This window comes from Methanohalophilus sp. WG1-DM, assembly GCF_004104135.1.
Lineage (GTDB): Archaea > Halobacteriota > Methanosarcinia > Methanosarcinales > Methanosarcinaceae > Methanohalophilus > Methanohalophilus euhalobius.
In genome coordinates this window covers 1-56,272 of record NZ_RRBA01000005.1, presented here as the reverse complement: position 1 = coordinate 56,272, position 56,272 = coordinate 1, and the positions used below count along the sequence as shown (strand labels likewise).

At 44.5% G+C, this 56,272-nt stretch carries 61 protein-coding genes, 1 tRNA gene and 2 pseudogenes; 39 read left to right on the top strand and 25 right to left on the bottom strand.

Going from position 1 to position 56,272, the window contains the following annotated elements; translation table 11 throughout:
• Positions 1 to 291: 291 nt before the first annotated feature.
• Positions 292 to 387, bottom strand: a pseudogene (locus CI957_RS10870) (IS5/IS1182 family transposase); the annotation flags it as partial.
• Positions 388 to 652: 265 nt separating this feature from the next.
• Here CI957_RS10870 and glmU (CI957_RS05200) point away from each other — a divergent pair.
• The 5 genes from glmU (CI957_RS05200) (at position 653) to CI957_RS05180 (ending at position 6,706) form a co-directional block, all read left to right on the top strand.
• The gene (gene glmU / locus CI957_RS05200; RefSeq protein ID WP_096712387.1) at positions 653 to 1,873 is read left to right on the top strand and encodes a bifunctional sugar-1-phosphate nucleotidylyltransferase/acetyltransferase; all 1,221 of its coding nucleotides are present in this window, start codon (positions 653 to 655) and stop codon (positions 1,871 to 1,873) included.
• Between the two features lie 9 nt (positions 1,874 to 1,882).
• Positions 1,883 to 3,703, top strand: coding sequence for a glutamine--fructose-6-phosphate transaminase (isomerizing) (gene glmS / locus CI957_RS05195; protein WP_096712388.1), 1,821 nt, complete (start codon positions 1,883 to 1,885; stop codon positions 3,701 to 3,703).
• Between the two features lie 13 nt (positions 3,704 to 3,716).
• On the top strand, positions 3,717 to 5,012 hold the full coding sequence (glmM, locus tag CI957_RS05190; RefSeq protein ID WP_128754372.1) for a phosphoglucosamine mutase: 1,296 nt from the start codon (positions 3,717 to 3,719) through the stop codon (positions 5,010 to 5,012).
• Complete coding sequence (gene glmU, locus CI957_RS05185; protein ID WP_096712390.1) at positions 5,009 to 6,199, top strand: bifunctional sugar-1-phosphate nucleotidylyltransferase/acetyltransferase; 1,191 nt, start codon at positions 5,009 to 5,011, stop codon at positions 6,197 to 6,199. The genes glmM (CI957_RS05190) and glmU (CI957_RS05185) overlap by 4 nt, the downstream gene beginning before the upstream one ends.
• A 156-nt stretch (positions 6,200 to 6,355) precedes the next feature.
• Entirely contained in the window at positions 6,356 to 6,706 is a 351-nt protein-coding gene (locus tag CI957_RS05180; RefSeq protein ID WP_096712391.1) for a nucleotidyltransferase family protein, read from the top strand.
• A 118-nt stretch (positions 6,707 to 6,824) separates the two neighbouring features.
• Here the strand turns inward: CI957_RS05180 and CI957_RS05175 are convergent, their stop codons facing one another.
• The 5 genes from CI957_RS05175 to CI957_RS05155 form a co-directional block, all read right to left on the bottom strand.
• Positions 6,825 to 7,052, bottom strand: a complete 228-nt coding sequence (locus CI957_RS05175) for a hypothetical protein (RefSeq protein ID WP_241645930.1) — start codon at positions 7,050 to 7,052, stop codon at positions 6,825 to 6,827.
• Positions 7,036 to 7,530: a DUF6166 domain-containing protein gene (locus CI957_RS05170; RefSeq protein ID WP_128754371.1), complete on the bottom strand. Its 495-nt coding sequence runs from the start codon at positions 7,528 to 7,530 to the stop codon at positions 7,036 to 7,038. The genes CI957_RS05175 and CI957_RS05170 overlap by 17 nt, the downstream gene beginning before the upstream one ends.
• Before the next feature lie 8 nt (positions 7,531 to 7,538).
• Complete coding sequence (locus CI957_RS05165) at positions 7,539 to 7,718, bottom strand: hypothetical protein (protein WP_123151420.1); 180 nt, start codon at positions 7,716 to 7,718, stop codon at positions 7,539 to 7,541.
• A 408-nt stretch (positions 7,719 to 8,126) separates the two neighbouring features.
• Complete coding sequence (locus CI957_RS05160) at positions 8,127 to 8,588, bottom strand: hypothetical protein (RefSeq protein ID WP_128754370.1); 462 nt, start codon at positions 8,586 to 8,588, stop codon at positions 8,127 to 8,129.
• Complete coding sequence (locus tag CI957_RS05155) at positions 8,581 to 8,781, bottom strand: hypothetical protein (protein ID WP_096712395.1); 201 nt, start codon at positions 8,779 to 8,781, stop codon at positions 8,581 to 8,583. The genes CI957_RS05160 and CI957_RS05155 overlap by 8 nt, the downstream gene beginning before the upstream one ends.
• Before the next feature lie 462 nt (positions 8,782 to 9,243).
• On the opposite strand from CI957_RS05155, the gene CI957_RS05150 reads away from it, so the two are divergent.
• From CI957_RS05150 to CI957_RS05130, 5 genes are all read left to right on the top strand, one after another.
• On the top strand, positions 9,244 to 10,230 hold the full coding sequence (locus CI957_RS05150; RefSeq protein ID WP_128754369.1) for a hypothetical protein: 987 nt from the start codon (positions 9,244 to 9,246) through the stop codon (positions 10,228 to 10,230).
• On the top strand, positions 10,223 to 10,465 hold the full coding sequence (locus CI957_RS05145) for a hypothetical protein (protein WP_096712786.1): 243 nt from the start codon (positions 10,223 to 10,225) through the stop codon (positions 10,463 to 10,465). The genes CI957_RS05150 and CI957_RS05145 overlap by 8 nt, the downstream gene beginning before the upstream one ends.
• A 69-nt stretch (positions 10,466 to 10,534) precedes the next feature.
• Positions 10,535 to 12,931: a DUF3656 domain-containing protein gene (locus tag CI957_RS05140; RefSeq protein ID WP_128754368.1), complete on the top strand. Its 2,397-nt coding sequence runs from the start codon at positions 10,535 to 10,537 to the stop codon at positions 12,929 to 12,931.
• The gene (locus tag CI957_RS05135) at positions 12,928 to 13,365 is read left to right on the top strand and encodes a nucleoside 2-deoxyribosyltransferase (RefSeq protein ID WP_096712784.1); all 438 of its coding nucleotides are present in this window, start codon (positions 12,928 to 12,930) and stop codon (positions 13,363 to 13,365) included. Before CI957_RS05140 ends, CI957_RS05135 begins: the two co-directional genes overlap by 4 nt.
• A gap of 77 nt (positions 13,366 to 13,442) precedes the next feature.
• Positions 13,443 to 13,691 carry a pro-sigmaK processing inhibitor BofA family protein gene (locus CI957_RS05130; RefSeq protein ID WP_096712783.1) on the top strand — a complete coding sequence of 83 codons (249 nt, stop codon included), beginning with the start codon at positions 13,443 to 13,445 and terminating at the stop codon, positions 13,689 to 13,691.
• Here the strand turns inward: CI957_RS05130 and CI957_RS05125 are convergent.
• Both CI957_RS05125 and lysS read right to left on the bottom strand, forming a co-directional pair.
• Positions 13,650 to 14,300: a class I SAM-dependent methyltransferase gene (locus CI957_RS05125; RefSeq protein WP_128754367.1), complete on the bottom strand. Its 651-nt coding sequence runs from the start codon at positions 14,298 to 14,300 to the stop codon at positions 13,650 to 13,652. The genes CI957_RS05130 and CI957_RS05125 overlap by 42 nt on opposite strands.
• Before the next feature lies 1 nt (position 14,301).
• Entirely contained in the window at positions 14,302 to 15,885 is a 1,584-nt protein-coding gene (lysS, locus tag CI957_RS05120; RefSeq protein ID WP_128754366.1) for a lysine--tRNA ligase, read from the bottom strand.
• Between the two features lie 126 nt (positions 15,886 to 16,011).
• Between lysS and CI957_RS05115 the strand changes: the two genes are divergently transcribed.
• Positions 16,012 to 16,554, top strand: coding sequence for a pyruvoyl-dependent arginine decarboxylase (locus CI957_RS05115; protein ID WP_128754365.1), 543 nt, complete (start codon positions 16,012 to 16,014; stop codon positions 16,552 to 16,554).
• Between the two features lies 1 nt (position 16,555).
• Here CI957_RS05115 and CI957_RS05110 read toward each other — a convergent pair whose 3' ends face one another.
• Together CI957_RS05110 and CI957_RS05105 are read right to left on the bottom strand one after the other, a co-directional pair.
• Positions 16,556 to 17,599: a decarboxylase gene (locus CI957_RS05110; protein ID WP_128754364.1), complete on the bottom strand. Its 1,044-nt coding sequence runs from the start codon at positions 17,597 to 17,599 to the stop codon at positions 16,556 to 16,558.
• A gap of 13 nt (positions 17,600 to 17,612) precedes the next feature.
• The gene (locus tag CI957_RS05105; RefSeq protein WP_128754363.1) at positions 17,613 to 18,563 is read right to left on the bottom strand and encodes a deoxyhypusine synthase family protein; all 951 of its coding nucleotides are present in this window, start codon (positions 18,561 to 18,563) and stop codon (positions 17,613 to 17,615) included.
• Between the two features lie 128 nt (positions 18,564 to 18,691).
• On the opposite strand from CI957_RS05105, the gene CI957_RS10605 reads away from it, so the two are divergent.
• A complete protein-coding gene (locus tag CI957_RS10605) occupies positions 18,692 to 18,850 on the top strand; it encodes a hypothetical protein (RefSeq protein ID WP_164909032.1) in 159 nt (52 codons plus the stop codon).
• Between the two features lie 487 nt (positions 18,851 to 19,337).
• Entirely contained in the window at positions 19,338 to 20,858 is a 1,521-nt protein-coding gene (gene cobD, locus CI957_RS05100) for a threonine-phosphate decarboxylase CobD (protein WP_128754362.1), read from the top strand.
• 19 nt (positions 20,859 to 20,877) lie between these two features.
• Here cobD and CI957_RS05095 read toward each other — a convergent pair whose 3' ends face one another.
• The 3 genes from CI957_RS05095 to CI957_RS05085 all read right to left on the bottom strand — a co-directional run bounded on the left by CI957_RS05095 (position 20,878) and on the right by CI957_RS05085 (position 23,415).
• Positions 20,878 to 21,729 carry a HAMP domain-containing sensor histidine kinase gene (locus CI957_RS05095; protein ID WP_164909031.1) on the bottom strand — a complete coding sequence of 284 codons (852 nt, stop codon included), beginning with the start codon at positions 21,727 to 21,729 and terminating at the stop codon, positions 20,878 to 20,880.
• Positions 21,699 to 22,592, bottom strand: coding sequence for a PAS domain S-box protein (locus CI957_RS05090; protein WP_128754360.1), 894 nt, complete (start codon positions 22,590 to 22,592; stop codon positions 21,699 to 21,701). The genes CI957_RS05095 and CI957_RS05090 overlap by 31 nt, the downstream gene beginning before the upstream one ends.
• 139 nt (positions 22,593 to 22,731) lie before the next feature.
• Positions 22,732 to 23,415 carry a DUF5591 domain-containing protein gene (locus tag CI957_RS05085; RefSeq protein WP_128754359.1) on the bottom strand — a complete coding sequence of 228 codons (684 nt, stop codon included), beginning with the start codon at positions 23,413 to 23,415 and terminating at the stop codon, positions 22,732 to 22,734.
• 106 nt (positions 23,416 to 23,521) lie between these two features.
• Between CI957_RS05085 and CI957_RS05080 the strand changes: the two genes are divergently transcribed.
• Positions 23,522 to 23,905, top strand: a complete 384-nt coding sequence (locus tag CI957_RS05080; RefSeq protein ID WP_096712775.1) for a helix-turn-helix domain-containing protein — start codon at positions 23,522 to 23,524, stop codon at positions 23,903 to 23,905.
• Between the two features lie 173 nt (positions 23,906 to 24,078).
• Complete coding sequence (locus tag CI957_RS05075; protein ID WP_096712774.1) at positions 24,079 to 24,855, top strand: NYN domain-containing protein; 777 nt, start codon at positions 24,079 to 24,081, stop codon at positions 24,853 to 24,855.
• Positions 24,856 to 24,887: 32 nt separating this feature from the next.
• Here CI957_RS05075 and CI957_RS05070 read toward each other — a convergent pair whose 3' ends face one another.
• The 3 genes from CI957_RS05070 to CI957_RS05060 form a co-directional block, all read right to left on the bottom strand.
• Positions 24,888 to 25,979 (bottom strand): aminotransferase class I/II-fold pyridoxal phosphate-dependent enzyme, encoded by a 1,092-nt coding sequence (locus CI957_RS05070; RefSeq protein WP_241645928.1) that lies wholly within the window; start codon positions 25,977 to 25,979, stop codon positions 24,888 to 24,890.
• Positions 25,980 to 26,068: 89 nt separating this feature from the next.
• Positions 26,069 to 26,560 (bottom strand): Lrp/AsnC family transcriptional regulator, encoded by a 492-nt coding sequence (locus CI957_RS05065; protein WP_096712772.1) that lies wholly within the window; start codon positions 26,558 to 26,560, stop codon positions 26,069 to 26,071.
• A 27-nt stretch (positions 26,561 to 26,587) separates the two neighbouring features.
• Entirely contained in the window at positions 26,588 to 26,965 is a 378-nt protein-coding gene (locus tag CI957_RS05060) for a 30S ribosomal protein S8e (RefSeq protein ID WP_096712771.1), read from the bottom strand.
• Positions 26,966 to 27,117: 152 nt separating this feature from the next.
• Between CI957_RS05060 and rnz the strand changes: the two genes are divergently transcribed.
• Positions 27,118 to 28,032: a ribonuclease Z gene (gene rnz / locus CI957_RS05055; protein WP_128754358.1), complete on the top strand. Its 915-nt coding sequence runs from the start codon at positions 27,118 to 27,120 to the stop codon at positions 28,030 to 28,032.
• Positions 28,033 to 28,050: 18 nt separating this feature from the next.
• On the opposite strand, the gene CI957_RS05050 is transcribed toward rnz, so the two are convergent.
• Both CI957_RS05050 and CI957_RS05045 read right to left on the bottom strand, forming a co-directional pair.
• Positions 28,051 to 28,314: a hypothetical protein gene (locus tag CI957_RS05050; RefSeq protein ID WP_128754357.1), complete on the bottom strand. Its 264-nt coding sequence runs from the start codon at positions 28,312 to 28,314 to the stop codon at positions 28,051 to 28,053.
• Positions 28,315 to 28,328: 14 nt separating this feature from the next.
• Entirely contained in the window at positions 28,329 to 29,432 is a 1,104-nt protein-coding gene (locus tag CI957_RS05045) for an AAA family ATPase (protein WP_128754356.1), read from the bottom strand.
• 291 nt (positions 29,433 to 29,723) lie between these two features.
• Between CI957_RS05045 and CI957_RS05040 the strand changes: the two genes are divergently transcribed.
• From CI957_RS05040 to CI957_RS05020, 5 genes are all read left to right on the top strand, one after another.
• Positions 29,724 to 31,967 (top strand): PhnD/SsuA/transferrin family substrate-binding protein, encoded by a 2,244-nt coding sequence (locus tag CI957_RS05040; protein WP_164909030.1) that lies wholly within the window; start codon positions 29,724 to 29,726, stop codon positions 31,965 to 31,967.
• Positions 31,968 to 31,993: 26 nt separating this feature from the next.
• Positions 31,994 to 32,485 carry a response regulator gene (locus CI957_RS05035; RefSeq protein WP_128754354.1) on the top strand — a complete coding sequence of 164 codons (492 nt, stop codon included), beginning with the start codon at positions 31,994 to 31,996 and terminating at the stop codon, positions 32,483 to 32,485.
• 319 nt (positions 32,486 to 32,804) lie between these two features.
• Entirely contained in the window at positions 32,805 to 33,170 is a 366-nt protein-coding gene (locus CI957_RS05030) for a response regulator (RefSeq protein WP_105460832.1), read from the top strand.
• A 237-nt stretch (positions 33,171 to 33,407) separates the two neighbouring features.
• On the top strand, positions 33,408 to 34,184 hold the full coding sequence (locus CI957_RS05025) for a sulfide-dependent adenosine diphosphate thiazole synthase (protein WP_128754353.1): 777 nt from the start codon (positions 33,408 to 33,410) through the stop codon (positions 34,182 to 34,184).
• A gap of 68 nt (positions 34,185 to 34,252) precedes the next feature.
• Positions 34,253 to 34,327: transfer RNA gene (locus tag CI957_RS05020), tRNA-His, on the top strand.
• 51 nt (positions 34,328 to 34,378) lie between these two features.
• Here CI957_RS05020 and CI957_RS05015 read toward each other — a convergent pair.
• From CI957_RS05015 to CI957_RS05005, 3 genes are all read right to left on the bottom strand, one after another.
• Positions 34,379 to 34,720: a DUF356 domain-containing protein gene (locus CI957_RS05015; protein WP_096712765.1), complete on the bottom strand. Its 342-nt coding sequence runs from the start codon at positions 34,718 to 34,720 to the stop codon at positions 34,379 to 34,381.
• Between the two features lie 83 nt (positions 34,721 to 34,803).
• Positions 34,804 to 35,619, bottom strand: coding sequence for a pyrroline-5-carboxylate reductase (gene proC, locus CI957_RS05010; RefSeq protein ID WP_105460834.1), 816 nt, complete (start codon positions 35,617 to 35,619; stop codon positions 34,804 to 34,806).
• Between the two features lie 9 nt (positions 35,620 to 35,628).
• Positions 35,629 to 36,111, bottom strand: a complete 483-nt coding sequence (locus CI957_RS05005; protein WP_096712763.1) for a multiprotein bridging factor aMBF1 — start codon at positions 36,109 to 36,111, stop codon at positions 35,629 to 35,631.
• A gap of 85 nt (positions 36,112 to 36,196) precedes the next feature.
• Between CI957_RS05005 and CI957_RS05000 the strand changes: the two genes are divergently transcribed.
• Together CI957_RS05000 and CI957_RS04995 are read left to right on the top strand one after the other, a co-directional pair.
• On the top strand, positions 36,197 to 37,486 hold the full coding sequence (locus tag CI957_RS05000; RefSeq protein WP_128754352.1) for a proteasome-activating nucleotidase: 1,290 nt from the start codon (positions 36,197 to 36,199) through the stop codon (positions 37,484 to 37,486).
• Positions 37,487 to 37,495: 9 nt separating this feature from the next.
• Positions 37,496 to 38,089, top strand: coding sequence for a DUF99 family protein (locus CI957_RS04995; protein ID WP_096712761.1), 594 nt, complete (start codon positions 37,496 to 37,498; stop codon positions 38,087 to 38,089).
• A 3-nt stretch (positions 38,090 to 38,092) separates the two neighbouring features.
• Here the strand turns inward: CI957_RS04995 and glmM (CI957_RS04990) are convergent, their stop codons facing one another.
• Positions 38,093 to 39,439, bottom strand: coding sequence for a phosphoglucosamine mutase (gene glmM, locus CI957_RS04990; RefSeq protein ID WP_096712760.1), 1,347 nt, complete (start codon positions 39,437 to 39,439; stop codon positions 38,093 to 38,095).
• A gap of 113 nt (positions 39,440 to 39,552) precedes the next feature.
• Between glmM (CI957_RS04990) and CI957_RS04985 the strand changes: the two genes are divergently transcribed.
• On the top strand, positions 39,553 to 39,840 hold the full coding sequence (locus CI957_RS04985) for a signal recognition particle protein Srp19 (protein ID WP_096712759.1): 288 nt from the start codon (positions 39,553 to 39,555) through the stop codon (positions 39,838 to 39,840).
• A 30-nt stretch (positions 39,841 to 39,870) separates the two neighbouring features.
• On the opposite strand, the gene CI957_RS04980 is transcribed toward CI957_RS04985, so the two are convergent.
• Positions 39,871 to 40,044, bottom strand: coding sequence for a preprotein translocase subunit Sec61beta (locus CI957_RS04980; protein ID WP_096712758.1), 174 nt, complete (start codon positions 40,042 to 40,044; stop codon positions 39,871 to 39,873).
• 69 nt (positions 40,045 to 40,113) lie between these two features.
• Entirely contained in the window at positions 40,114 to 41,133 is a 1,020-nt protein-coding gene (locus tag CI957_RS04975) for an S-methyl-5-thioribose-1-phosphate isomerase (RefSeq protein ID WP_096712757.1), read from the bottom strand.
• An 83-nt stretch (positions 41,134 to 41,216) separates the two neighbouring features.
• On the opposite strand from CI957_RS04975, the gene CI957_RS04970 reads away from it, so the two are divergent.
• From CI957_RS04970 to CI957_RS04930, 9 genes are all read left to right on the top strand, one after another.
• Complete coding sequence (locus CI957_RS04970; protein WP_128754351.1) at positions 41,217 to 43,040, top strand: HD domain-containing protein; 1,824 nt, start codon at positions 41,217 to 41,219, stop codon at positions 43,038 to 43,040.
• 9 nt (positions 43,041 to 43,049) lie between these two features.
• Entirely contained in the window at positions 43,050 to 43,802 is a 753-nt protein-coding gene (locus tag CI957_RS04965) for a tRNA (adenine-N1)-methyltransferase (RefSeq protein WP_096712755.1), read from the top strand.
• A 121-nt stretch (positions 43,803 to 43,923) separates the two neighbouring features.
• Positions 43,924 to 45,402 (top strand): aminotransferase class I/II-fold pyridoxal phosphate-dependent enzyme, encoded by a 1,479-nt coding sequence (locus CI957_RS04960; protein ID WP_128754350.1) that lies wholly within the window; start codon positions 43,924 to 43,926, stop codon positions 45,400 to 45,402.
• Positions 45,399 to 46,418 carry a cobalamin biosynthesis protein gene (locus CI957_RS04955; RefSeq protein WP_241645925.1) on the top strand — a complete coding sequence of 340 codons (1,020 nt, stop codon included), beginning with the start codon at positions 45,399 to 45,401 and terminating at the stop codon, positions 46,416 to 46,418. Before CI957_RS04960 ends, CI957_RS04955 begins: the two co-directional genes overlap by 4 nt.
• A complete protein-coding gene (gene cobZ, locus CI957_RS04950; RefSeq protein WP_096712753.1) occupies positions 46,415 to 47,002 on the top strand; it encodes an alpha-ribazole phosphatase CobZ in 588 nt (195 codons plus the stop codon). Before CI957_RS04955 ends, cobZ begins: the two co-directional genes overlap by 4 nt.
• Complete coding sequence (gene cobS / locus CI957_RS04945; protein ID WP_128754349.1) at positions 46,999 to 47,826, top strand: adenosylcobinamide-GDP ribazoletransferase; 828 nt, start codon at positions 46,999 to 47,001, stop codon at positions 47,824 to 47,826. Before cobZ ends, cobS begins: the two co-directional genes overlap by 4 nt.
• A complete protein-coding gene (locus CI957_RS04940; protein WP_096712751.1) occupies positions 47,811 to 48,428 on the top strand; it encodes an NTP transferase domain-containing protein in 618 nt (205 codons plus the stop codon). Before cobS ends, CI957_RS04940 begins: the two co-directional genes overlap by 16 nt.
• 13 nt (positions 48,429 to 48,441) lie before the next feature.
• A complete protein-coding gene (locus CI957_RS04935) occupies positions 48,442 to 48,816 on the top strand; it encodes a hypothetical protein (protein ID WP_096712750.1) in 375 nt (124 codons plus the stop codon).
• Positions 48,817 to 49,337: 521 nt separating this feature from the next.
• Positions 49,338 to 50,066 carry an ATPase domain-containing protein gene (locus tag CI957_RS04930; RefSeq protein WP_096712749.1) on the top strand — a complete coding sequence of 243 codons (729 nt, stop codon included), beginning with the start codon at positions 49,338 to 49,340 and terminating at the stop codon, positions 50,064 to 50,066.
• A gap of 11 nt (positions 50,067 to 50,077) precedes the next feature.
• Here CI957_RS04930 and radB read toward each other — a convergent pair whose 3' ends face one another.
• Positions 50,078 to 50,755 carry a DNA repair and recombination protein RadB gene (radB, locus tag CI957_RS04925; protein ID WP_096712748.1) on the bottom strand — a complete coding sequence of 226 codons (678 nt, stop codon included), beginning with the start codon at positions 50,753 to 50,755 and terminating at the stop codon, positions 50,078 to 50,080.
• 329 nt (positions 50,756 to 51,084) lie between these two features.
• Between radB and CI957_RS04920 the strand changes: the two genes are divergently transcribed.
• The 6 genes and pseudogenes from CI957_RS04920 to CI957_RS04900 all read left to right on the top strand — a co-directional run.
• Positions 51,085 to 51,339: a glutaredoxin gene (locus CI957_RS04920; protein WP_096712747.1), complete on the top strand. Its 255-nt coding sequence runs from the start codon at positions 51,085 to 51,087 to the stop codon at positions 51,337 to 51,339.
• A gap of 13 nt (positions 51,340 to 51,352) precedes the next feature.
• Complete coding sequence (gene nrdD, locus CI957_RS04915) at positions 51,353 to 53,734, top strand: anaerobic ribonucleoside-triphosphate reductase (protein ID WP_128754348.1); 2,382 nt, start codon at positions 51,353 to 51,355, stop codon at positions 53,732 to 53,734.
• Entirely contained in the window at positions 53,712 to 54,530 is an 819-nt protein-coding gene (locus CI957_RS04910) for an anaerobic ribonucleoside-triphosphate reductase activating protein (RefSeq protein ID WP_128754347.1), read from the top strand. The genes nrdD and CI957_RS04910 overlap by 23 nt, the downstream gene beginning before the upstream one ends.
• Positions 54,531 to 54,618: 88 nt before the next feature.
• Entirely contained in the window at positions 54,619 to 54,759 is a 141-nt protein-coding gene (locus CI957_RS10600) for a hypothetical protein (protein WP_164909029.1), read from the top strand.
• Entirely contained in the window at positions 54,734 to 55,723 is a 990-nt protein-coding gene (gene thiL / locus CI957_RS04905) for a thiamine-phosphate kinase (protein WP_128754346.1), read from the top strand. The genes CI957_RS10600 and thiL overlap by 26 nt, the downstream gene beginning before the upstream one ends.
• A 21-nt stretch (positions 55,724 to 55,744) precedes the next feature.
• Positions 55,745 to 56,272: pseudogene (locus CI957_RS04900) on the top strand (hypothetical protein); the annotation flags it as partial.

The window sequence follows — 56,272 nt, the reverse complement described above, 5'->3', positions numbered from 1 at the left end:
TAAAAATATTTTGGAAAGTCCTAAACGTTTAATAATTATTTCTAATATCATTTTTACAAAGTTTAACTATACAGAAGGCCATATAGCCTATATTACATGTGGTGAATGAGTTTAATACCGGTAAGCCTTCAGAAAAGCCACAATAAGCCTTTATGTTCCCTTATAGGGACTCTATGGATAGTATTCTTAAAGAGTTTAAGATCGTGTGTCTTTTATGGTTGTGTTGTTTTCCAAGGTACGGTACATTGAAGACTGCGACACCGTCATACACAAGGATTCCGATAAAACCATTTCAGGTCGACCACCTTTGTCTGTCCTGTTGATATACATTGATTCCAGTATGGGACGAAATGGTTTCCAGTCGATCAACTTATCTATTTCAGATAGTTTTCACCAGCAGCTATCAAACGGTCATATTCTGTGTTTCAGGGTGAAATTACTGAAAGTACTCGTATGATTAAATTTATCTTGTTTGGATATAAATATTGTTATTTAGTTTGAGTGAGGGGAGGAGTTAATCAGAAATCTCTATACTTTCAATTGGAAAGACTCACTTTCATGACAATATTAGAACGAAGTCCATGATTTCCTTCAGGGGCAATCCACTCCCCAAAGATAACCTATAAATTCTTTCACGTTTCATGTTAATTCCATGAAAGCCATTGTTCTTGCCGCAGGGGAAGGTGTCAGATGTACACCCCTCACAAACACCCGCTCAAAGGTCATGTTACCGGTAGCCAATCGTCCTATCCTGGAATACGTAATATCCGCGCTTGTGGATAACGGGATCGAGGATCTAGTGCTTGTTGTCGGTTATGAGAAGGAGAAGGTGATGAATTATTTTGGAGACGGGAATGATTTCGGGGCAAGGATTACTTATGTGGACCAGACTTCCCAGCTGGGTACCGCTCATGCGATCGGTCTGGCCATCCCTGCACTGGGAGATGGTAATGGATCATTCCTGGTACTCAATGGGGATAACATAATTGAAAAAGAGACTATCAGTAAACTAATCGCAAATCATGCAGGGGATGCCACCGTGCTTACCACTCCCCGGGAGAAGGTATGTGGATATGGAGTGGTCATGAGTGCTGCGGGAAAGGTAAAAGGCATCTTTGAAAAACCCAAACGGCAGATAAGTCATATGATAAATACCGGTATCTATATCTTTAACCGGGATATTGTTGCAGAGATAGAGAATACCGAGATATCCGGGAGAGGGGAATATGAGATAACCCATACCCTGCAGAATATGGTGAAAGGGAACAGGGATGTAAGGGTCACTGTAACTAAGAACCTGTGGATGGATTCGGTATATGCCTGGGGTCTGCTTGATACCAATGCCAGGTTACTGGCAAGTTGTGAGTCTGCTATCGAGGATACTGCCACAATTGATGATACCGCTACCCTGACAGGGAATGTGGAGATCGGGGGAAATACAGTCATCCGTGCCGGGTCCTATATCGTAGGACCGGTAAAGATCGGAGATAACTGTGATATCGGACCCCAGGTGACCATATTGCCTTCCACCAGTATAGGGAATAATGTATCGCTGGGCCCCTTTTCCTATATCCAGGACAGTATCCTGATGGATAATGTACGTGTGGAATCCCACAGTCATATCTCTGAAAGTATTATAGGATTTAACTGTAATTTAGGTCCCTACTCCATCTGTGAAGCGGACAACGATGTGAATATCGAGATCGATAATGAACTTGTACCTGTGGAAAAGAGCGGCGTGGTTATCGGGGATGACTGTAAATTTGGTTCAAGGACCCTTACGGAGGCAGGCAACCTTGTGGGCAATAACTGTACCGTGAGATCAGGTACAAAGGTGGATAGACATCTGCCTGCAAATTCCACAGTGCTTTGAGGAGATATAATGTGTGGGATTGTAGGATATGTGGGAAAGGCCGGTGCATCATCGGTGATCATGGATTGTCTGCGCCGGCTGGAGTACAGGGGTTATGATTCTGCAGGGTTAAGTGTCTTAAACGGTGATCTGCAAACGTACAAGACTGCCGGCAGTATCGATGAACTTAATAAAGTGCTGCCTGCAGAGATCGAAGGTAATGTCGGGATCGGGCATACACGTTGGGCCACACATGGGATACCCAATGATGTCAATGCTCATCCGCACTGTTCTTCGGATATCGTGGTCGTACACAATGGGATTATTGAGAATTACCTCAAATTGCAGGAATGGCTGGAAGATAAAGGTTATGAATTTGTATCCGATACCGATACCGAGGTAATTGCCCATCTGGTACATTTTTACAGTAATTCCCTGGACCTGTTCGAGGCAGTACGCAAAAGCATGGCAGTGCTGGAAGGCTCCTATGCGATCGCGGTCATGAGTAAGAATGATCCGGATACCCTAATCGCTGCCAGGAAGGACAGTCCCCTGATAGTGGGTCTGGGAGAGAATGAATTTTTCACGTCCTCTGATGCGACGGCTTTTATGTCTCATACCCGCAATGTGGTATTTGTGGATGACCGGGAACTCGTGAAACTGACTCCTGAGAAGGTGGAGTTTTATGATATGGAAGGCCAATTGCTGGAAAAGCAGGTTTCCACGATCGACTGGGATGTGGAGATGGCAGAAAAGAGTGGTTATGCACATTTCATGCTCAAGGAGATCCATGAGCAGACCCGTTCCCTTCAGAAGACCTTTGCAGGCAAGTTATCAGAACTTGAAGGCAATGTCCAATTACCTGAACTCAAACTTACAGATGAACAGATTAGAAATATTGGCAGGGTGGAGATGATTGCCTGTGGCACTTCCTGGAATGCGGGGTTGTTTGGCAAATATTTGCTTGAAGGACTGGCCGGTATACATACCGATGTCAGTGCCGCCTCGGAGTTTCGGTACCGGGACCCGGTGATGGATTGCAATACCCTTACAATTGCAATTACCCAGTCCGGAGAGACGGCCGATACGCTGGCTGCGATCCGCAATGTGGCACAGTATGAATCAAGTACCATCGCGATAACCAATGTGGTGGGCAGCACCATTACCCGGGAGGCGGATAATGTAGTGTATACCCATGCCGGCCCGGAAATCGGAGTGGCTGCGACCAAGACGTTTACGGCTCAATTAATAGCGCTGTACCTGCTGGCCGTACACCTGGGCAGACGCAGGAATTATCTTTTGCCGGACGAGGCAAAGGCTATCATCAAAAATCTCAAGGAACTACCCGGCAATGTGCAGCAGGTATTGAACCAGAGGGATATTATACGCAAGTATGCAGCCCGGTATGCGGCCAACCGGGATTATTATTTCATTGGCAGGGGACTTAATTACCCGGCAGCCCTGGAAGCGGCATTGAAACTCAAGGAAATATCCTACATCCATGCGGAAGGGTATGCTGCAGGCGAACTGAAACACGGACCCCTGGCACTGCTGGAGAACGGCACGCCCGTGGTGGCAATCGTTACAAAGGGGCGAACCTATGAAAAAATGTTGAGTAATATCAAGGAAGTCAAGGCACGGGGGGCTGAAGTGATTGCGGTGGCCGATGCCGGGGATCGGGAGATAGGCAAGTATGCTGATATTGTAATCCCGGTACCTGTCACCAATCCCCTGTTGTCACCCGTCCTGTCCTCGGTGGCTTTGCAGCTGTTTGCTTATTATACCGCCCTGGAAAAAGGTTGTGAGATCGATAAACCGCGTAATCTGGCCAAAAGTGTGACTGTGGAATGAAGGAGTGTGTATTTTGAAACTTTTCGGATCATCGGGAATCAGGGGACCGGCCAATAAGGTAATCGGTCCCGAACTGGCATTGAGTGTGGGAATGGCCGTGGGTACAGTTGCCGATTCGGTTGTGATCGGTAAGGATCCACGTATAGCTGTGGATATGATCGAGCAGGCCTTGATCGCAGGGCTGTCTGCCACCGGCTGTGAAGTTACCCTGGGGGGTTTGATGAGTACGCCCACTCTGGCTTTTGCCACTGCGGATTATGATTGCGGGATTATGATTACGGCTTCCCATAACCCTGCAGAGGACGTGGGGATCAAGTTATGGAATCCCGATGGCGTGGCTTTTGATTCGCAGCAGCAAGAACGGATTGAACATATCATTGAAAATGCTGATTATTCGGCTGTTGCCTGGAATGAAGTGGGGAATGTGAAGTACAGGGAAGGATTTGTTGAACGGCATTGCAGAGCGATCTTGAGCAAAACAGATACCAGTCACAAACGTGTGGTTGTGGATTGTGGTTGCGGGGCCGGAAGTACGATCACTCCCTATCTGCTCAGGGAACTGGGTTGCGAGGTTATTACATTGAACTGCCAGCCAGATGGATATTTCCCGGCACGCAATCCCGAACCCGTGGAAAAAAACCTGGGTCAACTTATCAAGGCAGTGGTTGCTTTTGAGGCGGATATCGGGATTGCGCATGACGGGGATGCGGATCGGATGATGGTTGTGGATGAGCAGGGTAATTTTGTGTCGGGGGATGAATTGCTTGCCCTGTTTGCCCTGCAGGACAAACAGGATAAAGTTGTGGTGCCTGTGGATACTTCCATGATAGTGGATGATGCGCTTGGGGATACCGAGGTGCTGCGCTGCAGGGTTGGGGATGTATATGTGGCAGAACAGATCAAGGCTTCAGGTGCTTATTTTGGAGGCGAGCCTTCAGGCAGCTGGATTTTCCCGGATGTATCGTATTGTCCCGACGGTATCTATGCAGCAACCCGGATTGTGAATTTGATTGCAGACAGATCGTTATCAAAGATGGTTGCAGATCTGCCTCATTATCCCACCCTCAGGAGTACGATTGAATGTCCTGAGGCCCGGAAGGAACATGCAATGCAGCAGATAAAACAATCCCTGGAGGCGATGGGGGAAGTTACTGCCATTGATGGAATTCAGGTGGATCTGGAGGACGGCTGGGTACTTGTGCGGCCCTCCGGTACCGAATCCAAGATCCGGATTACTGCTGAGGCCAGGAAGGATGTGGATGATTTATTTGATAGAGTTGTGAGTATTGCAAGGGGTGCAATACAGTGAAAGCGGTTATTCTGGCAGCGGGGCAGGGTACAAGAATGCGTCCTTTAACGGACAGGCGACCCAAGGTAATGCTGCCCGTCGGGAACAAACCCATACTGGAGCATATCATTGATGAGGCTGTGGATGCCGGTATCCGGGAATTTGTGATAGTTACCGGCTACATGGAGAATTGTATAAAGGACTATTTCGCCGACGGTTCGCAGAAAGGTGTGAGTATCGATTACGTTCTCCAGGAAGAACGGAATGGAACGGGACATGCCATCGGATGTGCTGAAAAATATGTGGATGACAGGTTTATCGTGCTTAACGGGGATATGCTGATAAGTTCTGTCCAGATTAAAAATTTGATCGACAGAGTGGAAGATGCGGTCCTGACGGTCAAGGAAGTGGATGACCCCTGTAATTTTGGAGTTATTTGTACTGCCGGAGATAAAGTGAGCCGGATTGTGGAAAAACCCGAAAAACCCCCGACCAATCTGGCCAATGCGGGAATCTATCTGTTTCCCCAATCAATCTTTGATTATATCCGTAAAACTCCTGAATCACCTCGCGGGGAGATCGAGATTACGGATTCCATACAGATGCTGATCGATGCAGGGGCCAGTGTGGGTTATGAAGTGTTCAGGGACGCATGGATCGATATCGGCAGACCCTGGGATCTGCTTGCTGCCAACAAGCATGTGTTGTCCGGGCTTGCCGGCAATATTGAGGCAGAAGTGGAACCCAATGCTACTCTACAGGGTGAAGTGGTCGTGGGGGAAGGTACGGTTATCCGTAATGGTGCCTACATCATCGGCCCTGTGGTTATTGGGAAGAACTGCGATATAGGACCGAACTGTTTTATCCGGCCGTCCACTGCCATAGAGGATAATGTGCGTATCGGCAATGCAGTGGAGATCAAGAACTGTGTGGTAATGGATAATACCAATATCGGGCACCTCAGTTATGTGGGCGATAGCGTGATCGGGCAGGATTGTAATTTCGGAGCCGGTACCAAGGTTGCCAATCTCCGACATGACGGGCGTACTATCCGGGTCATGGTCAAGGGGAAAAAAGTGGATTCAGGTAGGCGTAAACTCGGAGTTATAATGGGGGATGATGTGCATACCGGCGTCAATACCTGTATCAATGTGGGGTGTGTGCTTAAAACGGGTAGGTGTACGGGATTGGGGGAAGTGGTGAAGTGATGATGTGCCAAAACGAAGAGATGAATCTGACTACTCTTTTGAGATATGTAGGCTTTCTCAAGACTGTGAGAACTACAGATCATAATGCCCTTTCCGTGATGAAGGAAAGTAGTTGACAAAATATATCTATTATAGTAACTTAAATATTGAGTGAACATGGAAGTCAAAGAAAATTCTCATGGAATAAACGATCCATTTGAACTTGCACAGGCTCTGGACCCTGAAAGAAGTGTGGGCGAGCAACTCATAACATTTTGCCGACGTAACGATATTGCTTTTCTGGGAATGTTTGGCTCCTTTTCCAGAGGAGAACAAACTAAAGGTAGTGATATTGATCTGCTTGTTAGATTTTCTGAAAAGAAAATTTTGATTGATCACATAAGGATGGAAGAAGAGCTGGAAGATTTGCTCGGGACAAAAGTTGATATGGTTACTGAAAACTCATTGAGTCCCTGTATTATTCCTCATGTTCAGGAAAATTTGCAGAAATTGTATAGTGAAGGATAATTCCATTGTTTCTGTATTACTTCCACAATAGCCATTTTCATTTTGGAACCGGATGCCTTCTCCTGCAGCCATTGGTACCTATCAGCCTCTTGTCAACCCGGACTATACGGCACCGGTTTCATAATTCAAGGCCTCTGGATATTACTTTATTGAGCCTATGGTTGCCATTATGTATCCAGGTAATACCTTTGATGCTCACTGTAATCTTGTTACTTTCTTCCAGATATTCCATAATGGTCTTGAGCGCATTATGATTCATCTGTTTGGGCAACTTCCTTTTCAGTTCACCAACAGATATTATACTTTCATTCATATTTTGAATAGTATCCTCAATCTTCTCCATCATCGCCTCTCTCATCTGCATCATCGTCTCCCATATAGTAACCACCATGCAGGTCTGCCTGATGATACTTATCTGAAGTGAGTTTTTTTCCCCGCTTAGAAAGTATATCATTTCTCCAGAACTCATAACCAAAATTCTGTTCGAAATCCTGCCTGGGTAACCTGGCAACAAAATCTCTAAGAAAGGCATCCAGATAATCATAAGCTTCATTTTCATCCAGAAACCACAGCAGGATTGCCAGTGCTGTCACCCGGGATTTTTCTGAAGTATCTCCCCAGCTAAAGGTTTCATACTCGCTACCGGTTTTTTCCAGTACTTCAGGGGTAAGGGGATTTGCCATAAGGAATATTTCCCCGGTTTGCCAATTCCCTTTAATTTCAAGACCCTGTTCTATTACTCTCCTGTGATTGACAGCCTTATCGTCAATGATTTTGTCAAGACCAACTGTAACAATGTCCAAAACCCTGTCTAACAATCCCATACAATCCCTCATACAATTGATTTAACAACCACTTTTGAGCGCAACTCATCCATATCTATCTCATAATTAAGCAGAGATTGTACGTCGGTAGTATATGCCTCCACCTCATAGAGAGGCTCCTCATCCGAATACATCTGAATCAAAATCTTTTCTGTATGGGGAGCCAGTTCTGCAGCTGTACCCATCATATAAAACCAGGAAAGAAGTGAATCGACCTGTGAACGAACCGGAGGTTGATCATAAGCCCCAACCTATCATCGGCTCCCTCATACCATACCCCTCCATTATCCATGGTGGCTTCAAACTCCTGTGCAATTTCAATTACCAGGGCTTCGTGGTCCTCTGCTGCAGAATTGGAATATTCGGCTGCTACTGTGCCTGTAATACAAATTAAAAATAAGCCTAAAATATTATATTGAAGATTTTCATATGGGAACTATGCTCAATTAATATATACATGTTAACAGCAGCAGTATTTCAGAGAATTCAATAAAAATATTTATAAGTAAATCTGGTATAAGTTCTGATTTTTAGTATTAGGATGACTCCTGATTGCAGAATTAAAAAGAAGGAGTCATCTACCTCAGAAATTATTTTCAACTTACGTATTCCCAGTCAGTGGAACATATTCCATTGTAACTTGGTTGTGTAACGCCTGATGGATAAACTCCAGAATACTGACCAATTACACGATAATATGCTGAAGATGAATAATCATAAGTATCCTCTGCTTCAAGTTCGTAAACATTGTTTTCGGACTCAAATTCAATACCAACGATCTCTTCTTCCCCATCACCACGCCATAAATATGTGAGAACAGACATACTTGGTATCCTTGTATATGGGGTAGGTAACACCATTCGTTGCCAGGTTTTGTACGTAATTTCTGAACCATCATGGTCCAACTCAGAATTTACGACCCCGAAGTAAACACTTCGTGTTAGTCCAGTGGTAGCTGTGAATGTTTGTTTAGAATCAGGCCCTTCTGCAGCAGGATTTATCCAAGATACTTCCATGTCATAATATGACTCTGTTGTTGCATCTGGAGATTTAATCATAAGCTTCAGGGAACAACTGTTCAATATACTCTCCATATGTAATATCTGTACCCCACAATTTATTTGCAAGTTCAAGTCTTTCTTTCTCTGTTATAGAGGCAGAATCTGAGTTTGCACTTCCCACCCCTGCAAATAGTATCATCAACATGATAACCAGTGATACTACCATTGTTCGATTTATTGTTTTGTTCATTTCTTTCTTCACCTCCTTTTAATTTACTCCTGAGGCAAGACCCGCAAACCTTAAACTGTATCAAAGCCAACAACAATCTTGCCTCAGGGCGTTTTGGGGTCCAAGCCGACTCTGCAAATTCAGTTTGGCCCCCTTTTCACATTATGATAATGTGACATTGGAAAATTGTTTGTCACTCTATATAACTATTGTGACCATATTCTCCAACTGTATAATCTGCACTAATAAAAAGTGACTTTGTAGAATATATCATTTGTATAGCATAGATGGTTTGACATACTTGGCAAGTGTTTATATGTTTAATATGCTTCCTTTTTATTGATTCCATACCCCTTTGCCCTTATTTTCTTCTTACTGGAACGATGTTGGAAATTTGTTGACATCTCGATACATCCTGCTTTTAAAACAATCTCTAATAAATATTATATAGTCGTGAACCTATTTACTCTTGGGTGCATCATTGTGAAAAATATAAAGAGTGCAGCGAAGTTGTTCTGTTTGTTGCTGGTGATGATATCCCTTGTATCAACAAGTGGCTGTCTTCGCTCTTTTGAAGAGGAAAGCCAGTTGCAAATAATCAATATTGACGTCATGGCAAAGGATGTCAGGAGTGCTTTTGTCGATCTCAATGTCACGATGTATGTTGAAAATTATGGGGAGACTGCCAGCAATAATAATACGACCCTGGTCCTGAAGGCTTATAGTACCCGTACCGGGCTGCTTGAAATAGAAAAAGAAAATCCCATTGGCAATATTCCTGCTGAATCCACACGGAAGGTCACTGTACCCGTAAACCTTCCTAAAAAGGATGGTTACCGTGTGGTTGCACTGGTTTTTGAGGATGGCTCCCGGAAATCAGGCAGACAGATCACTCTGAATAATATTGAGGATTTGCAGGGAAGTCTGGAAACTCCGGGTGTTGAAATCAGTGAAATGGATTTCATGATAAGGGAAGTTGCTGAGAAAAAAGTGCTAATCCAGAATGATATCTATCTCACAAACGAGGGGGTTGGTGAAAATGAAAATTACCGGATGCTGGTCAAAGCCAGGGAAATGGATGCCAGCCTGATTGCTGATAAGGCGTGGACTGATACTGGTACGTTTGAACCGGATGAAACTGTGATCCGCTCGGTCAATCTTAGTGTCCCTGACAATTACAATTACGCAGTGGAGGTAATTCTCTGGGAAGATGACACCATTGTCAGGCAGGGAGTGGATTATGTCCAGCTGAATCCTGAGAAGGAAATCGATAAGGACAAGCGGTTGCAGACAAAGAATATCGATTCCGGGGATTTCGTTGTGGAGGGATTCGGTGAGGCTCCCGTGGAAGAAGAATCAGCATCAGAATATCCGACTGAGGAGCCAGGTACACCTGGTTTTGAAATATTTGGTGCTTTGATGATGCTTTGTATGGTGTATTTCGTGGCAAGGAGGAATAAGGATGAGTGAGGAAATTACTGATAACAGGAAAGACCTGGTGTACTATTTCAGACAGGCGAGTTTTGCAATACTGATGCTTTTGATTCTGCTATCGGTATTCAGGCTATATTTTGCCCTGGAAAATATTATCCGTACATGGTTTGAATACCAGTATGTGCCGATATTCAGGGCCGCTTATAACCTCGTTGTTCTTTTAGTAGCCCTGTACATTGTAATACACTATATTGTCAGGAAGCAGGATTGAACTGCTTTCCCTCTTTTCTTTTTTACCCGGCAGCTTTTATATATCGCCCGTTCATATGCACATCAGACAATGAATAAAAAACCAGAACTTCTTGCTCCTGCAGGCGACTACAATTCTCTGGTGGCTGCGGTTCAGAACGGGGCTGATGCAGTCTATTTCGGAGGTTCGGCCTTCAGTGCACGTGGTTATGCAGATAATTTCCCGGCTAACAATCTCGAAGAAGCGATTGATTATACCCATCTTTACGGGGTCAGGATCTATGTGACCGTAAATACCCTGATAAAGGACAGTGAATTTTCGCAGGCAATTGATTTTTTGACTGAATTATGCAATATGGGCGTGGATGCTGTCATCGTACAGGATGTCGGCCTGCTTGCCGCCTGCCGTAGCCACCTCCCCCAACTACCCGTTCATGCCAGTACCCAGATGACAGTACACAACACTGAGTCAGTGAAATTGCTGGAACAATACGGGATAAAACGTGTGGTCCTTTCCCGCGAGATGAGTCTGGAAGAGATTGCTGCCCTGAATGATAACACGGATATGGAACTCGAGGTTTTCGTGCACGGAGCTCTCTGTATCTCGTATTCCGGGCAGTGTCTTATGAGTAGCATGATTGGGGGAAGGAGCGGCAATAGAGGCTACTGCGCCCAGCCCTGTCGCAGGCAGTATTCGCTTAGTTGTGATAATGAAATTGTTGCAGCAGGCTACCTGCTAAGTCCCAAAGACCTGTGTGCAGCCCGTCTGATTCCGGAGCTGGTAGCAGCGGGTGTGGATTCTTTCAAAATAGAGGGCAGGATGAAAAGACCCGAATATGTAGGGGGTGTGGTCTCCATCTATCGCAAGCTTATCGACCGTTATTTTGCAGACCCCACAAAGTTCCATGTGGCCGAATCAGAGATACGTTATCTTGAACAACTTTTCAATCGGGGGTTCACCTCAGCCTATCTTGAAGGAAGTACCCGGGACATGATGGGTGCCGTCTCACCAGGTAATCGAGGCATTCCCATTGGGACAATTGTGGAAATGGGCAGGTACATGGATCGTGCTGTAGTTTTCCTTGAGGAAGACCTGGCTGTAGGCGACGGGATTGTTTCAAAAGCAGGTGACGGTGAAAAGATAGGTGTGATCTATCGGGCAGGCAGGCAGAAAAAAAGTGCCTCGGCCGGGGATACAATAGAGATCCCTTTCTCCGGACGCCTGGAGGAAGGGGATATCCTTTACCGTACTCTGGACAGCCGCCAGATAAAACAGTTGCAACAGACCTATACCTCTCCTGCACCACAACGTAAAATTCCGGTCGTTATGCATCTGGAAGCACGTTTTGGTCATCCTCTAAGTCTGTCAGTGAAGGATAGGGATTACAATTCCATATCCCTGCATTCTGACTATGTGGTCGAGGCGGCCAAAGGAAAAGCAGCCTCTGAAAAACAGTTGCGCAAACAGCTGGCAAAACTGGGTAATACGGCTTTTGTTCCCTCCTCTATATCTATAGAAATGGATGAAGGGATTTTCGTTCCTGTCGGTGTACTGAATGAGCTGCGCACTGATGCTGTGGACCTTCTGCGAAAAAAACGAACTGAACAATATCATCGGGAATGCAGCAAACCTTCCCTTGAGTCGGTGGATAGTAGTGCTGCATCCAATACAACCCCCTTGCTCTGTGTGGCTGTATCTTCGGTTGAAGATGCAAAAGCTGCTGTGGCTGCCGGTGCAGATGTGATATATTTCGCAGGACTGCCCATGCCTTCGGTTGATGAAATTGCTATAGTTAAGGAACAATGCCAGAGTTACGGAACATCTCTTTATCTTTCCACCCCGCGAATCATTAAAAACGGGGAAATGAAAGATCTTTTCTGGCTGCTGGAAGAGGCACGGGAATGCAGTGGGCTGCTTGTGGCCAACATGGGGATGATCGGGCTGGCATCGGATAAGAAAATTCCTTTTGTTATCGACACCCCGCTTAATGTTTTCAACCATCATTCCTGTAGTATCCTGAAAAACCTCGGGGCCCGAAGGGTCACTGCATCTGTGGAACTGACTCTGGATGAACTCGGTCAGGTAGCTGACGGTTGCAGCAGTCTGGAATGCATCGCGGAAGGCAACTTCGAGGTAATGGTCTCAGAATATTGCCCCCTTTCACACACTTCTAGATGTTCGGATTCCTGTCACAAGGTGGAAAGTGTCCTGGTCGACAGGAAAGGCTATTCATTTCCCCTGAAAACGGATGAACACTGCCGGATGCACCTGCTTAACTCCCGGGGATTGAGCATGCTTGATTACCTGGAGGACGTGATTGCCACAGGGGTTTCTGCTATACGTATTGAAGCCCGCTGGGAATCACCGGGTGATATCGGCAGTCTGGTTGGCCTGTACAGGCAGGTTCTGGATGGCAGGGCGACTACAAAGAAAATGCGTGCAGGCAAAAAATATACCACTGGTCACTTCTATCGGGGTGTACTATGAAAGTATTCCTATCAGGTTCTATCAGGGGAGGCAGGCAAAACCTCCCGATTTATCAGCAAATGGTACAGATTATAGAAAACGAAGGACACGATGTGGCCAGTCTGCACGTGGCTGATCCACATGTTGAAGAAAACGAAGCAGGCATGTCTGAATCCGAAATTTTTGAAAGGGATATGCATCTGCTTGATGGCTGTGACTGCATGGTTGCGGAGGTTTCTCTTGCCTCCACAGGTGTTGGATATGAGGTATGCTCTGCCCTGAACCTCGGTATTCCGGTACAATGTGTTTACCGCGAGGGTTCAACAGTTTCTGCAATGCTGCTGGGAAACACCAACCACCTGATCCTCCTGGATGCCTACCGTGAAGAAAAAGATCTCGAAGCCCTCATCCGGTCGTTTTTGGACTTTGTGAGCGGTGAAGATCAGGTGGAATGACCTTCCAGTCCAGCGTGGATGAAAGACAATCCCCTGCATTGGAAACAAATATATAATTATGCTGCATAGTTTCGTGTATGGTAGGATCAGAAATAATTCTCGTTCTTGTAGCTATTATTGTAGCCCTTATGATCTATAAGACTCTCAAGACCGTAAAAAGCCTCATAGTAAACACCATTCTCGGCCTTGCCATAATCGTGGGAGCAAACATCCTTTTCGGATTGGGTATAGCTTACTCGGCTGTGGTAATTCTGACATGTGCTATTGGCGGACCAATCGGGGCCTTACTGGTAATTCTGCTCAACCAGCTCGGCATATTCTTCTGAAGGTTTGCGGGCCACCAGGAAAATCGAATGCCGGGTGTATTCTTCGCCTCTGAATATCTTTTTTTTCATCCTGTTTTCTTTTTTACTGATATCCAGTTTATCAAAAAGATCCTCTAATTCTTCCATAATGAAATAGTGGTATATAATTCCGTTTTTGCGCCGGAATGTATGCTGCTCCACGGCATCTCCTCCATAGCGCATATCCTCCCTGCCAAAAGCCTCGAAGATAAGTTTTCCTCCCGGTTTCAGTACTTGCATAATCTGGTTTGCGGCCTGTTTTCTTTCCGCCTCAAACAGGTGCTGGAGTACCCCCTGGCACAGTACCACATCAAAAAAAGAGTGTGGAAAAGGAAGGTCTGTAATGCTTGCCCTGCATAACGGCAATTCTGCCTTTTCCCGCAATCTCAAAAGGCCACGCTGGGAGACATCACAGCCCGCCACTATATATTCACGCGAGAGGGAGATGGCATACCTGCCGTGGCCGCAGCCGGCATCCAGAATAAGTTCGCCCCCTTCAAGTTCCTCCTGCAGGGAGGCTATATCCAGGGGTCCCGCCCACCGGACATGACGGAACTCCTCATCCCAGGCGCTGAAGTGTTCGCAGGCCATATCAGGGCCTGTACGTGGCGGCTTCCCTGAATCGCCTGATCAGGAATTCCTTTTCCAGTGAGGACAAAAACCACCCTGCTTTCGGACCGGAAGCCTGGCCCAGCAGGGATATGTAGAGGGCTTTGAACAGATCCTTCGGGCCGATGGTAAATTCCTCCCCCAGTATTTTCTCCATCTCCCTGTGCAGCCTGCCTCCTTCTTCCTTTGCGGAATAGACAAGATTGTGATACTCAGAACCATCAAGCTCTGCGCTTTCTTCCAGGGCATCGGCAAGGGTTGTCAGGAATGCTCGTTGTTTGTCAGAAAGGGTGGCTGCAAGTTCGGGCAGTTTTTCCTGAACACTGAATTTTGCGAAGGGAGGAGCGTACATATCAAGCCAGTTGCCCACATTATCAGCGAGCTGTTTTATGCATTCCGTATTTTTGGTATCGTAACCCGCTCGCTCTACGATTTTCAATATTCTGTTGAAATCTCCGTGAGCTACCTGGTGGATGGTAGTCATGTGTTTGAAAGGGATGTCAGTATGGCACAGGCTGCTTGCATGGGAAAGTTCCTTTACACGCCTGTCATATTCGGAGTTGCCTCCTGTATGATGGAGTTTCTCATACTGGTCCACAAGAGTGAGCAGCGGCTGTGCAGGGTCAAAACGGATGTGTTTTTCGGGCTTGGTTCGGATGATCAGATATCTCAGGACCTCAGGAGGTACGACCTTGAGCATGTCCGCAATGGATACGACCACACCGGTGGATGAGGACATCGCCCCTTCATTACCCAGCATGATCCATTCATAGACGATAGGATGTGGGGGTTCGCAGCCAAAGATATCCCGGGCGATACGTTTGCCGGTGTCATAGGAGCCGCCCCTCGAGGCGTGGTCCTTGCCGAAAGGTTCCACAGTCACGCCGAGGATCTGCCAGCGAGCAGGCCAATCCACACGCCAGGTAAGTTTTCCGCCGCCCTGGATGGGTACAGTGCCGCGGTGGCCGCAGGAACAGGTGTAATCCACTGTTTCTTCCCTTTCATCGAAACCTGTAACCTTTGTGGTATTGATCTTTCCACACTGCATGCAGATCGGGTTGAAAGGATTCCAGTCATCAGTAGGTTCCTTTCCTGAAACCTCTTTCAGGATGGCTGCAATCTCATCCCTCTTTTTCAGGGCAGTTTTTATTGCCTCGTTATACCTGCCTGATTTGTACATTTCATCTGCCAGGTATACTTCAGGTTTGATTCCCAGCCGGTGCAGGGAATTCAGGAAAGGTTGCAGGAAATGATCTGCATAATTCTTGCATTCTCCACAGGGACAGGGAATCTCGGAGAGAGGTTTACCCACATGTTCCTCATAACTTTCATCCAGAAACGGATAGACCTTTCTCAATGGGTCGTAGGTGTCTGCAATGTAGATCAGTTCTGCGTCTGCATCCCTGTCAAGTAATGCACGATATGCGGCATCGGCTGTCACAACCTCTCGCATGTTCCCGACATGGATATGGCCGGAGGGGGTGATACCGGTGGCAACGAGGTGTGTGTTTCCCCTTTCAAGGGCTTCTTCAGCAACAACATCTGCCCAGTGTGTAATTTCTGTCATTATGTTCACCGATAATGATTTTGTCCAAATTTTCTATGATTATGTGCCCTTCTAAAGGCGTCATGTTTTAAATGGATATCTGTAGGCATCGAAATTTATTTATCAATAAGACCCTATCGGATAGCCATGATTCCTTCCAGGGCGTTCCTCACAAAGGGAACAGGTATCCATCGGGATAAACTGGCTTCCTTTGAACTTGCGTTAAGGGATGCGGGCATTGAAAAATATAATCTTGTGAGTGTTTCCAGTATTCTTCCACCGGGTTGCAGGATAATTCCAAAGGAGGAGGGTCTTGAATCTCTCCGTCCTGGAGAGATCGTCTATTCCGTACTTGCCCGCAACCAGACCAATGAAGCTCATCGTCTGGTAGCTTCGGCAGTAGGTATGGCGGTACCCGTGAATGAGGATAATTACGGATACATTTCAGAACATCATTCCTTCGGGGAAGATGAGGATACCGCAGGGATGTATGCAGAGGATATCGCTGCTACAATGCTAGCAACCACCCTGGGTATTGAGTTTGATGCAGATTCCGCCTGGCAGGAAAGGGAACAGCTCTACCGGGCCAGCGGTCATATTATCAATACTTCTCATTTCTGCCAGACCGCCAAAGGCGACAAGAGCGGCCTCTGGACAACCGTTGTGGCTGCTATGGTATTTGTGGAGTGAGTCAATCAGTAAGTTCTGTGGTGATTTCTTCCAGATCGCAGAAATCAGACCTGAAATTATAGGCCCCGGCATTTATGAATGTAATAGGATCGCCAATTTGCGGCCTCTTTCCGAGATAGACACGATACCTGAACAGGTCCATTGAACAGGGTGTACAACCCTTGATCACATAGGCTTCCCCTTCCCGGCTGCTGACCTCATTCTCCACACGCAGTTTTACAGGTACCAGGATCGCATCCATATCACTGTTGTAAACGGAAGCATTCACGATAACATTATCCTCATACACCGCCATCACATAGGTTACCAGTTTGCCGGCAGGTGCGGCGATAAACCTCCCCGGCTCAATCATGAGGGATATGTCCCTGTCATGCAACCATTTCCTGAAATCTGTAATTCTTTTGAAAATACCTCCGATGACATCGGCATTACTGTTGGCATAGACCGAAGGCAAACCTCCCCCGATATTGAGGATATCTATGGCTTCCAGTGTTTCAGGACTGATAACATCCTCAATATCCCGCTGCAGTTTCCACTCGCTCACGTTCTGGGTCTTCCTGTGGAAATGTATGCCGAGTTTACCGACATTAGGACTGTCAACAAGTTCGGCAATGCGCCGGTTGATGGTCGCAGAAGGCATACCAAAAACAAAATAGCGTTCGGTACGGATGGAATTTTCCCGCAGTTTGAGCCTGAGCATAAGGTTGACCTTATGGTTGGTGTCCTTAAGGGTTGCAAGCAGGACATCAAGATCGTGCTCGTTGTCCAGAATGAAATTCCGAATGCCCCTGTCGTAGAGATCTTTTGCCTGGGCACTGCTCCACCCCTGTGCCAGAAATACCGTCCTGGATAGGTCTCGTATATGTTTCAGCTCGTTTTCCATATGGACGCTGAAAAGACAATCCGTCATCTCTTCAAGTACGGAGGTGACTTTGGGGTTCGTCTTGGAACTGTATGAGACAATGTCAGCTATATCCTCCACCAGATTATACTGCTGCATAATAACTTTTTTTGAAAGAATGAATTTGGGATCAGGGACAGTCATTTTATAAATCTCTTTATTTATTTTCTATATTCAGTAATCCTTCTTCGTATAGTTCATCCAGTGCTCGTGTCATTGCCATGGGGAAGGTTATGCTTACATCACCGATAACCGTGGCAATATCACTTTCGTCCTTAACTTTGCCCCAGGATTTTGCTTCACTTGTATTGGCACCGGACATGCTCCCTGAAGTGCGGTGGGCCGTGGTCATGTATACAGCGTATTCCGCCCCTCCATTGAGCAATGTAGCAAGGATTGCATGATGTTTGGATATTGAACCACCCAGGGCGATCACTCCTTTCCTGTCATCATAGCTGGTGGTAAGGAGGATGTTGCCGAAATCTTTCACGACATCAACTATGAAATCCGGGTTTTCCTGCTGGAAAAGAAACAGGTGGAATCCGAAGGCACCATCGGTTATGGCGGGACAGAAAACAGGCACATTATTCTTTGCTGCCTGGTAAAGGATTGAGTTTTGGTCATCCAAAAGCAGGCCGATTTCCCGCAGCATCTCTGATACAGACCATCGGTTTTGCTTAGCGTAAAGTTTCCTGAGAATATCTGTGATCATATCCTCGAAATTCATGTAACTTTGATTCTGGATCAGGAGATTCCCGACTCTGTTTATTCCTCTCTCATGGAGTTCCACATCGTCTGTATTGAAGTTGCCGATGGAGAAAACTTCCCCGGTAGCCTTCATTATATCTTCTTCAAGGCCCCCGACTGTTGTAACAAGCACATCTGCAATTCCCAATTCAATTAGCTGGGCAAAAAATCCTCTCAGCCCGGAAGTAACCATGTTAGAGGTAAATGTAAGGAAAACCTTTGCTGAATCCTTTTTCATCTTGACGATTACTTCGGATGCCCGATGCAGTTCTACACTCTGAAAACCCACATTCTCATAGGAATCAACGAGTTCTGACACCCTCATGTCTTTTTTCCAGTGGAGATCCTTTACCTGAACCATTGTATATCACGACTTTTAGGATACAATTCATGTTCTTATTCACTTAAAAAGTTGTTCGGCATTTGTGTGGGCATTGTTCAGTTAAGAAATAAATAGGGGGATTCATACCCCATTTAAAGGGGATGAAAATGGAACAGAATGCATTATTAGATTTAATACCGGTAGACCTTAAATCTTTCGTGCAAAGGAAAAGAAGGGATCTAAAAGCCATAGCATTATCCATACTTGTGTACCAGCAGGGACTTAAGTTTGAGGAAAACCTCAGAACTATTATCATATTTTGGTGAATCGATAAGTTACAGGGGAGTACATTACCGGGTACAGAAATTCAGCTTGTGCATCAGCCTTATGCTGGTAAATTACCAGATACCATAGTAGTTGAAAGTACAGTTTGCAAGCCAGTACTGGTTCTTATACGCGGCATACCAAAGAGGGCAGTTGTGGATGGGGGCCATGGTACACTGTTATAGAGAAACTCGGGATTAAGAGAACTGTAATATCCGGGGGTATCAGAAATTATATCGAGCGATGGTTCAAATCATTTAAAAGGAGGATTAAGATGTTCGATAAATCTTTCCCACATAAAGAGGGACTTGTTCAGCATATTAATAACTGAATACAAATGTTTATCGCTTATCATAATTACATCAGAAATCATCAAAATCTAAATTCATATACCATTATCAATGGGAAAGATGCTTTTACTGAACAGTGCCCATATCATAAATTATATTAATAATAAGTTCGCTGCTAAAAATTGCTTTATATAACTTCATGCATCTTGAAAAACACCAATTAAAGCCGGCAGATGATAAACATATGCTCCCCTTCAAAGAAAATATACTTGAGTTAATTCCTTCAACCCATGGCGGACTTATCCGGAAGACCTCACAGCAGTATTCCATTCCCCTCTCCGATATAGTGGATTTTAGTGCCAGTTTGAATCCTCTGGGCAGCCCTTTTGATAATCCTGAATGGGATATGGACCTGCAGGATTTGTTTGCCACTTCCTTTGAAAAAATGGGCCAATATCCTGATAATCGCTATCTTGAATACAGAGCTGCAGCTGCCTTTTTTGTAGGAGGGGGTGCAGATGCTGTTAACATTGTCCCCGGTAATGGTTCGTCGGAAATCATCAGGCTTGTCGCCGGTTGTATTCTCAATGAAGGGGATGAGGTAATGATTCCCCAGCCCACCTTTGCTGAATATGAGCAGCAATGCAGGGTGGCAGGGGCAAAAATTGTGTATTATCCGGTAGAATCCCTGCTTTCCATCTCTGAGGATGCCCTGGAATCGGCACGTATCCTTTTTGTTTGCAATCCCAACAATCCTACAGGTAAGTTGCTGGCAAGGGAAGATATCCTGCGCCTTGCAGGACTTTGTGCAGAAACCGGTACCCTGCTTTTTGTTGATGAAGCTTTTATTGAACTATCCGATATATCAAGTACTGTCGTTGATGTTGCCATCTCTAATGATCATGTTTTCGTAATGAGGTCACTTACCAAATCATTTGCACTACCGGGTATACGTATGGGATTTGGTGTCGCATCTGAGACAATGGCTGAAAAATTGAATACTGCCCGTCTGCCCTGGAATATGGGCTCTCTTGCCGAAGAGGTGGGATGTTCCCTGATGGGGATGGAGGGCGGTATGGAGTCAGCATACCTGAATGTGTCCCGCCAGAAGATAACTGAATACAGGGATTATCTTGTAGAGAGACTGAATGATATCTATGGTTTTCATCCTCATTCAAGTTCTGTAAATTATATACTTGTGGATATCTCCGAGCTCCTTATGGATTCTGTAGAACTTACAGAAAGACTTGCAAGACATGGTGTGCTTATCAGGGATTGCAGTTCTTTCCCGCTGATGGAAAACGATTTTATCCGGCTTGCCGTCCGCCCTCCTGAAGAAACGGATATACTGATTCATACTATTGGTGAGGTCCTTACAGAATCCGGCAAGGATTATGCCGAGGAAAAACTGAAGGAAACCATCAAAGGGGCTTCTTGCGGATGTTCTTCAAGCCGCAATACCTGTGAGTATTATCCCTGTCATTTCGAAGGCCAGGACTGTACTTTCTGTTTCTGTCCCTTCTACCCATGCGAAGATACGCGCACGGGGGGTAAATGGATAGATAGCACTACAGGCAGCAGGGTTTGGAGCTGTGAGGACTGTGTGCTTGTCCATAATTCAGATGTTGTACACAAGATGCTTAACATTCTCATGGAGGATGGTGGTACTGACGTCAGTCTCAAAAAAGCCTGGGATGAAGTAATAGGTGTCGGTTTATAATTTATACCATCCCTGATTATCAATTCGTAGTCGGTTTATCCGGGATTGTGAAGGTAAATGTACTTCCTTTCCCGACCTCACTTTTCAGTCCGACCTGCCCACCATGCATTTCCACTAGTTCCCTGACAAGGGAAAGCCCCAGTCCGGTGCCCTTATGTTCACTGGATTTGGAGGATTTGACCTGCTGGAATGGTTCAAAAATTGTAGCCTGCTCGCTCTCGGGTATGCCTATGCCGGTGTCCGAGACTGCAACTTTCAATTTGTCCTTTTCTTGATTGGCAATAATTGTAATTGTTCCTTTATCCGGGGTGAACTTGGCTGCATTGCTCAGCAGGTTGTACATAATCTGTTTGAACTTTTTCCTGTCGGCATAAACCCTGATATCTTCAGAAGGTAACTCCATTTGCAGGCCTATATTCTTTTTGGAGATTAGGGGTTTGGTTAATTTACTGATCTCATCCAATGCTTCATGCAGCTCAAAACTACTGTATTCAAGTTGTTTTTGTCCTGCCTCTATCTTTGAAAGATCAAGAATATCATTAATCAGACTTAGCAGATGTTTGCCACTTCTGGCAATGTTGGACACATATTTCTTCTGGGGATCATTGAGTTCACCTTTTACTTCTTCCAGCAGGATATCGGAAAATCCAATCACCGAATTCAAAGGTGTTCTCAATTCATGACTCATATTTGCCAGAAATTCACTCTTGGCCTGGTTCGCTTCTTCTGCAGCCTTTTTTGCTTCGATGGCATTTTCTTCGGCATTTTTGCGTTCCGATATGTCCTGAAACAGTTCCAGAATGTATGTATCCCCTTTTATGGTAATTTCCTGTGCATTTTTCAATATGGGTTTTTTATTCCGTTTTTGCACTTTATTGCGGTATCCATTCCTCTGAATCCTTCCTCCCCCTCCTCCCATATGGGGCATTTTTTTGAGGCGGATCCCTTGGGGCAAACGATATCACATAGTTGTCCGACGAGTTCTTCTTTTTTATAACCTGTAATCTCACATGTACGGTAGTTTACATCTTTTATAATGTAATCCTGACCTATCATCAGGATGCCGCCGGGCATGTTTTCATATATTGTCTTTAACTTTTCTTCAACTTCGACTCTTTGTGTAATGTCATTTCCGATGGCAAGAAGGCCGGTTACTTCTCCCTCATCATCTTTTAGTGTCGTGTCATACCAATCGACAATGATTTCATTGCCTTCTTTTGTGACAATAGGGTTGATATTGCCTTCAGTAGAGTGACTGCAAATCGCCTTTTTGAATACGGATTTGATATTTCCCCTTTCTCTGTCAGGTATGAATCTGGAAAACCAATCTTCTCCCTTTACTTCCTTGAGTTTGTAGCCGGAAAGTTTTTCCATATGGGGATTATAATATACTATCTTTCCCTGCCTGTCAAGAACAGCCACAATCACTCTGGCAGTGCCGATTAGGCCGGTTAAAAGGTCGATTTCTTTTACCAAACTGTCTTCATTCTGTTTTTCTTCAGTGATGTCCCTTATTATTCCCAGGTGTCCGTATATTCTGGATTTTTCTGTAAAAAGAGGTGATATTTTAATCTGGCAGCAGAACGTGCTTCCATCCTTGCGTTTACTGGCATCTTCAATATCATGAGGCTTTCCTGAATAGAGGTTTGAGAACATTTCTTTTTTCTGTTCCGAGGTCAGCTCTTGCTCATGGAAAATTGTTATTGATTTGCCTTTTATTTCAGGCAAGGTCATCCGAACATCTCTTCTGCAGTTCGGTTCACAAAATTGATTGTAAAATCAGGATTAGTGTATATTATGGCATCTGTGGATTGCTCTTTGCGTATATTTTATTGGTGTGAGGGAGCAACTGATTTTGCATTTATGCCCTTGTTCACAAAAGATACCAGTCATTATCGTTTTCTGAAAACTCAGGATCAATCCCTACTACTCTTCTTTCAATTCCCAATTTATCGGTGATTGTATCGGAGAGGTCCTGAAGATATCCTTTCTGGCTCAAACTTCCATAAATGAATCTCTTGTTGGGGCGGATGTGTTCCTCCATTGTTTTTTGTCGGGGGGCGATTTCTACTTCAATATCTGTTTTTTCAAGACCCTTGAGCATCGCCTTCCTGAAGTCACCTGTGCAATAGGCTATCCTGTGGCTATAGTTGTCACGGGTCTTCTCGAGGTATGTTGCAAGTCTTTTGCTTTCCATACTTATAAAATCCCGCTTGATCTTTGCCACATTGCATTTTCCCATCATGAATTTATAATCTGTAAAAGGATATTCATTATCGATTTCCCGTGGAGTTACGCCACAGGTTCCAAAAACTACTATATGGACATCTTCGGGCTTTAGCAGGTCAAAAATGATCCTGTCATACATCCTGTGGGATGGACTCGTATGATAGGGTTTCCTCATAGAACAGGGGACGAATATGCAGAATTTGCGTGTAGGTGCCTCATATTCATTGAGGACCCACTCATTGGCACGTATCATGTCCGGATGATAAATTAATCGCTCTGTATCAAGCGGTTCATCTGACCTTTCATTTTCTGGTATTATAGTGGGCACTGGACTACCGTTGCTGAAAAACTATATATATAATTAACGATTTGATTAGTATGGTTTTGTACAATCTGTGCAGCTTTTTTTTATAGAGCTTCAGGTGAAATTTAAAATGATGGGTTCAATTTCGGAAATGCTCAAAGCTAATTGTGAATGCGATGATGTTGCCAAGTGTATTCTGGGTTTAAAGGATTTGGATCTAAAGGCTTACAAAATACTGCTTTCCAATGGCCCTCTGACAGCCGAAAAACTCGGAAAGCATCTGGGCCGTGAACGCAGTACAGCTTATCGTTCTCTCCAGAACCTGATCTCCTGTGGGCTTGTTTACAGGGAAACCCATACCATTGATGTAGGTGGCTATTTTTATGAATATGTGGCCGTAAATCCGGCAGAGGTCAGGCGAATGCTTCAGGAAAGTGTAGACCAGTGGTATGATAAAGTCAGCCATCTTATCAATAAAATTGACAAGGAACTTGTAGGGGACGAAATGCCATAACCTAAGCAGAATTTGATAGGTATTTGAAGCACCGTAGGAACTACGGGGAGAGCCTGTGGACTTGTTTCCTTTGGGAAAAAGTATGAAGCAGGAAGCACCTGAGTCTTTAGCTCAGGTGTAGTTCACTAGATCGATGTGCTCTGGATTTTGCACTATCTTTTTGGGGAATATTAATGGAGACCGATGCAGCACAGAAGAAACTGGCAGTACTTATCGATGCTGACAATGCACAACCTTCCATAGTGGAGGGACTTTTTTCGGAAATAGCCAAATACGGGATTGCAAGTGTAAAAAGGATTTATGGTGACTGGACGCGTCCCAACCTTAAAAACTGGAAGGACAATCTCCTGGAACACTCCATCCAGCCGATACAGCAATTCAGCTATACTTACGGGAAAAATGCTACCGATAGTTCCCTTATTATCGATGCGATGGATTTGCTTTATTCCGAGCCCCTGGATGGTTTCTGTATTGTTTCTAGTGACAGTGATTTCACACGCCTTTCATCCCGGATCAGGGAATCAGGTCGCAAAGTCTACGGTTTCGGAGAAATCAAGACTCCAAAACCCTTTATTGCGGCTTGTGACAAGTTCATATATACGGAAAACCTGCGTAAAGAGGAAGATGTAGTAGGCACAGTCTCTGAGTCACCAATGCAGGCCCAGGGAAAATGGGATACCAACCGCCTCAAAGGTGACAGCAAGCTAGTTAAAATGCTAAGGGATGCTGTAGAAGATTCAGCTGAAGAAAGTGGCTGGGCCTTCCTGGGCAATGTGGGCAGCAATCTTGTGCAGAAACAGCCGGATTTTGATCCTCGTAATTATGGTTACAAAAAAATGTGGGACATTTTCCGGGCAATAGACCTTTTTGATATCGATGAGGTCCGGGCGGATAATTCCAGCAATAACCGGTTGATTTACGTGAAGGATAAGAAAAGCGATGGGAAGTGATTTTCCTTTACAATTGCTTTACGGAATTGGTTTTAGATGTCTGATATGAAAGTCTCGATTCTCTCAAGAGCTTCCTTGATGTTTTCCCTGGAGGCCGCATAGGCACATCTGAGATATCCATTTCCTGCCCTGCCGAACACATCTCCTGGTATGGTGACAACCTGTTGCTGTTCAAGCAGTCTTTCGGCAAATTGTTCCGATGTCAGGCCTGTGGATGCAACAGATGGGAATGCGTAAAAAGCTCCTCCCGGGTTGAAGCAGTCCAGGCCGATATTATTGAACCCTTTGACAATAAGTCTGCGACGCCGGTTATATTCATTGACCATTTTCTCCACTTCTTCTTCACCGTTCTTGAGGGCCTCTATCGCTCCTACCTGTGCGGTTATCGGGGCACAAAGCATGCTATACTGGTGTATGCGCATCATGGCTGCTAACACCGGTGCAGGGGCAAGTGCATAGGCCATTCTAAATCCGGTCATCGAATATGCCTTGGAAAAGCCATTGAGGACTATGGTGCGTTGCCTCATGCCATCCAGGGAGGCAAAACATGTATGCTGTGTGTCATAGGTCATCCTTTCATAGACTTCATCCGAGATGACCATTATATCGTGTTCTTCCACAATATCTGCGATGGGTTCCAGTTCCTTTTTATCCATCACTGCTCCGGTGGGGTTGTTTGGATAATTGAGCAGGATAGCTTTGGTTTTTGGAGTGATCGCTTTTTTCAGGTTTTCGGAGGTAAGTTTGAATTTGTCTTCCCTGAATGTTTGTACGGCAACCGGGTTTCCTCCTGCAAAAATGATTGCAGGTGCATAGGCAACGTAAGAGGGCTCCACAATTATAATCTCATCACCCGGATCGGTGATAGCACGCACCGCCAGGTCCAGTGCCTCACTTACTCCCGATGTCACCAGTATTTCGGATGTAAGGTCATAGTATAATCCGTGTTTCTGGGTATAGGTCCTGGATATTTCATCCCTGAGTTCTACAAGTCCATAGTTGGATGTATAGGATGTTTCTCCCTGTTCCAGTGAATGAATGCAGGCTTCCCGGATGTGCCAGGGAGTAATATAATCGGGTTCTCCAACTCCGAGGGATATTATATCCTCATTGTTGGAGACCATGTCAAAAAATCGGCGGATCCCCGAAGGGGGTACTCTATCCAGATAACTGGCTACAAAGCGTGAAGTGTCTGTCAGTTCTCATACCTCCTTTAGGGGGAAACCGGCAGACGTTTTACATGTTCGGGCTCTTCCATAATCAACCCGTCTTCTTTGTATGTCTTGAGTACGAAATGGGTGGCAGTATTATGCACCTGTTCCAGGGTGGCTATCTTTTCTGCAACAAAAAAAGCGACCTGCTTCATGGATTTGCCACGGACCGTAAGGGTTATGTCATGTTCTCCTGAAAGCAGTCTGACAGAACGCACTTCGGGGAAACGGTACAGTCTTTCTGCGATACGCTGGTATCCCTGTTTGCGTTCCAGTGTTACCTTCAGTTCAATGATTGCATAGACATAATCTTCTCCAGCAAGTTCCCAGTCAATCACTGTTTTATATTTGCGGATTATCTTTGCTTTTTCAAGCTGATGGATTCGCTTCTGGACTTCTTCCGGAGTCATGTCAACAAGGGCGGAAATGTCCTCAAGGCTTGACCTGGCATCATTTTCCAGAATCTCCAATATATCCCTTGTTTTCCTGTCCATGCTCTTTGAGCCACCTGTATTTTTTGTTTATTTTGTAAGAATTGCGTTGACAACGCCATCCTGACCCGGACGACTGGTTATCCTGGCATCTCCAAGTTCGGTCTTGATGATGCTGCCTTTTGTGAGTATGTTACGCCTGACGTAGTGCTCGTTGGCTTCGTTGTCGGTAACATTCTCTATTGTGACTGCTGCTGTCTTGCCGGTAGAGGGATCGGTGACATTGGCAATTTTTTCCTGAAGGAGTTTTACTTTGTGGGAGCCGCCCCTTGTTTTTACGGGTTTTCTTCTGGTTTCTGCGACATGTGTTTCTGCAGGTTCACTGCCGATTTCGTATTTCCTTTTTCCGCGTGCTGTTTTTCTCTTGGCAGCTGTGGCCGTTCTCTTTGATCTTCCCTGGGATATCATGATTGGAACCTCTGTTTTGTGATTTAAGTATAATACTAAGCTTTGCTATTAGGAGAGCTCATTAATTGTAATATTGTATATGAACCTTTCGAATATAGACTACTCACGAGCTTGGATAATCATAAATAATGCTTTTACTTATGATATTTATTATGCTTCGTGTAGTGTTCCTTGGTACCGGGGGAGCTCTCCCAACTGTGAACAGAAATCCCTCTTCCATCCTGGTCAACAGGGATGGGGAATTGCTGCTTTTTGACTGTGGGGAGGGTACCCAGCAGCAAATGATGCGTGCCAGGACTGGCATGATGTCCCTCTCTTCTATATTCATTACACATTTTCATGCAGATCATGTGTTGGGAATTCCCGGCCTTTTGCAAACTCTTTCTTTCCACGGCAGGGATGCTCCACTGAATATATACGGTCCTGCCCGGGTGGAACAATTTGTAAAAATGGTATCACTACTTGGTTACTGCCGTTTGAATTTTGAGGTCAAAGCAGTACCTCTTGAAGCCGGGGATATTGTCCGGCGGGAGGGTTATGTGATCAATGCAATTGAAAGTGAGCACAGTGTTCCTTCTCTTGCCTATGCTCTTGTGGAAAATGACCGCCCTGGCAGATTTGACCGTCGTCGTGCTGAAGAGCTGGGTATACCTGTGGGCCCCCTTTATTCCCGTCTCCAGAAAGGGGAATCTGTAGAAGTAAATGGCAGGACCATCCATCCGAATGAAGTGATAGGTCCCTGTCGCAGAGGGCGTAAACTTATCTATACCGGTGACACCCGTCCCTGTGAGACAGTTATTAAAGCAAGTAAAAACGTTGATGTATTGATTCATGATGGCACACTTGCACAGGAAAAAGCTGATTGGGCCAGGGAATCATTGCATTCGACCGCAAAAGAGGCTGCGGAGGTGGCACAAAAAGCAGGGGTAAAGCGTCTTATTCTGACCCATATCAGCTCGAGGTATACTGACGATTCTTCAGTACTTTTGGAGGAGGCAAAAGAAGTTTTCGAAAATACCTGTGTGGCAGAGGACCTAGTGGAGTTTGAAGTCCTCTATGGGGAATAATGGGGCAGTCAGGTGTTTTTAAATGAAGGTCCAATCGATTTTCTCATCATTTTTGTCGTAGAGGGTAACTTCGGCCTGCATCTCTTCCATCTGGCTGGGTAATTCTCTGACTCCCAGATACAGGGTGTCTCCTGGTTTTAAATCCCTTTTAGGATCAGTGCGGGCAAAATAAACATTCCCTCCACTTTTTATTTCTTTGACCATTACTCCTTTCCATTTCAGGTTGTTTATTATGTTGACAACTTTGCACTCGAACCTGTCTGATTCTTCTATTTCTGTCACTTTGTCACCTCTTATCAGGCGTAAAGGTGGGTGTTTGTTTCCTTTTTCTGCAACCCGGACGCAGCTTTTTCAAAATAATGTGCTTCAACCTTTTCCCTGTCATCCATTATTGCATTGTGAAGGGCACTTTTGAGAATTTTTTCCACAATATCTCTTCCCGAAAGGCCGTTGGTCAGTTTTGCAAGTTCACCAACGTTAGCTTCAGCTTTTATGGGGAATGTCTGTAGATTTAATTCTATTATTTGTTTTCTTTCTTCCTTATCGGGAAGTACAAACTCTATCTCCTCTTCAAAACGGCTCCTTACTGCCCCGTCGAGTACCGCTGTCCTGTTTGTGGCGCAGATGGTGCATACTCCTTCACTTTGGCTGATGCCGTCCATTTCTGTGAGCAGGGCGTTGACAATCTCGGCTACATCGCCCCTGAGTTCCTGGTATCGTCTGTCAAGGGCAATGGCATCCAGCTCGTCTATGAAAATAATGCTGGGTGCAAGTTCGCCAGCTCTTTCATATAGCTGGTGTATCTGCCTGGAACCTTCTCCCACAAATTCTCCTATTAGTTGTGTGGCTTTGATCGGGAGGAATGCCACATCAGTTTTATTTGCAAGGGCTTTTGCAACCATGGTCTTTCCTGTGCCTGATGGTCCATGAAACAGAATGTTGCGGGGTGCCCATTTGCCAAACCTCTCGGGTTCTTCCAGATATCGCTCGATGAGCTTGCATTTGCGTTTTGCTTTAACCTGTCCTACTATATCATCAAATGCAATTTCTACGGGATATTCGATATCCGTTTTTTCTTTCTCTTCCTGATTTACTACAATTGTTGTGGATTGGCCGATTATTGTAGCTTCGGGTCTTACTTCCTGGATCCTGTATGCAAAATCGGGGAACATCCGTTGGTCAAAGAGGTAATCGTTTTTTCGGGCAATGTAACCATTCCATTGCATTCTCGCATAACATTCGAAAAGTTCGGGTTCTTCGATGCGTGGATATTCTTCAATAATTCCACAGAGGGGATAACCAATAGGTTGCAAAATTACTATTTCTGCAGTAGCTTCTTTTGCTTCGATTGCTTCCTGGGGTATTTTTTTCAGACTGGGACGTTGTGCGGATCTTGCCATATTTTCTCCTTTAGGTCATATGGGTCGTGTTGCAGTATTAAAGTTTATCCATAAGATTTTCCTGTAAAATTAAATTTTAGATAGCCGGTTGGAGAAAGTAATAACTTTCTGCTACTTTCGGATGTATTATTACTGCTTTATATTGATTAGATGGGTGAACTTATATGTATTCTCTGTCTTCGTATACTAATTTATTTGGTTATATTTATAACAGATAATTTCTCTATATATTTACCCATGAAACCCATATCCCGGTATCTATGTATGTCTATCGCTGTATTATTTATTATTTTGACTTGCAGTATTGTAGTTTCTGCTTCCGGCGACCCTCTCAGGATAGGAGTGCTTGCAAACAGGGGAGATGAAGCTGCAATGGAGAGGTGGGGTCCTACTATAGATTATCTGGATGCCGGTTTCCCGGAAAAAGATGTAGTGCTTGTCCCCATGGATTTTGGACAGATGACTTCTGAAGTAGCTAATGAACAAATTGATTTCCTTATCACAAATCCTTTGGTATATGTTGAGCTGGAAGTCGATCACAATGTACAGAGAATAGCAACTTTGAAAGAATCCTGGGGAGGCCGCTCATACACTGTCTTTGGTTCAGTCATCTTCACTAAAAACGACAGGATCGATGTGAATTCTCTTAATGACGTTGAAAGTTTATCGGTAATGGCAGTTAACGAACATTCCTTTGGGGGTTGGTGGATGGCTGCGAGAGAATTTAATGATGCAGGATTGGATATAGATGCCATGGATGTCACTTATGGGGGTACAGAGGACAAAGTGGTAGAAGCAGTGCTTTCCGGGGAGGTTGATGTGGGGATCGTTAGTACCGGGATCCTTGAATCGATGAAAAAGGAAGGCAAGATTTCTTTTGTTGATATCAAGTGCTTGAACGTGGATCATTCTCCTGGTTTACATGAGGGAGATAATTTTGATTCTTCTTTCTTACAGAAGCACAGCACTCGTCTATATCCACAGTGGGCATTTTCCCGCAGTTCTCATGTATCTGAGGATGTAGCCGAAAAAATGCTTGCTAACCTGCTTCAATTGCCTCGTTTTTCGGAAGCTACCATAAAAGGTGGATATGCAGGCTGGACAGTTCCCCTGGATTATGGACCGGTCCACGAATGTATGAAGGAATTAAGATTGGGGCCGTATGAAAACTATGGTGAAGTCGCTCTTTCCGATGTGATTAATCAGTATTGGTATGTTTTTCTTTTAATGGGTATCACAACAGTTACTCTTGCAGGGGCCAGTCAGGCTGTTAACAATAAGAATCGTCGTTTACAGGTAGAAATCGATCAGAGGGACCGTGCAGAACAGGAAAAGAAGGAACGCGATAAACAGCTTGAATTGATCATTTCCAATTTTCCCAATGGAATAGTTGTTCTGCATGACAGCGATTTGAGATATATTTCAATAGGGGGTAAAATGCTTGATAAACTCAATTTCAATAAAAAAGATTTCATAGGTAAGCTACCTGAAGAGGTCCTTTCCAAAGATATTCTTGATACCCTTCTTCCTCATCTGTATGCTGCTCTTGATGGTGAAACTCGCAGGTTTGAATTTAGTATAGGAGGTTACCAGGTTGAAGAAACCCTTCTTCCACTTGAAAAATCCAATGGGAATCTTGTGATCGTGGGTGTACTATACAACATGACTGAGCGAAAAAATATAGAAGAGGCTCTCAACCATGCAAAAATGGCTGCAGAACAGGCAAACAGGTCCAAGAGTGAATTTCTGGCAAATATGAGCCATGAACTGAGAACACCTTTAAATTCGGTGATTGGATTTTCAGATATCCTGCTGGAAGAAGTAAGGGGGGATCTCAATGATCCACAGAAGAAATATGTGTCCAATATTGCCAAAAGCGGGAAACACCTGCTAAATCTGATTAATGATATCCTTGACCTGTCAAAAGTGGAAGCCGGTAAGATGGAGCTTGAATGTGAGGCTTTCTCTTTAACTGAGGCTTCCAAAGAAGTGATGGAACTAGTTATGCCTCTTGGAAATAAGAAATCTCTTTCTCTTTCAGTTGAACATAATTACTCTGAAGAGATATGTGCCGATAAGGGCAAATTCAAGCAGATACTTTACAATCTCCTCAGCAATGCAATAAAATTTACACCCGAAGGGGGAAGGGTGCGTTTACTTTCCCATGTGGAAAACGATGTATTGCAGGTTTCGGTATCAGATACCGGAGTAGGGATATCTGAAAAGGCCCAGGATACTTTATTCGATGCCTTTACCCAGGAAGATACATCTTCTTCACGCAATTATGAAGGGACAGGTCTTGGTTTGTCTCTTGTAAAAAAATTTGTGAATATGCATGGCGGGGATGTATGGGTGACAAGCAAAAAGGGAGAAGGCAGCACCTTTACCTTTACGATTCCTTTAAGTCAGGTTTCCTGTGAAGGTAATCCTGAAGAAACCGGTGAAACAGACGAAGACCAATATGTTATTGATTCTAGTACAAATACTTCTGAAAACACCGATATTGATCCTTTTCCTCTTTTGGAAAACCTCTGAATTCCAGCAACAAAGAACCTATTGTAATGGTGATTGAGGATGACTATTCATCACGTGATTTGCTGGTATCAACTGTTGTCAATGCCGGCTACAGGGTATTGCCCCTTTCTCGTGGATATCTTGAATCCCGCTATGTGGATGTTGTAAAACCTTTCGCGATATTGCTTGATATCATGATGCCGGGAATGAATGGATGGGATGTTTTGGGAAGTTCCTCTGGTTCTCCGTCCTCAATACTTGTTGTGGACGATGATCCATCAGCAGTAGAAATGCTCAAATCTTCCCTTGATATTGAGGGGTATAATGTGATACCTGCCTATGGGGGTCAGGAAGCTATCGATAAAGATAAAGCATTTTCCTATTCTCCGGACCTCATTATCCTGGATTTGATGATGCTTATTACAAGTGGATTTGATGTCATGGCAACTCTGAGAGAAAACAGTAATACTGCAGATATCCCTATAATTATTCATACGGCCAAGGATATGGAAAGAAAGCGGTTTTTGAAGGTAATGTAGTTTCAATTCTCCAGAAAGGTGCCTTCACTCGCAATAATCTGATTGAAATAATAAAACATCTTGATTCAAAGAAAATCCAGGTTAATTCTGCTAACAACGATTAATTTGATTTATGGGTATATGAATTAATTTTGATAATTTGTATGTCTGCTTTTGCGTAAAACGTTCAGATTTATAAATTGTATGCCTATTACTATATATATGTGAAAACATACTCTACAATATCTTTGCAGTTTAATTTGTGATCAAACCAGTCAGGTATTCTCCGGGAAAAGGCAGCCATATCGATAATTATCAAATCATATTTAGAGGTACTAGAATGACCACAATTCTTGTAGTTGAAGACAATCCAATGAACATGGAACTTACAGTGGACTTGCTTGAGTCTTACGGATATGAAGTGATGCAGGCAGAAGACGGTTCACAGGCTCTTGAAGTTGCAGAGAATAATGTTTTTGATCTCATCTTACTTGATATGCAGCTGCCCAAAATGGATGGGCTTGAAGTTCTGGAGAAATTCAAAGAGATTGAAAATGCAAAAGATACACCTGTGGTTGCATTGACAGCACATGCAATGAGGGGCGATGATAAGAAATTTATTGATGCAGGATGTGCGGGTTATATATCCAAACCAATCGACATACATGATTTCCAACAAACCGTCTCATCTTATGTCGAAAATTGATTCCAATTATTTCGGGATTCCAACGGTGGATAAAATGCTTTTTTCAAGGGCTTTACTCTTGCATTCATTACAATATAGCCTCTGTATCTAATCTCTTTTCAATAAATATCTGGCACTTTTTGCAAGGATATTTCAATATATTTCATACACAGTGGTCTTGTTCTTTCTGTATCCCAATAGTTTTAATATATATGTGGCCTATCAAATGAGAGAATTAGCAGCATTTGAGGCAGATCCATGGAACTTGATGAGAGAATTATTACCCGAGCGATAGTTGAAGAATTTACCAATGTTTTTCTGGACTATACTGATGTTGATGTGGCCCTTGTGGGTGGAGGCCCGGCAAACCTTGTTGCTGCACGTTATCTTGCAGAAGCAGGATTAAAAACTGTGCTTTTTGAGAAGAAACTATCTGTAGGAGGCGGTATGTGGGGCGGTGGCATGATGTTCCCGCGTATTGTGGTCCAGGAAGAAGCGCGCAGGATCCTTGATGATTTTGATGTGCCTTATAATGAGTATGAAGAAGGTTACTATGTGGCAAATTCGGTTGGCACTGTGGGTAAACTCATAAGTGCAGCGGTTTCTGCCGGAGTTGAAATATTCAATCTGGTAAGTTTTGAAGATGTTATGATACGGGATAACGATGAGGTATGCGGGCTTGTTATTAACTGGACAGCAGTTGAAATAGCCCGTCTTCATGTTGATCCTCTCACAATCCGTTCTCGCCTGGTACTTGACGGTACCGGCCATGAAGCTACTGTCTGCAATACTGTTCAGCGCAAGATTCCCGGAGCTTTTGGTGGTAAGAAGGTAGTGGGTGAAAAACCAATGTGGGCTGATACCGGTGAGCGTCTTGTAATGGAAAATACCCGGGAGGTTTATCCTGGTTTGATAGTTACAGGTATGGCTGCCAATGCCGTTGCAGGTTCTCCCCGGATGGGTCCTGTTTTTGGAGGGATGCTTCTCTCAGGTGAAAAGGCGGCACAGCTTGCAATTTCGCGTCTGAAAGACTGATATGGAGAAAAGTTTATTTAAGAGAAATACATGTATAGGATGCCCTCGCGTAGGGCAATTCTCAACATGCCGGGGTAGGGTAGCGGTTATCCTGTAGCCCTGTGGAGGCTACGATCTGAGTTCGATTCTCGGTCCCGGCCCCATTTTCTTTAATTTTCGCAGAAAAACTTATTATTCAACGTTTCTAAAAAATATTAATTGTTTATTTCAAATTCAGGATAGATTTCAGAGTTATCCATTAATTCTTCATAAGCATCATGTCTGGGACTTATTATTACAATATGGGCTGGTGGATGTATTTTTCTCAGTTTGTTTATCGCAGAGCCGGCATTATTTTCCAGTCCCACAAGTGCTGCAAACTTACAATTTGAACGCAAGGGTACTCCCACGACCCTCACAAGAAGAGTGTCTGCATAGTTTGGTTCGATACGTTTTGGACAGGAACTGAATTTCATGCTCCCGTATTGCTGCAAATCGTGCAGCGCAATCCTGACTTTGTTTTTGTCTTCTCCCCTGATTACCGCAAAGGATTTCATACAAACCCCCGTTGAAGGCTTTGTAATTAATTAAATCATACAACTATATCAATTTTTGTATCGTTTCAGGAAAGGTAGGGGAATTATTTCCCCATTTCACGGGAGCGTTTTGCAGAAGCCATCACTGCATCTGTGAAAGCCGCCCTTACTCCGTTTTTCTCAAGTGCATGAACACCATGAATGGTTGTCCCTGCAGGAGAGGTCACCATGTCCTTGAGCTCTGCTGGATGTTTTTTTGTTTCAAGGACCATCTTTGCTGCGCCCAGTACTGTCTGGGCTGCCAGTTTTTGTGCACTTTCCCTGTCAAGCCCTTCAAGCACACCTCCGTCCGCCATGGCCTCTATTACGGGGAAAATATATGCGGGACCGCTCCCGGAAACTCCTGTAACAGCATCCATGAGATGTTCAGGAACAAGGGCAGCAGAACCCATGCTTGAAAATATTTCCATTGCAATCTCAGCATCTTCTGCGGATGCATTTTTCCCCGTACTGACTGCAGAGGCCGCTTCACCGACGGTTGCGGCAATGTTTGGCATCACACGAATTACTCTTGTATCTTCATGCAACTCCTCTTCAATAGTGGATGCAGGAACTCCTGCTGCAATTGATATTATGAGTTTGTGTTCGTTGATATGGTCTGCAAAACCTCTCAGTACATTGCGCAGTATCTGGGGCTTGACCGCAAGAATGATGAGGTCTGAATTATCCACTGTATCAAAATTATTTGTTGATACGTTAATTCCAAGTTCACTTTTAAGTGCTTGCAGTGCAGGTTCATAAACATCGCTGGCATAGATATTTGCAGGCTTTGCTTTTCCTGCACGTATTATACCTCTAAGCAGGCTTTGCCCCATCTTGCCGGTCCCTATTATACCGACTTTCTTGTTTTCGAGGTGCATAATATCACTTCATTTTTTCTTGATGGTTACTATATCGCCAAGAGTAGTGCCCCTGTTCAGGGTATTTGTATCCCAGTCGTTTTCTCCCACTTTTTCGGTGAGTTCGATATCAAGGGTATGTTCAAGCTTTGTACGTACCGAATCTTCAGGTACGATGTCTCCCTTCTCGATCTTTTTGATCAGGGATGCTTTTTCCTTTATCTTGGAAGCAAGTTCTTCCTGGGTAAGGCCCTTTGCTTCCCTGGCCTCTCTTATGGTTTGTTCGTATTCGTCTATGAGTTCTTCTGTAGGAGCAGTTACCGGGTTCTTTTTGGGTTTTGAACTGTTTTTAATCCCCTGCCGCACAGGAGCGTTCTTTCTGGATACCGGTTTCCGGGTGCTTACTGATGTTCCGTATTGTGAACATCGGTTGCAGGCGTTGAGTTCGCTTCCCTCGACATTTATCTTAAAAGGCTCCCCTTTTATCTCTGCACCACATATTTCACACTGCATAAAAAATCATCTCTTGCATGGAAGCTGCCATGCCTCTTTTCGAAAGTGCTATATACCTATGGACTTAAATATTATTCGGAGCTATATGAACGAAACCAGCGATGATACGGTAAATCAGGGGAATTACGGATTTAAAAATATGTCCGATGTAGAATATGATTATATGGGTTCTGAAGGAGACGAAGACTTTTCAAAGTACCTTCTGGACAGGATGAAACAACTTGAATCCCGCAACAGCAAACTTAAAGAGCAGTGCGACCAGATTGAATCTGAAAAAAAGAATGTTGAATCCCAGAAAGTGAAGTATGAGCGAGAAGTTCGCAAACTTCGCTCTGAGATTAACAGGCTTAAGACTGTTCCTTTGATCGTGGCAAATATCATTGATGTCATTGATTCCAATAAAGTATTGATACGCAGCAGTTCGGGCCCCCAGTTCATGGTGGGAGTTTCCCAGTACATAGATGAATCCAAATTGGTTGCCGGTGTCAGGGTTGCCCTGAATCAGCAGACCCTTTCCATAGTGGATGTTCTTCCCTCGACAGAAGAACCGGAAGTTTCAGCAATGGAAGTCCTGGAATCCCAGGATATAAGTTATGAAGATATCGGTGGATTGGATAATCAGATCCAGGATATTATCGAATGTGTCGAACTACCGCTCATTAAACCCGAATCTTTTGAACGTGTGGGTGTGGAACCTCCTAAAGGTGTGCTCCTGCACGGGCCCCCGGGTACCGGTAAAACGATGATGGCAAAAGCGGTAGCCCATCGTACTGACGCAACTTTTATCCGTGTTGTGGGCTCGGAACTTGTGCAAAAGTACATTGGTGAAGGTTCCCGGCTGGTCAGAGAAGTTTTCGATATGGCAAGAAAGAAGGCTCCCAGCATTATTTTCATAGATGAGCTCGATGCCATTGCAGCAGCCCGGCTGAGTGATACCAACGGTGCTGACAGGGAAGTGCAGCGCACCCTCATGCAACTTCTTGCGGAGATGGATGGATTTGAGAACCGGGGTGATATTCGCATAATTGCAGCCACCAACAGGGTGGATATCCTGGATCCTGCCATAATCCGTCCGGGTCGCTTTGATAGGATGGTCGAGGTTCCGATGCCGGATAAAGAAGCACGTAGTTTGATACTTAAGATTCATTCCAGAGGGCTTTCCCTTGCCCGGGATGTGGATTTTGACAAACTTGCCGCCCTTACAGAAAATACAAGTGGTGCGGATCTGCATGCACTGACTACCGAGGCAGGTATGTTTGCTGTACGCAATGATCGTGATAGTGTGGCAATGGCTGACTTTATGGATGCCATCGATAAGGTCCTAAAGCCCAGGCAACCTCAGGTTAATGAGCATCCGGGCTCAATGTTTGTTTAAAAAGGGGGTATACCCTTTTCTTTTTTTCATATAAAACCGGAAATAAGGATTCTGGGTATTGATGATTCAGCGCTGGTAAGTGACCGTATACTTGTGGTAGGGACTTTTTTCAGAGGGGGAATGTGGCTTGACGGCGTGTTATCCACCTACATTACCAGGGATGGTATGGATGCTACCGATTCATTAATAGAGATGATCTCAGCCAGCAAACACAAAAATCAGGTGCGTGTGATAATGCTGGATGGAGTCACATACGGCGGTTTCAATCCGATTGACATCGTGCGCTTAAACGAATCTACAGGAATGGGTGTGATTGTGCTGATGCGCTCGATGCCTGATTTTGAGAACATGAAAAAAGCCCTGTCTCACCTGGATTATCCGGATGACAGGTTTGGAATAATAAAAAAAGCAGGCAGGATATCCCGTGTGGTAACTTCACATTCCCATACACCGGTTTACATCCAGTGTGCAGGCATCGATGAAATTTCCGCCACCAAGATAGTCCAGTTAAGTGCTACCCGTAGCAATATTCCTGAGCCTTTGAGGGTTGCACATCTCATTGCCACAGGTATTATTTGCGGGGAATCCTGCGGCAAACCCTGATGTTCACTCCTGAATTGAATCCAGTACTATTTTATTCCCTCTTTCCAGCAGTTCGTTTGCCTTTTGCTCAGTTTTGGCTTCGGCAAATATCCTGACAATTGGTTCGGTGCCTGAAGGGCGTATCAGTAGCCACCCGTCTTCATACCATATCTTGAAACCATCAGTGGTATCAATCTCAATTCCTTCTCCCTGTACACGACTGGTTACATTTTCAAGTGTCTTTTTCAGATCACCACATTTCACCTTTGTTTTGGCATTGTGGTATTCCGGAACATTTCCGGCCATCTCTGATGGTTTTACTCCCGTTGCCATTATGTCAAGTAATTTGGCACATGCCATGGCTCCATCCCTGCAATACTGGTGTTCGGGGAAAATAAGCCCTCCATTCCCCTCTCCGCCAAAAACAGCGTCTATTTCCATCATTCTGCGTGCTACATTAATGGATCCTACGGCTGTCCAGTGAAGTTCCACGCCTGTTTTTTCTGCAATGTCCAGCATGCGCCGGGATGAACTTACCGGTGTTACGAGTGGGCCTTTTTTACCCGATATCACATATTTTGCCATCATGGAAAGCAGTATTTCTTCATCAATAAATGTACCATTTTCATCAAAGAAGACTGCTCTGTCTGCATCACCGTCCTGGGCAACTCCCAGGTCAGCATCGTAGTTTTTGACAATATCCCTGAGTTCTCCAAGTACATCGGGGGTTGGCTCGGGATTTCTCCAGGGGAAAGTACCATCCGGTTGGGCGTTGATAGTAATGACCTCGCATCCCAGTTTACGCAACAAGAGGGGTAGTGTAAGAGAACCTGCACCACATCCTGTATCTATGGCCACCCGGAACCGTTTTGCTCTGATCTCTGTGGAATTGACCGATGAAATTATTCCATTGATGTAGTAATCATTGGCATTATAATCCCTGTTCAGTTCGCCTGTCAGGTTCCAGTTAGCAGTGTGGAATTCGCCGGTATTGTAGATATTTTCGATCTTTTTCTCCCCTTCCCTGGAAAACTCGGTGCCATCTGCGTCTATAAGTTTTATGCCATTGTATTCCCGCGGGTTGTGGGATGCAGTAATAACAATCCCGGCATCTGCATGGTCGCGCACATAATACTGGACAGACGGGGTTGGGCAGGTTCCAATGTCGATTACTCTTATGCCCGCTGAAAGTAAACCGGATATTGCAGCTGCTTTTAGCATCTCTCCTGAGATGCGCGTATCTCTTCCGATAGCTACGGTTTTACCTTCTCCAAGATGGGTTCCCATACTTCTGGAAAGGTCGATTGCAAATTTAGGTGTGATGAATTCATTAGCTATTCCACGTACTCCGTTGGTTCCGAACAGGCCCATTTGTAAACTCTCCTACTTGCTATACTAGATGCCACTTTACTATTTTAGGTTTATCTGAGGTGGTCTATCACCAAGAATTATATTTAATGAATTCCAATCTATGGATCATGCTAATGAAAGATGAAGGCAGGCTTGTAATCTGGCCGGCTTCCATAGATCGTTCCAAAAGCAGGAATGAAGGAAGGATTATATCTCGCAAAAGTTCAGTAAAGGAGCCGAGTCTGGAAGAAATGGAAAAGGCAGCTGCGTCTCTGGATCTTAATCCAGAGGTTCAAAAAGATAAAGCTTATCCGCGTTCCTGGTGGGAGAAAAGTGGACGCATCCTTGTGGATAAGAACGAACCCAGAACTACCACGGCAAGGCAGATCTCTAAAACGATTAAAAAAGATAGACAGGGCTGAATGCCCTTTTTCTTTATAATGGATTACATTTTATGGCCAGGTGCCATAACTGGCGCTTAATAGAATAACAGCAAATCCACAAAGCAATCCAAAGACCATAACTGCTTTGGGGTCCAGGTGGATTGCCCTTTTGTCCTCTTCATAATATCTCATAAGGCCGGCAGAAGACATCAATCCGTTGTTACTCTGTTTCTTTTTTCCCATATTCTTCCAGCTCTTTCCTTTTGTTTACTTGTACCCTGATTGTATTTTATACTTTAAAAGCTTGCGCCCTCATGTTCTTACTTCATCTATCAAAAACGGTGGCCTGAAGATTCCTTTTTCTGTAATTATCGCCTCAATATATTCCATCGGTGTGCTGTCAAAAGCAGGATTGATTACCGGTACATCTTCAGGTGCTATCTGTACTCCCTGCATGTAGCGCAATTCATCAGGATCTCGCTCTTCTATCTTCACACTACCTTCCCATCCCTTGAAATCAAATGTTGAGGCAGGAGCTGCTACATAAAAAGGAATTTCGTGTTCCATGGCCACTATCGCATGGTTGTAGGTCCCGATCTTGTTGAATACAGCATCTTCTGTAATACGGTCTGCCCCGACGACTACTTTGTCCACAAGCTCGTGGCGCATTACATAACCACTCATGGAGTCCGAGATTAGTTTGACCGGGATATTGTCCTGCATCAACTCCCAGGTCGTAAGCCGGCCTCCCTGGTTCAAAGGCCGGGTCTCACATGCGATCACATTGATGTCTTTTCCCTGTTCCACAGCGGAGCGTACCACTCCCAGGGCTGTGCCCCAGTCCACACAGGCCAGTCTGCCGGCATTACAGTGGGTCATTACGGTATCCCCATCTTCCAGCAGGGAAGCACCATGTTTGCCGAGAGTTTTGTTGATCTGCACATCTTCATCTGCAATGGCCTGTGCTTCGTTGAGAGCTATGTTCCGTATGCCTTCAGTGTCGTAGGCTTCAGAGACTGCTTTGACCACCCGGTTTACTCCCCATCCCAGGTTTATAGCTGTGGGTCGGGTTGCCAGGATGATCCGTGCGGCATTTTTGAGATCTTTCAGGAGGCTTTCCATGTCATTTGCACTGCTGAGTTTGCTGGCAAGGGCAATACCATAGGCACCTGCTGCTGCCAATGCGGGTGCTCCCCTGACCCGCAATGATTTGATTGCTTCACACAGCTGGGCCAGATTTTCACATTCGATCTCCCTGTATTCGACAGGCAACAGGGTTTGATCGATCATTCTCACGGTAGAATTCTCAGCATTCCATTGAATTGTTCTCATTATTTTCTCTCTGGTGATAATTAATTAAGTCTGGTTGAGATATTTTACACCTTTATATATATCTTCCACCTAAATACACATCCATGGTCAGTTCAAGGGCGATTCATGATCCTGTGCATAAAACTATCCTGTTGACTCCTCTCCAAAAGGAACTGGTGGAAACTCCTCAGGTGCAGAGGTTACGTTCCATACAGCAGCTCGGTCTTGTTGATATCGTTTATCCGGGTGCGAAGCACAGCAGGTTTGAACATAGTCTGGGTACCATGCATATGGCATCCCTGATGGCCGATGCCCTGTCTCTGCCGCAAGAGGATAAAATGAAAGTAGAGGTTGCAGGTCTTTTGCACGATGTAGGTCACTCTGCATATTCTCATGCCGTGGAAGATGTCCTAAAACGCAATCCTGATATTAAGCCACAATATGGTGGTATAATTAGGGAAAACCACGAAGCTTTCAGTGAATATGTCATAAGAAATTGTTTTGCAAACAACGGTAATATTGCGAGAATAGTTGAGGAAGAGCTGGGTCAGGATTCTGTTGATTTTTTCGATCAAATCGCCCTCATGGCAACAGGTAAATCCTCTTTTCTGGAAAAGCCCTATCTGGGACAGTTAATATCCGGTGACATAGATGCGGACCGGATCGATTTTTTGCTTCGTGATTCGTATCACACCGGTATATCCCTGGGTTTAATAGACGTGGACCAGATAATACAGAACCTGAGCATCCGCAATGGCAATATCGTACTGGGCAAAAAGGATGGTTGCAGTTATGATGAAGATATGACATTGACGGTTGCTGAATCAATGCTCATAGCTCGTGCACATCACTATAATGCTATAGTGCATCATCCTCATACCCAGTCTGCCAGGATTATGTTATTGCGATCTCTTGAAAATGCTCTGGCTATATTCGGGGAAAAGAAAGATGCAGAATCTGTGAATAAACAGGTGGGTTTGTTTTTCACTGAATATAATGATGCTGACTTGCTTTATTTCATAAAAACATATGGCAACGATCAGGCACAACATCTTATCAGTTCAGTCCTTGCGGGAAATATCTGTGACCCTATTGTGCGATTTAACCAGAAAACCCTCAACCCGGCAACCCGCATGGCCCTGTCTACAATAGCCCGGCATGGTGTGGCCAAGAAGATGTTCGAGGAGCAGCTTGAAAAGAGAATTGGGGACGTTTTTGCAGATTTGAGTGTTGCCAGCGGTGTGCCTCGCAGTACAAGGGTTGTTGTGAACGGTGAGGATAGTTTCTTTTACGATGAATCTGCCCTTGCAAACGGTCTGGTCAGGGCGATTTCCAGGCAACTGTCACTGGTTGTTTTTTCTCCGATTGATGGTGTAGGATGCCCAGAAGCTGCACAGCTCAAGGATGTTGTAGGCCATACTGTTGACACCCTGTCTCCTCAGTTGCTGAGATTTATACGTCAGGAAAATTACCTACCGATAGAGGGGCTGATATTGTTGTTCTATACCGTTAATTCCATCTTCTGGAAAGAGGAAGATGGCTTTGTCTCAATTCCCCGTTTACGTAATATAACCTGGATATATCGCATGGTCCAGCGGTTCAGTGAAGATGTCAGCCTTCGTAACCTCTTTGATTATGAATTCCATTGGGACTATGGTTTTCCTTACAGCAACAGGGTTTTTGAGAACATCCAGCTGCTCGTGGCAATGGGTATTGTGGATGAAGACCTGCGTTATTATGAAAAGAATAACAGGTTCCACCAGCGCTATGAGTATGTCCTGACGATGCACGGTGTTAAATATGGAAAACAACTTTTAGAAGCCTACAGCCGTGAATTCAGGGAACTTATAAAGTTACTCCGGCAGGATAAACACTCTATACCCCGGGATATTGTAACGATTCCTGCCCGCCGTTATCAACAACCCTGAGGTGCATGTATGAAAGAAAATGAAACGGTGCTTTTGCGCACCCGTCATAAAGACAAATTCCGGGAATATCTGACCACAGTTTCGGGTAAACAGTTCCACTGTGAATTTGGTATTGTTGAAACGGCTGATTTGCTGGATATAAAACCCGGCGGCACCATTGTGTCCCATATGGGTCAGCAATTCTCTGTCATCAGGCCCCGGGCTCCGGATATGTTCAGACTTGCAAAACGCACGGGGGCACCGATCATGCCCAAGGATGTGGGCCAGATTATTTCCCATGCAGGTATCAATTCTTCTGACAGGATTCTCGAAGCCGGTACGGGCAGCGGTGTGCTTGCAATTTATCTGGGTTCTGTAGCAAAGGAAGTGATCAGCTATGAGATACGTGAGGATTTTGTGAAGAATGCCCGGGCCAATTTGTCCATGGCCGGCCTTTCCAATGTGGAAGTTCGCTGCGGGGATATTGTGGATGTGATGAAGCAGGGCAGTGATTTTTTCGATGTTATAGTACTTGATATTAAAGATTCGGCAGAATCTGTCAGGTATGCCTGCTCCAACCTGCTTGCCGGAGGTTTCCTTGTTGTTTATTCACCTTTCATTGAACAGGCAAAAGCCGTATACCTGGAAGCAGTGAAGGCAGGATTTTACAGTTTAAATACTCTTGAATGTCTGGAAAGAGAGTTATCTGTATCCGAAAGAGGCACAAGACCCGCACCATCAAGGGTGGGCCACACCGGTTATCTAACCTTTGCCAGAAAATGATCAAGGCTATATTTATCTTTTTTATTTTTCATGATGTTTCAGGACTAATTATTCTGAAGCATAGGAAACTCAATTTGATTAATTTAATATAGGTTCTATTCATTAGTTTATTTCGATTAACGTGTCTGATAAGGGATTATGGAAAAAAGAAATTGAATCAATCAGGAAACCTTTAGAAGATGGGCACAGAATTGCTCTGGAAAAAGGTATTAGTGAAACAGCTATAATTGATTTTAGTTCAACATCCAATCCTCTGGGCAGTCCCATTGATTATCCGGATTGCAAACTCTGCCTGGAGGATATTTTTTCCCGTGTGGAATCCATGTATTCCCAATTCCCCGATAATGAATATTCAGAATTAAGGTCAAGTGCTGCCGAATATTTTGGAAATAATATTGCTGCTGATAATATTGTTCCTGCTCTGGGAGTTGAAGATGTAATACGCATGGTATTTTCCTCGGTAATTGAAACCGGCGATACCGTTCTTCTGAACAGGTCTCAGAATCCGGCCGATGAAAAACATTGTATAATCAGTGGTGGGGAAGTGAACTATGTTTTTGAGGACGACTTAAAAAACATATCTTCAGCTTTGCTTACCAAAGCAAAAATAATCATGCTCACTAACCCGGATAATCTTTCAGGCCAGCTTTATTCAAAAACTGATTTAATTTCTCTTCTGCAACGCTGTAATGACCATTCTACCCTGCTGGTGGTTGATGAAAGTCTGTTAGACCTAACGGACGTATCTGCAACTTTGGCAGATGAAGTTCCTTCTTTTAACAATCTTTTAGTGATACGCTCTCTGAAAGATACCTTTTCGCTTCCCGGAGCAGGAATTGCTTTTAGTATTACTAATGAGAAGTTTGCAATGATTCTGAATAGGGTACGCAATTGCTGCAATATAGGGCCAATGGATGAAGCAGTCGCTATATCCTTATTGAATATGCCTTCTGATATTGTGAATGATTATCTAACTGCCTCAAGGCAATTTGTCCGGGAAAACCGCCGCTACCTTATGGAGCGCCTGGGCAAGGTGCGCAGGTTCAAAACGCATGAAAGTAATACATCCTTTGTCCTTGTGGATATAAGTGCTGCAAGCCTGGATTCGGTTGAATTGACTCACAGACTCGCTGAAAAGGGTCTTCTTGTAAGGGATTGTTCCGACTTTTATTCCATGGACTGTAATTTTATCAGGGTTTCGGTGAGGCCAAAAGAGGATACTGATAGGCTTGTGGAGGCTATAGGGACAGTTGTAGTTGACAGTGCCCGGGATAGTGCCATGGAGAATCTTAACCAGATACTGGACGAAGAACCTGTAAAGCCTCTTGGTGCGAACAGGGCATGTCCCTATTATCCCTGCCATTTCAAAGGGCAGGATTGCACTTTCTGCTTTTGTCCCTTTTATCCCTGTGGGGATGAGCGCACAGGAGGCAGGTGGGTCTGTCGCTCAAGCGGAGGTAAGGTGTGGAGTTGTGAAAAATGTGGCTTGGTTCACCAAAAACCAACTGTCCAGAAACTGCTTGATGTCCTTAAAGGTGAAGGAGAGATGGAAGACAAACTCAAAAAGGGCTGGGATGAGGTAATGGAGCCCCTATTATGATGGATTTTATTTTTGCCGGTTATATGCATATGATTTATGTGCTTTTATTTGCTGTGTTAATTGATCTTGCAGTTGGGGAACCTCCGGCTCGCCTGCACCCGGTGGTCTGGATCGGGACACTGATTGGCATTTTTAAAAAGCACATTCCTTCATCGGGAAGAAAAACCTATGGTGTTTTCATGGGTATTTCATGCATTCTTTTTGCATCCCTTCTTGCCTATATTGTACTTTTAGTGTCGAATCAATCCCTGGTTCCTGAACTTGTGGGTATAGTTATTGAAGCCTATTTCCTCAAAAGCACTTTTTCAATTCGCAGATTGTTATTTGCCGGAGAAGAAGTTGCATCAACTCTGGAAGTTGGGGCCCTGGAGGAGGCCAGAAAACAACTTTCTATGTATGTAAGCAGGGACACCTCCAAACTTAGTGACTCCCATGTATCTTCTGCTGCCATAGAAACCGTGTCCGAGAATTACGTAGATTCTGTTCTCTCTCCCCTGCTCTATTATTCTGTAGCAGGTCCCTTCGGTCTGATAGCAGCTTATGCCTTTAAAGCTGTAAGTACCCTTGATTCCATGGTTGGCTACCGGGATGAGGCACACAGGGAAGTTGGTTTCTTCTCGGCAAAACTGGATGATGTACTTAACTGGATTCCTGCCCGGATTTCCCTGTTTTTCATCTGGGTAACTGCATTCTTCCTGAACATTCTGTCAAGAAATATGTCTTTTGATCCTTCAGGCGCATGCTACTGTACAAATAATTATTGCAAAGTTCCGGATTCCCCAAATTCAGGATATCCAATGGCAGCAGTGGCAGGGGCTGTAGGTGTCAAGCTGGAAAAACCGGGAGTTTATGTACTGGGAGAGGGGCTTGCATTCCCGGATGCGGAATCTATTAAAAGGGCAAACCGGCTTGTAGAAGGAGCGGCTCTTATATCTATAGCGTGCTTTTCACTTGTAATTATGTTTTTACAAACTTTTTATGGAAATTTATGTAATCTGGTCAAAGTGATACTATGAAACTGTCTGATGTAGAATCCAGGAATACAAAAGGAGAACAGCCCGAAGAAGCTGATACCGGTTATATTTATGATATTATGGATATCCTGAAGGAAGAGGGTATTACTGAAGAGGCACTTGTGGAAGCCTCAATGGGACTTTACACACCTCATCCGGGAATCGAGACTCGTGAAAAGGCAGAAGCCCTTTTTATAAGGGAACTTCGTCTTGCGATTTCTGATCCCAACCTTTGCATGCTGATCTATTCCGGTATCCTGCTTGAAAGAGAGGGTCGCAATGGGACACTGCCTAACATAAGTCGTGATTCCTATGAAAGGGATCTGACCTTCCTGATAGCTGATGAGGTACTGGGTATGAGCATTTCCAAATATATCAGTGGGGACAAGGGAATGTTTGAGTTTGTCAGGTTCGACAAACAAAAACCGGGTATACTTGCAGAACTCGGTCCTTTCATGGATGATGTCATCGGTGGACTTATCGGAGGAGTTTCTGCCAATATGTATACCAGGGGAATGGCAGAGATTGACACTTCTAAAAATAAAGATGATGACGAAAAACATGGCGGTGGTGTGATAGCCGGATGAGCGGATTTCTACTCGCAGCCAGGACGGGTTTTGGTTTCTTATCGACAATTCCCGTGGGAATTACTATGGAAGGCCTTGATGAGCTGGTTAAACGAAGTTACCTGTTTGTCTTTACGGGTATTATACTGGGTCTTTTGATTGGCATGTTTACAGGAATTGTGGAGTATGTCTTTCCCGCCAATATTTCCGCAGCCCTGGTTATTGTTTTTATTTACTATCTGACAGGTCTCAATCACCTGGACGGGCTGTCTGATTTTGGTGACGGGTGTACGGCTCACGGCTCTCTTGAAAAGAAGATCAGTGCCCTTAAGGATATGTCGCTGGGTATAGGCGGGGTGGCATATTGTGTCATAGGCCTGATTTTGCTCTATGCCAGTATTTCCTCTCTTCAGCAGCAGATATACATGACAGGGGCCATCTCATCGCTGCCACAGTGGACACTTTTGCCCCTGTCACTGTTTGTGTCGGAAATCGGTGCCAAACAGGGTATGCTCACAATAGCAGCTTTTGGCAAATCGATCCATGAAGGCCTGGGTTCCATGATGATCGACAAAACAGATGTTGGTAAATATCTGGCTGGCCTGATAATGGGTGGTATTGTATCTGTTCTCGGATTGGGTTTAATTGGTCTGATAGGTTTTGTGGCAGCCATATTGGGGGCTTTCGGGGTTCTCAATGTTTCCAACAGGCATTTTGGTGGCGTTAACGGGGATTGTATTGGAACCGCCAATGAAATTGCCAGGCTTACTTCCCTGATTGCCATTACTATGGCGCTATTTGCCATCAATACAGGTTACGGAGGTCTTTCATGGATGCTTTTATAATGGCTGGTGGACAGGGTTTACGTCTGGGTATGGATGAGAAACCCTGTGTAGATCTTCTGGGTAAGCCCATGATATGTTATGTTGTGGATGCCCTGGAGGAATCTGAGAGTATTGGTGATGTTTATGTGACAGTGTCTCCTTTTACCCCTCACACAGAAAGAGTTGTACAAAATTGTTATGGAGGTAATGTTAAAACCATTGATACTGCCGGTGATAATTATGTTGGAGATATGGTTTATGCTGTGGAGCAGGCTAAAGTTGCAGAGCCCCTGATGGTAATCATGTCCGACCTGCCCCTGATAACAGCCGGTCGTATCGATTCCATTGTGGAGGAATATTACAGGTGTGGAAAACCTTCAATGTCGGTATTTATACCCCTTTCCCTGTGTAAAAAGATAGGTTTGCGTCCGGATACCGTTTTCAACTGGAGTGGAAATCTCATAGTCCCCACTGGGATAAATATCCTTGACGGAAGCAAAATCCGGGAGGAGCAGGAATATTATAATTATCTTCTGGAAGACCCTGAAGTAGCTCTGAATGTCAATACTGCAGAAGACCTGCAGCGCTGCACTGATATTCTGGAAAAAAGACAGAATAAATAATTCGGAGTTCTCTATGACAAATTGTGTCAATATTAAGGGCAAGGATTATTCTCTGGATACATTAGGGCTTATTGTGGGTACACAGGACCTGAATATCACAAATTCTTTAGCTGAAGAATATCTCTTATTGTGTGAAGTTGTGGATAATCCTTTTATTCTTCCGTTTTTCCTGGAGAAATTCTATACTATGGACATAAAGGACCCTGAAAATTTCCGGTTGGCGCTGTGGAGAGTTCAGGTTGATTCTGACTTGCGTCTTGGGGAGGACATAAGTAAACATCAGCTACGCAGCTATGTTACGCGTACACTGGAAAAATTGCTTTTCAGTGAGGTGTTGCTTGAAGTCGTCGAAGAACCTGATACGTCTTATGAAAGCGATTTTTGTTAAATTCCGGGAAAGATACATGAATTTTTATATCAGGAATCCGGCTCTGTAGAAATCCTCATTTGAATAATTACTGAAATAGAATATGTCCTGTCTATATTTCTGTAATATTACGACGGTATACCATTAAATCACAGATTTAATGAGAGTTCCATATTGGAAATCTGGAACAAAATACATTCATCCCCAATGTATTTTGTCTATCCAGAATTACATTGGGGACCTTTTCTTATAATAATAATAATAATAATAATAATAATGTATTAGTGGAAATTAGAGGAAAGGGTTTTCTACAGAGCCCAGAATACCCCTTTGCGTAAGCTACGGGGATGAATGCGTACCAAAAGTATAAAAATATTAATTACATAATGTAATGCATAAGTTTACGATAACCAAGTAAGCTTAATATATTTAAAGCACCGTAGGAACTACGGGTAGAGCCTGCGGACTTGTTTTTCGTTGGGAAAAGGTATGAAGCAGGAAGCATCATGCGTAAGTGTGGTGTGGTTCACAAGGTGTTTCAAATGGAGGAGACGACAATTCCTGAAAGGGTTAGTACTGGTATTAAGGGACTGGATGAGATGCTCAAAGGCGGGTACTTTAAAGGTACTGCAAACGTTGTTTCCGGGAAATCAGGAACCGGTAAAACAATTTTTGGATCTCAGTTCATTTATGAAGGGGCAAAGAACGGGGAGAAGGTGATGTGTATAATCACATCGGAAGAATCCAAATCCATTGTTCGGGAAATGAAAGCATCCTTTGACTGGGATTTTAAGAAACTTGAGGATGATGGCTTACTTTCTTTTGTGGATATCACCGAGCCGGGGCTTCGTCTCCAGAAAAGTGTGGAAATCGCACCCTCAGAGCTTATTAAGAGTTTCAAAAAACTAATTGAAAGCAAAATAGATGATGTGCAGCCTCAGAGGGTATTCATTGATTCAATTGAAGCCCTATTCCTTGCCATAGATTCAAATTACAAACTGAGAACCCTCATAGATGATGTGTTTGGTGTCCTGCGCAGCCGCGATGTAACTTCTGTGATTTCAGTTGGCAAGATGTTTGGTCTTGATGAGATGGTGGAATATGGTGCGGATTCAGTTGTCAAACTGGAACGTGTCAGGGTGGGTAATAATCTCCAGCGTACGATCTTTGTTATGAAACTGAGGGGGTCGAGCACAATCAATGAGGTGCGTGTACTTAATATTTCGGATAATGGGATGTCGGTGCTTGCCCAGTCTCCATATCTGGAATGAATATTCTTATTTTACTTCAGCCCTTCCTGGGTTATTGTGAATTCCCTGCTCAATCCTTCCGGACGGGAGCGATGTTTGAGCAGGTTGGCTTTTCTTTTATTCTCCCCTGTACGCTCAAGCTGGATTATGGTTTTTGACATGTGTTCGACCGTACTGCCACCTACAGGTTTCAGTTTGCCGGTTCCTATGTCTGAGTATACCTGATTTGTGATAACAACTACAATTCCTCTCTTGCGGGCCAGGCCGTGCAGATAGCCAATCTGATTGGCAAGTTCTCTGCGGGTGCGGATGCTTTTCTCTTCATCTTCAAGGCCAAACCGGTAATAAGCAGTTGCTGAGTCAACAATTATAAGTCCGATGTTCTGGGCACTTATTTTTTCTATCTCGTGGATTGCAGAATACTGTTCCTCGAAACTGTGGGGTTCGTAGATGATTATGTTCTGGGCGATTTCCCTGGCATTTTCACCTGCTATCTGACTGAATCGTTCCGGGGAGATTGCCTCAGTATCAACAAGAATTGCTTTTTTCTCATTCTTTACACAATGGACTGCAAGCTGGAGGCAGAGGTTTGTCTTTCCGCTTCCGGATTCTCCATATATCTGGGTCACAATTCCTGCTTCGAACCCACCTCCAAGCAGTTCATCTATGGGCTTGCACCCTGATGTAAGTAAGTCGGTTATATTGTACACCTCAATTGGTTCAAGTTACTGCTATTATCGGTGTTTAGGTTATACATCTTTTGGAAACGTTCTTATTTGTTTGTTACCAGATCGGATAATGCAATAAATTCAGAACATTTAGATTATTTTATTGTATATCACATTTGTTACCAGGCACATTTTAGTGTATCCAGACATAGGCTGAAAAAGCATTATAAATGAATGAATCCTATTTCGTATCTACTCACTGTGGGAAGCCAGTCGTTTAGGGGAAATCAAAACCGGATTCATGATTGTTGATTCCTTTCTATCTTCTTTGGCTCTCCTGATGGTGTTTATTGTTACAAGGATGGAGTATCATGTCTGAAATTATTATCTATACCACCGATGTCTGCCCGAAATGTGCCCGTCTGAAAGCGACGCTAAAAGAGAATAATGTACAGTTTGAAGAAGCAGATATGACTTCTGCGGAAGCACTTACAGAACTGCGCATAAATGGTGTCTTTACAAGTGAAGCACCTGTCTTGCAGATAGGGGATGAATTCCTTACATCTGACAATTTATTCAAAGGTAGTGATGTGGATATGGATGTCCTTCAGGATTTGCTAAATTAAATGGGGGCTTAATATGGATTCTATGGCAAAAGAAATTGAAAAGAAAGTGAAAAATACGGATATAAGTGGTGTCCCTGAGGACACCATCCCTTCCTCCAGTATTGTTGAAACTACTTCCGAATCATCTCCACGACAGCAGACTCTTGACGGGAGTTTTGTTTCAATAATGCCTAAAGTCAGGACCACTGACGGACACATGGTTGAATGGGACCGCAATATCGTTGTAAACCAGTTACTGAAAGAAACCTCTCTCAGTGAACGTTTCCATGGTATCCCGGCTATCACCCGGGATGAGGCCTTTGGTATAGCAAAGGAAACGGAAAAAAGGATTCGTAGTATGAATCTCAGATTCCTCTCCGGCCCGCTCATCAGGGAAGTTGTTAATATGGTCCTGATTGAGCACAATGATGTGGAATGGCGTAATATTTCCACCAGGGTAGGTACTCCTGTTTATGATGCCTGCGAGATCGATATGGGTACCGGCTTTGAAGCCAAGGAAAATGCCAATCTCCAGGAGAATGCGGAAACCTCGCACAAAAAGAAGGCCGACAAAATCTCCAAGGAACAGTATCTTTTACTTCTGCCACCCAAACTTTCCGACCTTCACCTGAATGGTGATCTGCATATCCATGATCTGGAATACATGGGAACCCGGGCTTTCTGTCAGGACTGGGATTTGAGATATTTCTTCTATTATGGACTCATGCCGGATGGTTCCGGTGCCAAGGCCAGTGTTGCCGGTCCGGCAATGAAAGCTGAAGTTGCAGTTCTTCATGCGGTAAAAGCCCTGGGTAGTGCCCAGACGAATTTTGCCGGAGGGCAGGGATTCTATAATTTCCTTACGTTCCTTGCGCCCTTTTTAGAGGGTAAGTCCTACAAGGAGATCGAACAGCTGATGCAGATGTTCGTTTATGAGATGACTCAGATGATGGTAGCCCGGGGAGGACAGCTTGTTTTTTCCTCCGTACAGCTTTCTCCCGGGGTCCCAAAACTATGGAGAGATAAACCTGTAGTCTATCGCGGACGTGTCTGGGATGGTTCGGATGGTAGTGACGTTAGGGTTTATGGTGATTATGAAAGGGAGGTCCGTCTTGGTTTCCAGGCGCTTATGAATGTCATGCTTGAAGGGGACTACTGGGGTAAACCCTTTAATTTCCCCAAACCGGAGATCTCCATTGAACCTGATTTCATGGAAGAGGATGAGATGTTCAATCGTGCCCATCCAGAACTTCCGACCTATGATGATCTTTATAACCTGACATTCGAACTTACCGCCAAGTTTGGCACTCCTTACTTTGATAACCAGCTTCCTCCTTACAGGGGTGCAGGTGAAGGAATTTCCTGTTACCAGTGCTGTGCCTATCAGTTTTCGGCAAATGCAGAAGATGATGATGAATTTGAAGAAAAGCTCAACTTCAAGGACGGAAAACACTTTTCCATGGGTTCCTGGCAGGTTGTTTCCCTGAACTGCCCAAGGGCTGCCTACAAGGCACAGGGTAATGATGAGGAACTATTCTCAAGACTTAAGGGGTTGATGGACAGGGCAATTGAGGTATTCCAGACCAAACTCAAATGGATGACCCCGATCATTGAATCCGGCAGGATGCCTTTTGCCACACAACAACCCAAAGACCCGGTTACCGGTAAGAAAGGTGCTGTTGCTGTTGATATGGATAGTCTTGTGTTTACCATCGGTGTGGTGGGTATCAATGAGATGGTCCAGTACCATACAGGCTCCCAGATGCATGAGTCAAAAGAGGCTTTCAAGGTTGCAGTCAGGGCAATGACAGAAATGGAAATGCATGCCCGCAAGATTTCAGAGGAACATGGAATTGAGATAGCTCTTGCACGGACGCCTGCTGAAACTACCTGTCAGAGATTCGCTGTTTCAGACCTGCTTCATGATGAGTACAGGGAAATGGCTGCTTCGGTTCTCAAGGGAGATGTGGAGGCTTCGATTTCCAGACTCAAGGAAACGCACGATTTGCCTGTGTATTACACCAATGGTACACATGTACCACCGGGAGCAGACCTGTCCCTGATGGAGCGGATCAATGTGGAGCATGTATTCTTCCCTATTGTTGATGGGGGTAATATCATGCACATCTGGCTTGGTGAAGGCTCTCCCGATGCAAAGGGACTGAAAGACTTTACCATGCATCTTGCACGCAACACCCAGACCGGTTACTTTGCTTTTACAAAGGATATGACTGTCTGTATGAATGATTTCCATATGATGTCCGGATTGCAGGACAGTTGTGAGAATTGTGATTCAGATAATGTGGAGCACCTTTCCAGGGTTACCGGTTATATCCAGTCTGTAGGCGGATGGAATGCTGCCAAGAAACAAGAACTTGCGGACAGGATGAGATATGGCTCAGCAGACATGCGTTGAAGATTTCGAGGTAAATTTCGGGGACTATGTCCCCCTTTCTACCCTCGATTGGCCGGGCAAGGCTTCCGTAGTTTTCTTTTTAAGGGATTGTCCTTTCAGGTGTCCCTACTGCCAGAATTATTCTATTTTGAATGGTTATGAGCTGGTCGAAAGTTCCCAGATAAAACAGTTAATGGAAACTTCCCGTCCCTTTGTGAGTTCTGTAGTAATTTCCGGTGGTGAACCCCTGCAACAGGAGCAGGCAGTTTCCGGAATCGCTCAAATGGCCCGGGATATGGGACTTCTGGTCGGGATACATACCAATGGTGTATACGCTGATGTTTTAGAAGGCCTTATTGAAAAGGAATTGGTTGATGGTGTTTTCATCGATGTCAAAGCCTCTCTTGAAAATGCCGATGATTATGGCAGGATGATCGGTTATGGCTCCTATCCTGCTGTGACTATCTCTCCGGCAGATGCTGTGAATAATGTGCAACGTTCCATAAAACTGGCCGCAGAGAACAAACTCCTGCAGGAATTAAGGACAACAGTGCTGCCGGGTTTTATGGATAAATCTGAGGATATTGAATCGATTGCTTCTTCTATTGTAAAATGTGCTGGCAGGGATGTTGCCTATTTTATCCAGCAGGGCGAAACGGAACATTCAATGGACAGGAACCTGAGGGATTTGTCTCCCCTGAGCCGGGATGAACTTTTATCCCTGGGTTATGCTGCAACTTCTTTCCTGAATAATGTCTGTATACGTACAGGCAAAAATGGCACTGAAAAAATAACTTCAGATCAGTCTGCAGTTTAAGTAACCTCTTTATATGTGTCGGCAGTACCTTTATAAGATATAGTTGTGAGAAGCATACCTGCTGAATCATTGCCTGTCCTGCAGGTACTTGATCTGCAGACGTGCTTTCTGGCTTTTTCCGATGCCTTCTGATTTCGTAAACCGCAACATGCGTATTGCTGCTATCATGCGAAAGCAGGCACTGGATATTTCCGGAGGTTTCGATGGTATCAAGGATAAAGGATATTGATGAACGCGCATTTATCGCACAGCTGGCTTCAGTTTTTGGCAGGGGGAAAGATGAATTAAAGGTGCCTGCCGGGGATGATGACTGTGCGGTCCTTGAATTTGGCGGGGAGTACCTTGTAGTTACTACGGACATGTTGCACCAGAGGACCGATTTTCCCGATACAATGACTCCCTGGCAGATCGGCTGGATGGCTGCTGCGGTGAATTTCAGTGATATTGCTGCAATGGGCGGCCAGCCTCTGGGTTTGCTTGCAGCGGTGGGCTATCCCCAAAACATGTCTCTGGAAGACTCCGGGGAAATTGCCCGGGGTATGCGGGATTGTGCACAATTCTGCGAAACTTCGGTAATCGGGGGGGATGTGGATTCCCATGAGGAACTTACCATCACGGGAACTGCTCTGGGCAGGGTTTCCAAAGAAGAACTTCTCACCCGCAAAGGGGCAAAACCGGGAGATCTGGTTTGTGTTACCGGCACCCTTGGGGCAGCCGGGGCAGCCCTGAAAGCCTATCTGAAAAATATGGATGTTGACAGCGATTTCATGAAACCCCTTCTGGAACCCGTACCCCGGATTGCCGAGGGCAGGATGCTTGCAAAAAGCGGTGCTGTGACCTCTGCCATGGATACCAGTGACGGGCTGGCACTGTCGCTGTATGATCTTGCTTCGGTCAATGAGGTGGGGTTTGTCCTGAGGGAAGAGTTGCTGCCAGTAGACAGGCGTGTGTTTGAAATTGCTTCAAGCAAGCAAGAAGCCCTGGAACTGGCGCTGTATTCAGGCGGGGATTTCGAGTTATTGGTAACGATTCCAAGGAAGAGTTTCAAGGCATTACAGACCGAATCATATTTAACTGTTGTAGGAGAAACTGTTGACATTGATGCGGATATTAACTTAATCGGCAAAGATAAGACAAACTTTGCTATTACTCGAAAAGGCTATTTACATATAGGTGCATCTGAACAGATATGATTATACAAAGGAGATTATGGTATGAAAACCGGATTTAAATTAATTATAGCTAGTTTACTGATATTTGGAGTTGTTTGTGGCAGTGCATCTGCAATTTCAAGTGTTAGTAATCTTAATGCGTCTGATACAGGAACTATTTGGATAAACTGGACATGGGATAATCCTACTGAAAATTTCAGTCACGTTTCTGTGTATATTGATGGAACATTTGAAGATAATGTGACAACTGAGTATTATAATGCATCTGGCTTTGCTTCAGATACATCTCACGATATTTCAACCCGTGCTGTAGATGATGGGGGGAATTTTTCTGCGTGGGAAAACGATACTGCGACTACTGATACTGTAACTACTGATTCAGATACAACACCGCCAGCCAGTATCAGTGATTTAACCAATACTACTTCTACAAACTGGATTGAATGGTCCTGGACAAATCCTGGTGACGAAGACTTTGATCACACGGAAATATATATTGATGATAATTGGGAAGCAAATGTTTCAAAGCCTGACAGTTCATATAACTATACTGAGTCGGTACTTCCAAAT

What these genes read in the sequence shown, in the direction of transcription:
- CI957_RS04930 (WP_096712749.1), top strand. Translation starts at nt 49,338, where the DNA reads ATGGAGGAGACGACAATTCCTGAAAGGGTTAGTACTGGTATTAAGGGA.
- lysS (WP_128754366.1), bottom strand. Translation starts at nt 15,885, where the DNA reads ATGACAGAAATTACACACTGGGCAGATGTTGTTGCTGAAGAAGCCCTT.
- CI957_RS04935 (WP_096712750.1), top strand. Translation starts at nt 48,442, where the DNA reads ATGACAAATTGTGTCAATATTAAGGGCAAGGATTATTCTCTGGATACA.
- CI957_RS05015 (WP_096712765.1), bottom strand. Translation starts at nt 34,720, where the DNA reads ATGAAATCCTTTGCGGTAATCAGGGGAGAAGACAAAAACAAAGTCAGG.
- CI957_RS05175 (WP_241645930.1), bottom strand. Translation starts at nt 7,052, where the DNA reads ATGATGGAGAAGATTGAGGATACTATTCAAAATATGAATGAAAGTATA.
- CI957_RS05060 (WP_096712771.1), bottom strand. Translation starts at nt 26,965, where the DNA reads ATGATATCCCAGGGAAGATCAAAGAGAACGGCCACAGCTGCCAAGAGA.
- CI957_RS05070 (WP_241645928.1), bottom strand. Translation starts at nt 25,979, where the DNA reads ATGGTCTCCAACAATGAGGATATAATATCCCTCGGAGTTGGAGAACCC.
- CI957_RS05080 (WP_096712775.1), top strand. Translation starts at nt 23,522, where the DNA reads ATGATGGGTTCAATTTCGGAAATGCTCAAAGCTAATTGTGAATGCGAT.
- CI957_RS05115 (WP_128754365.1), top strand. Translation starts at nt 16,012, where the DNA reads ATGATTCCTTCCAGGGCGTTCCTCACAAAGGGAACAGGTATCCATCGG.
- CI957_RS05065 (WP_096712772.1), bottom strand. Translation starts at nt 26,560, where the DNA reads ATGGACAGGAAAACAAGGGATATATTGGAGATTCTGGAAAATGATGCC.
- CI957_RS04940 (WP_096712751.1), top strand. Translation starts at nt 47,811, where the DNA reads ATGGATGCTTTTATAATGGCTGGTGGACAGGGTTTACGTCTGGGTATG.
- CI957_RS05130 (WP_096712783.1), top strand. Translation starts at nt 13,443, where the DNA reads ATGGTAGGATCAGAAATAATTCTCGTTCTTGTAGCTATTATTGTAGCC.
- CI957_RS04965 (WP_096712755.1), top strand. Translation starts at nt 43,050, where the DNA reads ATGAAAGAAAATGAAACGGTGCTTTTGCGCACCCGTCATAAAGACAAA.
- CI957_RS05180 (WP_096712391.1), top strand. Translation starts at nt 6,356, where the DNA reads ATGGAAGTCAAAGAAAATTCTCATGGAATAAACGATCCATTTGAACTT.
- CI957_RS05170 (WP_128754371.1), bottom strand. Translation starts at nt 7,530, where the DNA reads ATGGGATTGTTAGACAGGGTTTTGGACATTGTTACAGTTGGTCTTGAC.
- CI957_RS04980 (WP_096712758.1), bottom strand. Translation starts at nt 40,044, where the DNA reads ATGGGAAAAAAGAAACAGAGTAACAACGGATTGATGTCTTCTGCCGGC.
- thiL (WP_128754346.1), top strand. Translation starts at nt 54,734, where the DNA reads ATGGTATCAAGGATAAAGGATATTGATGAACGCGCATTTATCGCACAG.
- CI957_RS05090 (WP_128754360.1), bottom strand. Translation starts at nt 22,592, where the DNA reads ATGACCTTGCCTGAAATAAAAGGCAAATCAATAACAATTTTCCATGAG.
- CI957_RS05155 (WP_096712395.1), bottom strand. Translation starts at nt 8,781, where the DNA reads ATGAACAAAACAATAAATCGAACAATGGTAGTATCACTGGTTATCATG.
- CI957_RS05035 (WP_128754354.1), top strand. Translation starts at nt 31,994, where the DNA reads ATGGTGATTGAGGATGACTATTCATCACGTGATTTGCTGGTATCAACT.
- rnz (WP_128754358.1), top strand. Translation starts at nt 27,118, where the DNA reads ATGCTTCGTGTAGTGTTCCTTGGTACCGGGGGAGCTCTCCCAACTGTG.
- CI957_RS10605 (WP_164909032.1), top strand. Translation starts at nt 18,692, where the DNA reads ATGGAACAGAATGCATTATTAGATTTAATACCGGTAGACCTTAAATCT.
- nrdD (WP_128754348.1), top strand. Translation starts at nt 51,353, where the DNA reads ATGGATTCTATGGCAAAAGAAATTGAAAAGAAAGTGAAAAATACGGAT.
- CI957_RS05165 (WP_123151420.1), bottom strand. Translation starts at nt 7,718, where the DNA reads ATGATGGGTACAGCTGCAGAACTGGCTCCCCATACAGAAAAGATTTTG.
- CI957_RS05045 (WP_128754356.1), bottom strand. Translation starts at nt 29,432, where the DNA reads ATGGCAAGATCCGCACAACGTCCCAGTCTGAAAAAAATACCCCAGGAA.
- cobS (WP_128754349.1), top strand. Translation starts at nt 46,999, where the DNA reads ATGAGCGGATTTCTACTCGCAGCCAGGACGGGTTTTGGTTTCTTATCG.
- CI957_RS05000 (WP_128754352.1), top strand. Translation starts at nt 36,197, where the DNA reads ATGAACGAAACCAGCGATGATACGGTAAATCAGGGGAATTACGGATTT.
- CI957_RS05135 (WP_096712784.1), top strand. Translation starts at nt 12,928, where the DNA reads ATGAAAGTATTCCTATCAGGTTCTATCAGGGGAGGCAGGCAAAACCTC.
- CI957_RS05140 (WP_128754368.1), top strand. Translation starts at nt 10,535, where the DNA reads ATGAATAAAAAACCAGAACTTCTTGCTCCTGCAGGCGACTACAATTCT.
- CI957_RS05145 (WP_096712786.1), top strand. Translation starts at nt 10,223, where the DNA reads ATGAGTGAGGAAATTACTGATAACAGGAAAGACCTGGTGTACTATTTC.
- CI957_RS04955 (WP_241645925.1), top strand. Translation starts at nt 45,399, where the DNA reads ATGATGGATTTTATTTTTGCCGGTTATATGCATATGATTTATGTGCTT.
- glmU (WP_096712387.1), top strand. Translation starts at nt 653, where the DNA reads ATGAAAGCCATTGTTCTTGCCGCAGGGGAAGGTGTCAGATGTACACCC.
- glmM (WP_096712760.1), bottom strand. Translation starts at nt 39,439, where the DNA reads ATGGGCCTGTTCGGAACCAACGGAGTACGTGGAATAGCTAATGAATTC.
- cobZ (WP_096712753.1), top strand. Translation starts at nt 46,415, where the DNA reads ATGAAACTGTCTGATGTAGAATCCAGGAATACAAAAGGAGAACAGCCC.
- CI957_RS04975 (WP_096712757.1), bottom strand. Translation starts at nt 41,133, where the DNA reads ATGAGAACAATTCAATGGAATGCTGAGAATTCTACCGTGAGAATGATC.
- CI957_RS04985 (WP_096712759.1), top strand. Translation starts at nt 39,553, where the DNA reads ATGAAAGATGAAGGCAGGCTTGTAATCTGGCCGGCTTCCATAGATCGT.
- CI957_RS05160 (WP_128754370.1), bottom strand. Translation starts at nt 8,588, where the DNA reads ATGATTAAATCTCCAGATGCAACAACAGAGTCATATTATGACATGGAA.
- CI957_RS04920 (WP_096712747.1), top strand. Translation starts at nt 51,085, where the DNA reads ATGTCTGAAATTATTATCTATACCACCGATGTCTGCCCGAAATGTGCC.
- CI957_RS04970 (WP_128754351.1), top strand. Translation starts at nt 41,217, where the DNA reads ATGGTCAGTTCAAGGGCGATTCATGATCCTGTGCATAAAACTATCCTG.
- CI957_RS05005 (WP_096712763.1), bottom strand. Translation starts at nt 36,111, where the DNA reads ATGCAGTGTGAAATATGTGGTGCAGAGATAAAAGGGGAGCCTTTTAAG.
- CI957_RS04910 (WP_128754347.1), top strand. Translation starts at nt 53,712, where the DNA reads ATGGCTCAGCAGACATGCGTTGAAGATTTCGAGGTAAATTTCGGGGAC.
- CI957_RS05110 (WP_128754364.1), bottom strand. Translation starts at nt 17,599, where the DNA reads ATGACTGTCCCTGATCCCAAATTCATTCTTTCAAAAAAAGTTATTATG.
- cobD (WP_128754362.1), top strand. Translation starts at nt 19,338, where the DNA reads ATGCATCTTGAAAAACACCAATTAAAGCCGGCAGATGATAAACATATG.
- CI957_RS05075 (WP_096712774.1), top strand. Translation starts at nt 24,079, where the DNA reads ATGGAGACCGATGCAGCACAGAAGAAACTGGCAGTACTTATCGATGCT.
- CI957_RS05125 (WP_128754367.1), bottom strand. Translation starts at nt 14,300, where the DNA reads ATGGCCTGCGAACACTTCAGCGCCTGGGATGAGGAGTTCCGTCATGTC.
- CI957_RS05030 (WP_105460832.1), top strand. Translation starts at nt 32,805, where the DNA reads ATGACCACAATTCTTGTAGTTGAAGACAATCCAATGAACATGGAACTT.
- CI957_RS05025 (WP_128754353.1), top strand. Translation starts at nt 33,408, where the DNA reads ATGGAACTTGATGAGAGAATTATTACCCGAGCGATAGTTGAAGAATTT.
- proC (WP_105460834.1), bottom strand. Translation starts at nt 35,619, where the DNA reads ATGCACCTCGAAAACAAGAAAGTCGGTATAATAGGGACCGGCAAGATG.
- CI957_RS05105 (WP_128754363.1), bottom strand. Translation starts at nt 18,563, where the DNA reads ATGGTTCAGGTAAAGGATCTCCACTGGAAAAAAGACATGAGGGTGTCA.
- glmS (WP_096712388.1), top strand. Translation starts at nt 1,883, where the DNA reads ATGTGTGGGATTGTAGGATATGTGGGAAAGGCCGGTGCATCATCGGTG.